This is a genomic window from Clostridium brassicae, from assembly GCF_026738875.1.
In the GTDB taxonomy this organism is placed as follows: domain Bacteria; phylum Bacillota; class Clostridia; order Clostridiales; family Clostridiaceae; genus Clostridium_H; species Clostridium_H brassicae.
In genome coordinates this window covers 1-57,671 of sequence record NZ_JAPQFJ010000019.1, presented here as the reverse complement: position 1 = coordinate 57,671, position 57,671 = coordinate 1, and the positions used below count along the sequence as shown (strand labels likewise).

The following is a 57,671-nucleotide window of genomic DNA, read 5'->3' as shown; positions in this document are numbered from 1 at the left end:
AGACTACATATAAACAAAGTAAAAGAGTTAAGCAATGTTAATTTGCTTAACTCTTTTATTATATACTAATGACTTACTAATTTACACTATAAATAAAATATATATTATTATACCTTACAAATTAGCTAACAAAATTATAACCACATATTCTTAACTTTCTGATGTATCATGAACATTCCAAGTAAATGCTAAGAATACTACTGAAAGGACACTAGCTGCAACTAATAGCATAAATCCTCCATCCCATCCGTATTTATCAACTATTGAACCTAATAATATCTCTGCCAATACAGATCCACCCATATATCCAAATAAACCTGTAAATCCTGCTGCAGTACCTCCAGCTTTTTTAGGAACTAAATCAAGTGCAGCAACTCCTATAAGCATAACTGGTCCGTAAATTAAAGCGCCTATTGAAGCCAATGCTATATTTATAGCCATCATACTTGTACTTTTCCAATAAACAAATGTAGCAACTGCAACCCCTAGCATACAGAATACACCAGCTGGAGCACGACGTCCATGGAATACCTTATCACTTATCCATCCAACTATAATTGTGCCTGGAATAGCAGCATATTCAAACAATGCAAAAGCTAATCCTGCTTCTTTTGTATTAAATCCTCTTATCTCTTTTAAATAAACTGGAGCCCAATTAAGAACACCATACCTTACTAAATAAACAAACAAATTAGCCATAGCAATAATCCATAAAAACTTGTTGTTTAGTACATATTTAAATAGTATTTCTTTCCCTGTCAATTCTTTTTCTGCATCTTCTACTTTTACATCATATTTGGGATAATCATTTCTATATTCTTCTATCGGCGGTAATCCAAGTGATTGAGGAGTATCTTTTGCAAATATCATAAATAATATTCCAGTAACAATTGCTATTATACCTGGTAAATAAAAAGCACCTTTGTAACTTCCGCCAAACATAGTAATACCTAAAACTGCTACAGTAGCTATTACTGCTCCCCCTACATTATGAGCAGTATTCCAAATAGACATTTTAACTCCACGCTCTTTATCAGAAAACCAGTGTGTCATTATTCTCCCACATGGTGGCCATCCCATACCTTGAAACCATCCATTTAATGTCCATAATACAAATAATATTGGTATGCTTGCTGTCATTCCCATAAATATATTAGCAAGTCCAGATAATATAAGTCCTATTGCTAAGAAATATCTTGGATTAGATCTATCTGAGAAACTACCCATTATAAACTTACTTACCCCATAGGCTATGCCTAATCCCGAAGCTATAAATCCAAGTTCTGTTTTTGTAAAACCTAATTCAGCTATCATATAATTTTTAGCAATAGAAAAATTACTTCTAACAAAATAGTACACTGCATATCCAAGATAAATACTTATAAACATCTGAATACGATACCTCTTGTATGTAGAGTCAATTTTGTCCTTTGGCAAACGCTCAATATGAGGTGCCGGTTTTAAAAATCCTATCATTTTTGTTCCCCTCTCTTTAGTTGTTCTTATAATTAAGTAAAGTTCATGAACTTTACAATTATTATCATTTGTACTGTTTATGTCATATCTTTTATAAAACTGGGATACCTTAATTAATTGGATTTATATATCGTTTTCATAAAAAACATAAATTTAAACATTAGTTTTCTTAAAACAAAAATTCTAATTTATTACGCTTAATTATTTTGTATTTAATTGTATATTTTCAATATTTTAACTTATCATTCAATAAAAAAGAGAACACTAATTAAAAGGAAGTTTTTATTCCCTTTTAAAATTAGGCTCTCTTGTTCTCTGCCATACTATATTTACATATTTTAACTATATTTTTTATTGCCAAAAGTATATTATCATGATTTAAACTATATTGCAATATTTTTCTCAACATTTTTCGACCTTATATATAACTACGCCATTTTTTAATTTAATAAAGCATAAAAAATTTTACAAAACTGCCATTGTAAATATATGTTATAATTGTCATATGTGTAATATATGGAGGCATTAATATGTTAGAAACTAATTCAACAGCCAAAAAAAATATATTTCAATTTATTACCTATGCACTTATAGGTGGAAGTAACTTAATTATAAATTTTGTGGTACTAAACATATTATCCAATGTAACTAATATATATTCTGGCACTAATACCTATACCAAAATAATGTTATCTTTATTTGAGTTTACAGCATTTATATTATATTCGATTAATGGATACTTTTTAAATAAAAAATTTACTTTTAAAACAAATAGTAGTTCTTATATAAAATATGCTTTAGTATTAGGTACCTCAGCTTTTTTTAATGCTAATTTGTTTATTATTCTTACAGCTCATAATGTATTTAATATTCCAATAAGACTCTGGTTTAATTTATCAAAACTTACATCTTCCATGACTATAGGTATACTTACTTTTTTAATTAATAAATTTTTTATATTCAAATAATATGCAAAAAAAATGTTGCAAAGCAACATTTTTTTATTATACATTTTATCTATTTTTCAACAATAACACTTGTTCCCATTCCGCCACCTATGCAAAGAGTAGCTAAACCTCTTTTAGTTTCTTCTCTCTTTTGCATTTCATGTAATAATGTAACAAGAATTCTTGCTCCTGATCCTCCTATAGGATGTCCAAGAGCTATTGCTCCTCCATTTACATTCACTCTATCCATAAACTTATCAAAACCTAATCCTCTTGCTACTGCTATACTTTGTGCAGCAAAAGCTTCGTTGGCTTCTATTAAATCCATATCTTCTATCTTTAATCCCCCTTTTTCTAATGCTCTTTCTGTTGCCCCTATTGGCCCTACTCCCATTATTGAAGGATCTACTCCTTTTGAACCATAAGATACTATTTTAGCTAATGGTTTTATTCCTAATTCATTAGCCTTTTCTTCACTCATTATTACTAAAGCTGCTGCTCCGTCATTTATTCCTGAAGCATTTCCTGCTGTAACTGATCCATCTTTTTTGAAAGCTGGTCTTAACTTTGCTAAACTTTCTTCAGTTGTTCCAAACTTTGGATACTCATCTGTATCAACTACAACTTCACCTTTTCTTGTTTTTATCACTACTGGAACTATTTCATCTTTAAATCTTCCTTCTTTTATAGCTCTTTCGGCATTTTGTTGAGATCTTAACGCAAATGCATCTTGTTCTTCTCTTGTTATACCATATTTTTCATTAACATTTTCAGCTGTTATTCCCATATGATATTGATTAAAAGCATCCCATAATCCATCTTTAATCATTTCATCTACCATTTTTCCATCACCCATTCTTTGTCCCCATCTTACTCCTTCGAAGACATAAGGTGCTCTTGACATACTTTCAGCTCCACCAGCAACAACTATATCCGCATCACCAGCCTTAATTATTTGTGCTGCTAATGATACTGCTCTTAGTCCTGATCCACACACCTTGTTAATTGCAAAAGCTGGGACCTCTACTGGAATACCTGCATTTACAGATGATTGTCTTGCTGTATTTTGTCCTTGTCCTGCTTGAAGAACATGACCCATTATTACCTCATCAACTTGTTCTGGTTTTACACCAGCTTTATTTAATGCTTCTTTAATAACTATTGTTCCTAATTCTACAGCTGTTACATCTTTTAATTTCCCACCGAATGCTCCTAAAGGTGTTCTAACTGCGCTTGCTATAACTACATTTTTCATGATTTATTTCCTCCATATACTATAATTAAAAAACATTAAAACTTCTTTAAATCAACTTTTAACATATATCTAAAATTACATAAATATTATTTTGAATAATCAAAGAATCCTTTTCCAGTTTTTCTTCCAAGCCAACCAGCTCTAACATATTTTCTTAATAATGAATGTGCTCTATATTTTGTATCTTCTGTTTCTTTAAATAGTACATCCATTATAGCAAGACATACGTCTAATCCTATAAGATCTCCTAAAGCTAAAGGTCCCATTGGGTGATTAGCTCCAAGCTTCATAGCCTTATCTATATCTTCTGCTGAAGCTATTCCTTCTGCTAATATACCAACCCCTTCATTAATCATAGGTATTAATATTCTATTTACAACAAATCCAGGTGCTTCTTCAACTTCTACAGGTTCTTTTCCTATCTGTTCAGATAGTTCCTTAATTTTATCAAATGTTTCTTGTGAAGTTGCCATACCTCTTATAACTTCAATAAGTTTCATAACTGGTGCTGGGTTAAAAAAATGCATTCCTATTACTTTATCTGCTCTATTAGTCGCTGCTCCAATTTCTGTAATTGAAAGTGATGATGTATTTGAAGCAAGTATAGTTCCATCTTTACAAATTTTATCTAGTTGTCCAAAGATCTCTTTTTTAATTTCCATGTTTTCTATTGCTGCTTCTACAACTAAATCGCAATCAGCTGCCATATTAAGGTCAACTGTTCCTGTTAGTCTAGAAAGAATTTCTTCTTTTTTATTTTCTTCCATCTTACCCTTTACTACTAATTTTGATAAGTTTTTATTTATTAGAGTTAATCCTCTATTAACAAATTCATCTTTAATATCTCTTAACACAACTTCGTAACCCTTTACAGCAAAAGCTTGGGCTATTCCTGAACCCATAGTGCCAGCTCCTAATACACATATCTTTTTCATCCCACGTCTCCTCCTTAAAAATATTCTCGTCCTTTTTATTAGCATTAATTGTGCCAATTGATATAAAATTCTATTTTCTTTTACATATCTATATTATATTCTTCTAGTTTTCTATATAAAGAAGACCTCGGTATTTCTAGCTTATCAGCTGCCTTTCTCTTGTTCCCTTTAGTTTCTATCAGTGCTTTTACTATTAATTTTTTTTCAATTTCCATCATAATATTTTTTAATCCTGTATTATTATTGATAGCTTCTATCTTTATAAAATCATTAATTATATCATTAGGTATGTCCTTTATTGATACATTAACATCATCAGCACTAACACAAATTTTCTCCACAATATTCTTAAGTTCTCTTATGTTCCCAGGCCATTCATATTTACTTAATACTTTTATAACCTCGTCATTCAGCTGCCTATATAATCCTGTTTCTTTATAAAATTCACTTACAAAATTTCTAACAAGTAAATTTATATCACTTTTTCTCTTTCTTAAAGGAGGTACTTCTAGACTTAATACATTTAATCTATAATATAAATCTTCTCTAAACTTTCCTTTTTCAACCATAGACTTTAAATCTTTATTGGTTGCACTTATAACCCTAACATCTATTTGAATATTTTTTTTACCTCCTACTCTTTGAACCTCTTTTTCTTGTAAAACTCTTAAGAGTTTGGCTTGAAGATATATAGGCATTTCACCTATTTCATCTAAAAAAATAGTTCCTCCATTAGCCAGTTCAAATTTTCCAATATTCCCACCTTTTTTGGCTCCAGTAAAAGCTCCTTCTTCATATCCAAAAAGCTCTGACTCCATTAAAGTTTCTGGAATAGCAGAACAATTTACACTTACAAAAGGTTTATATCTTCTATCACTCTCATTATGAACAGAGTGCGCAAACAATTCTTTCCCCACTCCACTTTCACCATAAATTATTACATTTGAATTAACCTTAACAATTTTTTTTACTTGATTTTTACATTCCTGTATGGCTGGTGAATTACCAACTATAGAATTTAAATTATATTTCGCTTTATTTATCTTTGCTATCTCATTTCTTAATAGCTTTACTTCTTTATCTAATTTTTCATATTTATCCATAAGCTCTTTCATCTCACCAACATCATCAAATAGTATCATCCCAATTCCACCTAATACTTTTCCACAGTTATTTAATATAGGAATAATATGCACCACTGCTGCTTCTTTTCCATTTTCAAATTTATGTTTTGAAGCTATCAGCGCTTGCTTTGTCTCTAAAACTTGCTTAAATGTAGATGAAGGATGTACTTCATATATATTCTTTCCTATTAGTTCTTCCTGACTCATATTAAAAAAATCAGCAAAAGTATTATTCACATATATAAATTCGCATTTTTCATTTACAATATCAATTGACATAGGTAATTTATCAAATATTTTATGACAAAACTTGATGAAATTTTTACTCTTTAAATAATTCATTTTAATTAGCACCTTTCACTAAAATTCAATCATAAAATAATATATTACATTTAAGCCATTATGTAAAACCTTATAATTCTTTCTTTGGAGAGATTATGTACAAATATAAGACACAATTCTCAGTTCTGTACATGTTTCTTAATTTTCTGAAATATGCATTTTAAAATTCTTAATTGTTAAATTTTTAATTATTTTATTAATTTTTTAACATACTTAAATAAAACAAAAGACCTGTGTATTTTTAAATCTACACAAGTCTCATATTTTTACTTTTTTATACTATTTATATAATCATCTAGCTCTAATAAAAGTAATTTTCCACCTCTACCAGCTCTATTTTGAAGTTTTATATCTTTAATATCTACACTTTCTTCAACGCTTTTTCTAGAAATAAGTTTTAATTTAGTTAATCCTTCACTATCTAAAGCAATTTCATCATTTATATTGGCACTACTTACTAAACTTCCATATATAACTTCATCATTATCTTTAAGACTTATTCCTGTAACTCCAGAAGCTATTTTACCCATAGCTCCTATTGTTTCAGCTTCAAACCTTATACACATAGCGTTTTTTGTTATTAATAATACATCTTTACTCAAACTATCAGATATACATATACTTATTATTTTATCATCTTCGCTTTTAAGCTTATACCCTTTAGTAAACACGTATTCTCCATCAAATTCTTTTAATAAGGTTCTTTTTACATATCCATTTCTAGTGAAAAAGAATATACTGTACTCTAATTTAAAATCTGATATTGAAAAAATACCTCTAATCTCCTCATCAAGATTGTATTCATCTACAACTTCACTTAAATTAATTCCAGTTGAATCAATATTTTGGATCATATTTGAAGGCACTTTAAATACGCTTCCTTTATCACCAAATACCATTAAAGTGCTAGATGAATTAGTAACACATCTTAAAGGTTTATCTTTCTTACTTATAGATTTTTGTGAAACTTTAATATATCCTTTTTTATCAATATTTACACTAAAATTTTTATAATCAAATTCTTCAACATATTCCACTTCCAAAACTCTATCTTTATTTGAAAGAACAAAAAGTTGAGTTCCTAGTATACTTCTATCTACTTCTTCAATTGGTGGTTCTTTCACAAAAAACTCAAGTTTGTTAAAAGTTTTTATTCTTATATATTTTTCTTTTCTATCTTTATCACATAATTGAGTATGAATAAGCATTTCATTTTCTTTCAATTTTAATGCCACTAGCTTAGAGTAATTAGTTTTGAATTTATCTAAAGAGGTCTTTTTAATCATACCTTTATTTGTGAAAAATATAAAATCCTTATTTCTTGAAAACTCATCTATATTAAATACTGTTACAATATTTTCTTTATCTAAATTCAATGGTTTTATTAACTCATCTATTCTCTGCCCCTTTTCTTTCCACTTCATTTCTGGAATTAAGGAACATTTTATTTGATACATATTCCCTTCATTTGTAAATACAATCAAATTATCTTTTGTATTCGAATTTATTAGGAATTTATTAAAATCCCCTTCTCTGTACTCTATCTCTTCCACATTTGTATTAGACCTTTTATATGATTTTTCAGAGATTCTTTTTATATAACCTTCATTTGACATAGTAATTACTACATCTTCTTCTAAAACTAGTTCATCTATATCTATTTTAGCTTCATCATCATTTTTAATAATTTTAGTTCTTCTTTTATCTTTGTAGTTTTCTTTTACCTTTTCTAACTCTTTCTTAATTAAATTTAGTAACTCTTTTTCACTTCCTAATATTTTCTTCAATGATTTTATCTTCTTCTCAAGCTGCTTATACTCTTTTTCAAAAACTTTAATTTCAAGTCCAGTAAGTCTGTATAACATAAGTTCTACTATTGCTTGTGCTTGAATTTCTGAAAAGCCAAACTTATTTATAATATTAGTTTCTGAATCACTTTTAGATTTAGATGCTTTTATTGTAGCAATAATATCATCTATAATTCCTATTGCTTTAATAAAACCTTCTACTATATGAAATCTTCTTTCCGCAATTTCTAGTTCTTTTTTAGTTCTTCTTATTACAACATCTTTTTGATGATCAATATAATGCATTAAGATTTGCTTCAATCCCATAGTTTGAGGTTTACCCTCAGCAATTGCCACCATGTTAAAACTTAAATTGCATTGCAAATCCGTTTTCTTAAACAAATACTTTAATACCTTCTCAGCAGTTTCCATTTCTGTTGACTTTTTAAATTCTATTACTGCTCTTACTCCATTTCTATCAGATTCATCTCTAATATCAGCTATAGTTTCTAAATTTTTTGCATGCTTCTTATCAGCAGTCATCTCCGAAATTATCTGAAGAATTTTAGCCTTATTTCTTCTATAAGGAAACTCTTTTATAATTATTCCATATCTATCATTATCTAATTTCTCAATACTTGTTTTAGCTCTTAAAGTTACTCTTCCTTCTCCAGTTTCATAAGAAGACAATAAAGCTTTTTCTCCTATAAGTATTCCACCAGTAGGTAAATCTGGACCCTTAACATATTTCATGAGTTCTTTTGTATCAATTTCTTTATTATCTATTAAAGCAATTGTACCATCAATAACTTCCTCTAAATTATGAGGAGGTATATTAGTTGCAAGTCCTACTGCTATACCAAAAGCTCCATTAACAAGTAAATTAGGAAATCTTGCAGGAAGCACTTTAGGCTCAAGTTCTGTATCTGAATAGTTATTTACCATTTCTACTACATCTTTATCTATATCCTTCAACATCTCTAAAGCAATATTAGTAAGCCTAGCTTCAGTATACCTCATAGCTGCTGCATTATCTCCGTCCACACTTCCCCAGTTTCCATGGCCGTCAATAAGAGGCATCCTAGTAGTAAAGTCCTGTGCTAAAATTACCATGGCATCATATACAGAAGTATCTCCATGAGGATGGTATTTACCTAAAATATCTCCTACTATTCTTGCAGATTTAAAATAAGGTTTATCTGGCATAGCTTTAAGTTTGTATGCCCCATATAATATTCTTCTATGTACTGGTTTTAAACCATCTCTTACATCTGGAAGTGCCCTTTCCTTTGCTACTTCTACAGCATAAGGCAAATAGTTATCAGGCATAATCTCTGAAAGAGGTACTGTTATTATATTATTATCTACAGGTATTTCTAACTTTTTCTTTGACATTCCTTACGTTCCTTTCTTAAGGCATATGAAAATAAATAGCAAGTTAAAGATGCTACAGATACTTTGTGAAATACAATGATTTGGGTTCTGCTAATAGTTATTCTATTAGTAGGTTTCAAGAAAGAAGTAGTTCACAAAAAGACTAGCATACTGACTAGTTATTTATTTTAATGTGCCTAATACTTATAGCTATAAAACTTTACTAAAATTCAGCATATTTGTACATATAATTCCTTCTTGGTTCAACTACATCTCCCATTAAAAGAGACACCATTTTTTCAGCTTTAGCCGCATCATCTATGGTAACCTGCTGAAGAGTTCTAGTTTCAGGATTTAATGTAGTTTCCCAGAGTTGATCTGGATTCATTTCACCAAGCCCTTTATATCTTTGAATTAAAGCTCCTTTACCTATTTCCTTCTTTGCTTTAATTAGTTCATCATCACTATAAGCATAAGTTTTAATTTCTTTACCTTTTACAATTTTATATACTTTATATAAAGGAGGTAATGCTATATATAAATGACCATTTGTTATTAAAGATCTCATATACCTGTACACATATGTCATCCATAATGTTCTTATATGATATCCATCTACATCAGCATCACTTAATATTATTATCTTATCATATTTTAAATCATCTTCATCATAATTATCTAAAACCCCAGTTCCTATAGCAGCATTAAAAAGTTTAAGTTCTTCACTAGCTAGAACATTTTCTAGCTTTTGTTTTTCTGTATTCATTATTTTACCTTTAGATGGCATTATGGTTTGGAATCTTCTATCTCTAGCTTGCTTTGCACTTCCACCAGCCGAATCACCTTCTACTACTATAAACTCAGCTACATCCGGTCTTTTTAGCGTACATACAGATATCTTTCCTGCAAGAGGAGCTGTACCTTTTCCTACTTTTTTCTTTTCCGCATCATTTATTTTTTTTATTTTTTCTCTTCTTGTAGCTGCTGACACAGCATTATTTATGATATTTGAGGCTATCTCCTTATTATCTTCAATCCACTCACTTAATTTAACATAACCTAACTCATTCATCATCGTATAAGCTTCATTGTTTCCCAGCTTAGTTTTAGTTTGTCCTTCAAAAACAGGATTACTTATCTTAACTCTTACAATAGCAGTTAAACCTTCCCTAATATCATCGCCTTCAAAACCTTTATCCTTTTCCTTTACTATATTTAATTTTTTTGCCCATTCTTTAAAAGCTCTAGTCATACCTGTTTTAAAACCAGCTTCATGGCTTCCTGATTCTGTTGTAGGTATATTATTTACATAGCTCGCTATATTTTCAGTAGTAGAATCTGTAAACTGCATACAAACTTCCCCGTATACTCTTATTCCATTAACCTCTTTTTCCCCATCAAAAAGTATAGGTTCCTTATGTATCACTGTCTTGCTTTCATTTAAATAATCTATAAAGTCTAAAAGTCCTCTTTCTGAATGATATTTTTTGACTATAGACTCTTCTTTTCTATCATCTATTAATATTAAAGTTATTCCCTTATTTTGAAAGGCTAATTCTTGAAGCCTTTCATCTATTACATCAAATTTAAAATCTATGGTACTAAAGATCTCTTTATCTGGTTTAAAAGTTATTTTACTCCCAGTCTCTTGCGTCTTTGCTACAATTTCTAATTTTGTAGTAGGAACTCCTGGCATATTTCTATTTAGTTCCTTGTCCAACGTATACTCAAATCTTTGTTTATATACATTACCTTTTTGTTTTACTTCTACTTCAAGCCATTCTGATAAAGCATTTACAACAGCAGCGCCAACCCCATGTAAACCTCCAGAAGTTTTATAATTCTTATTATTAAACTTACCTCCTGTATGAAGTTCAGTAAATACCATCTCTACTCCTGACTTTTTCTTAATAGGATGTATTCCTGTTGGTATTCCTCTACCATTATCTACTATAGTAACACTTTTATCTTTATTTAAAATAACCCTAACTTCATTTCCATACCCGTTAGCTATCTCATCTATAGCATTATCAAGAATCTCCCAAATACAATGATGTAATCCTTTTACACCTGTAGAACCAATATACATTCCTGGTCTTACTCTAACTGGCTCTAATTTTTCTAAAGACGTTAAATCCATAACATCGTAGGAAATATTGTTTTTGTTATCTAAACCCATATTAACCTCCAATAAAACTCTTTTTATATTAATATCTATTTTAAAAGAATATAAACAACACCTTTTTAAAATTTTCTTTATTATCCTTAAAGATATGTTTTTAATTTACTATTTTTATAAAACAAAACACATGTTCTTATATCTAAAAACTACATTCTATTTTAACCATTTTCTTTATTATTTACAAGTTCATTTTATATTTGTTCCATAAAATTCATATTTCACCTCTACATTTCTATATTATATAAGAAACCTCACTAGTATGCACCTATTACATATAGTGAGGTGAATATTTAAATTGTGGTTATTCTTCTTTATCCGATGTCTAGTCATTCTAATATCCACACTTTTTTAAAGTAGGGATAAAGAATGTCACGACCCTGGATAACGGTTTCTAAGGAGTAGAACTTCTAAGAATCCTGTTTATCCGATGTCTAGTCATTCTAATATTCCTACTTTTTTAAGTAGGGATAAAGAATGTCACGACCCTGGATAACGGCTTCTAAGGAGTAGAACTTCTAAGAATCCTGTTTATCCGATGTCTAGTCATTCTAATATCCATACTTTTTTAAAGTAGGGATAAAGAATGTCACGACCCTGGATAACGGTTTCTAAGGAATATAACTCCTAAGAATCCTGTTTATTAGTAGGTGGCATAAAAACGGCACAGAGTCTAATAAGCTGTCTTAGATTTTCTTCCGGAATGCTATTTTCAAAATTAAAAGTCTCTATAGCTTCTTTAGCTAAAATAACAGCCTTTTCCTCTTTTATTCTATTATCTTCATCACGATAATTAACTTCTACATAATTAACTGCCTCAGAAATTGCTCTCAATACACTCTTACCGTTTGCTGTAATATCATCACTACTACCTAAAAAATCTAACAACGTTCGTGCTATTCCAAAGTAATCCTCACTTATATTTAATCCCTTGTCTCTAATCAGATATACAAAATAAGCTATACCTACAACTAACAAAACTACTAAAACATATTGAAGAACTATTTGTGTCATTACAAAGTCCCCCCTTAAGACACGCTCATACTATAATATATGCCTTTATAGCCAAAAGGGACATGTTGTATTTATTTATTTTATAAAGAAGATTGAGTATTAGAATGATTAGACATCAGATAAAATCATTTGTCATTTTAAACAATCTAGTCTTCAATATTAATCCTTCTATTAAGAATAAAAAAGCCTAAAATCATTATAGCGATTCCAATAAAAGTAACTATAAATTGAAATAAAAAATAATTTGCTAATTTTAAATTTTCCATATAAGCCGAAATTAGAATTCCTAATGTATTATTTATTAAATGTGCAAAAATACTTAAATATATTGATTTTGTTTTTAAATATATTATGCCTAAAATTGCTCCTAATAAAAATGCATTTATGCCTTGAACTAAATTCATGTGCATTAAGGCAAATAAAAACGAAGATATAACAATGGCTACTTTCTCATTTAAAGCTTTAGCCATACCATTTAATATTATTCCTCTAAATAGTACTTCTTCAAATATAGGTGCTACAATGCAAACAGATATAAAAAAGACTGAACGTGTGGAAGCTAGATCTTCAAAAGCCTTTTCAACCAATGGATTTACATCTAATTTATTTACAAAAGTGCCTATACTATATTCATAAAAAATCCTAAATCCAATAATTATAAAAATAATTATAAAAAAATACTTAGGCTTTATTTTTTTATGAATGTTTCCTTCACTAAATCTTTGAGCAAATAATTTTAATATAACTACTATAGAAAAATATTTAAATAATATGCCTACAATAAGATTGCCATAAGCAAATGTTTTTCCACTTTCAATAAGCTGATAAAAACTCATACCAAACCCTTCAATAAAAATTGAAATCACTATTATTAATACTGCTTTTAATATTCCAATCTTATCTACTTTTATTTCACCATTCTCTATTCCTTTAATCAAATTCATATATTATTTCTCCCCCTTTATAGAATATAATAATTTCTATATAATTTATTAAATTTCTATCATTAAACTATATTATCTAACCCTACCAATTATTTTCTTCTCCTTGTTACGTTTTTGTAACTTTACTTTATGATGAAATGGTATATAATATTGTCGAATGTATTTCTAAATATATCGAAGGAGAAATAATTATGCAAAATATTAGATCAAGTGGAAGAAAAAAGGCTTTATACAAAAAAAGAATCCTAAGTTTGATTATAACATGTACTATAATAATAGTTGCATTATTTATCAATTTTTTTAATGGTCCTAAAATAGAAGAATACAAATCTCAAAATAATCAACTTAAAACTGAATTACAAAAATTAAAAGAACAAAATGCTAATCTTTCAGAAAAAAATTCAAAATTAAACAAAGATTATTCAGACGTTAAAGCAAAATCTGAAGAAATGACAAAAGTATCTAAATAATATTTTATTAAGTGGGTGGTAATTTTATGAGTACTAAGAAATCCAATAAAACGTTAAAAATTGTACAAGTTGCCTTATTTGCTATATTAATCTTTTGCATCTCTAATATAGCTATAGCTGAAAGTAGAGTTATTAAAGTAAAAAGTGAAAATAAAAATTTATCAAAACAAATAAATGAAATAAAAAATACTAATCAAAAACTTAATGAAGAAAATCAAAAACTTCAATCTTCTATAGATGAAAAAAAATCTTCTTATGAAGAAAAAATGAAAAATGTAAAAATAGCTTATTTAACATTTGATGACGGTCCATCCAAAAACACATTAGACATATTAAAAACTTTAAAAGAATATAATGTCAAAGCTACTTTTTTTGTAAATGGCCACGAAGAATTAACACCTTTATATAAGAAAATAGCTGAAGAAGGACATGCTTTAGCTAATCACACTTATAGTCATAATTATAAAACTATATATTCGTCTGTTAATAATTTTGAAAATGATATTAAAAAACTAGATAATTTTTTAACTCAAATTACAGGCAAAGAACCTACTCATGTATTTAGATTCCCAGGAGGTTCTAATAATACAGTAAGTAGAAAATATGGTGGCAAAACAATAATGAAAGATATTATAAAGCAAATGGATAAAGAAGGCTATGTATACTTTGATTGGAATGTAGATTCCACAGACGCCTCAGCATTTCGTCAAAACAAAGATAAAATTGTTAGTTCTGTAATAAATCAAAGCAAACATACTAACAAAGCTGTTGTACTTATGCATGACTTAAATCCCAAGACTACAACTGTACAAGCCTTACCAGAAATTATAAACGGCCTTAAAGCACAAGGATTTGTTTTTGATGTAATATCTAAAAACTCACCTCAAACTCAATTTATAAAAGTAAATAATTTAAAATAACAATTAGGTTTCTAAGTTTTAGATATTGATTTAATCTGAAGCTTAGAAACCTTTATTTATATAATTATATTAATAAACAGGATTATAGGTCCCCCTATATTTTAGCTAAAATTTAATAAAAGCTTACATTTACATATTCATATAAATAAGCAATTCACACAAAACCCAAATTTTAGTTCACTAATTAAACTTCATATATCTAAGAACAAGAACCTTAGTTACAAAGCCTTTACTTTACTCTTATTAATAATCAATTGAATAAATTCCTTTATAAAATCTTTTTCTTCCTCATCTATTCTACTATCTCCCATATCTCCAGAGTAATGTATTAGTCCATAAGCTGGACTGCTTTTAATATTAGCTAAATTAGCTGGAACAGGAACAGACATCATACCTAAATGTTGCCCAAAAGTATTTATTGCTTTAAGACAAACATCACCACTTCCTTCAGAATTACCACAAGAAGTAAAAGCTATTAATCTTTTACCAAATAAACTAGCATCTTTCCATAATGGAGAAAAAGAATCCATAAAAGCTTTCATTTCTGCAGACACATTTCCAAAATAAGTTGGACAGCCTAAGAAAATATAATCACTTTCTAAAACTTTATCCAAACTAGCAATAGGAACTTGTACAATTTCTTCTAAATAGTCATTTACAACAGGAAAATTTTTCGATAGTTCTACTAAATCATCATCTTTAACTCTAAAAATCTCTACATCCACTCCACTTATCTTTAAATTGTAATATATACTTCTCGCCATTAAATAGGTATTACCACAAACACTATGAAAAATAACAACAGCTTTCATAACTTACCTCCATTACATCCTATTTTATGTATATTATATATTAATTAACTATTTATTATCAAATCACCTATATTATGCTTATACTGTTTATAGTTTGTTATATTTTATTATTTATTATTTAAGAAAATTAAATAATTCCATAAGTACATAACCTCATACAAGTTTTAAATTATGGAATTTTCCTCTTTATTTATATTAGGTAATTATGTCATTTAAAAATTTCATTTACTTTAAAACTTATTAACATCACTTAATTATGTACTATCAAGAATCATATTACAATAAACATACTAGTATAAAACTATTTATATAAAGGAAGTGTTTAATATGTATAAAAAGATTATTTTTTTTAGTAAAAAAACTTTATTTTGCAATTATGCAGTAGAAATACTAAAAAAGGCATTTAATAGTACTGACTTATTAATAGAGCAAGGAGAAGTAGGCACAGCTTTTAATGAAGATTTGAGTTTATATAAGCCTGACTATATAATATCTTTCTTATCTCCATGGATTATTCCTGATTATATGTTAAAACAAACAAAAATAGCAGCAATTAACTTTCATCCTGGCTCACCAAGATATCCTGGAACAGGATGCTATAATTTTGCACTATATGAAAAGTCAAAAACTTACGGAGTAACATGCCATCACATGAAGGCTAAAGTTGACACTGGCGATATTGTTAAAGTTTCTTATTTCCCTATATATAAAAATGAAACAGTAGAATCTCTAAAATTGAAATCTATGATACATTTATTATATTTATTTCAAAATATTACAGACTTAATTTATTCTGGAAAATCACTTCCTAAATCTAATGATTATTGGGAAAGAAAACCTTATACAAGAAAAGAATTAAATGACCTTTGTAAAATAGATCCATTCACCATGTCAAAAGATGAAATTTTAAATAGAATAAAATCAACTACATACCCTTCAGCACCAGGTGCATATATAGATCTTAATGGAAATATATTTAATTATCCAGTTCCAAACAATAAACCTATAGCATAAGCAAGTTCTTAGTTTTACTCCAGCTAAAAGCTAGGACATCGAGCAAATCTTATAATATTTTATAATACTAGTCACAAAAATAAAAAGAGCTGCATGTATAAATTTAATTATATACCATGCAGCTTCTAAAATTTCTATTTTAATTCTTTCTTCTTAAGCTGATTACTCAACTTTAAGTTTTCACTATAATCAACACTACAATCAATAATAGCAGGAACATTTTGAGCAAGTGCCTCTTTAAGGATAGGAACTAATTCCTCTGCTTTATTTACTCTATAACCTTTTAATCCCATCGACTCAGCATACTTAACAAAATCAGGGTTAGTGAAATCAACAAAAGCACATTCTCCAAATTGTTCTTCTTGTTTCCATTTTATTAATCCATAATTGCAATCATTAAATATTAAAGTTACAAATGGAGTGCCTATTCTAAGCGCAGTTTCTAACTCTTGACTATTCATCATAAATCCGCCGTCGCCAGTAACAGCAACAACCTTTTTATCTGGATTAACAAGTTTCGCTCCTACCGCTCCTGGTATAGCTATACCCATAGAAGCAAATCCATTTGATATAATACATGTGTTTGGTTTTAAACAATGATAATGTCTAGCTACCCACATTTTATGAGCACCTACATCAGAAACAACTATATCATCTTCCCCCATAACTTGACGTAAATCATAAAGTATCTTTTGAGGCTTCATAGGGAAACTGTCATCATCTTTATAAGATTCATACTCATTTACTAACTTTTCTTTTATATCTAATCCATATTGAGGTATCTCTTGTCTACTTGAACGTCTTGTTATCTCATATAGAGAGTCTGCTATATCTCCAACTACCTCTACTTTTGGAATATAGCATTTATTAATTTCTGCTTTTTCTGAACTTATGTGAATTATTTCTATATCTCCATTAGGATTCCATTTTTTAGGAGCATATTCTATTATGTCGTATCCTACTGCAATTACTAAATCTACTTTTTCTAAAATACGATTTACATAATCACGTTGTGCAAGTCCTATACTCCAAAGTGATAATGGATGAGTGTATGGTACTATTCCTTTTCCCATAAAAGTATTTGCAACAGGAATATTAAGTCTATTTACCATATCTAATAACGCAGTGCTAGCATTTGCTCTTATTGCTCCATTTCCAACAAGAATAACTGGATTCTTAGCTCTCGAAATTGCAACAGCAGCTCTTTCAATACTACTATAAGAAGCAAATCCATTTTCTACATTTCCATGTTTTAATGGTTTACCTTCTGCTGGCATAGCTGCAATGTTTTGAGGTAAATCTATATGAACAGCTCCTGGTTTTTCACTAGATGCCATTTTAAACCCTTTTCTTATAATTTCAGGTGCTGTATCCGGTCTTACTACTTGTCTATTCCATTTGGTTACAGGAGCAAACATAGCAACCAAATCTAAATATTGATGTGACTCTACATGCATTCTATCTGTACCTGCTTGTCCAGTTATAGCTACTAATGGTGCTCCATCTAAGTTAGCATCTGCAACACCTGTCATTAAATTAGTCGCTCCTGGTCCCAATGTTGAAAGACATACTCCTGGTTTTCCAGTTAGTCTTCCATAAACATCTGCCATAAAAGAAGCTCCTTGTTCATGACGTGTTGTAACAAATCTTATAGTAGAGTTTTTTAATGCATTCATAAAGGTAAGATTTTCTTCACCAGGAATACCAAAAATATACTCTACTCCTTCATTTTCCAAACATTTGACCATTAACTCTGCAGTATTACACTGTTTTGCATTATTTTCTGATTCTGGTTGGTTTTTCATAAACTTCCTCCTAAGCTATCACACATATAAATATAAAATTCGCATACATAATAGCACACTCAGTAAATAAATTCAATAAAAATATAGTTACTTAGTCAAGTAGAAGGAATTTATTTATTTTATTTCCTTCTACTCACACCACTGTATGTACTATTACGTATACAGCGATTCATTAAAAATTATGTATTAGCTGATATCTTTTAGATATGATTTTATAACCAAAATTTTGAATATATTTATTATTTACTATAAACGTATATTTTAATTAACAGAGTTTTATAACACATAAAAAAACAACAGTTTATTTCAAACTGCTGTCTATAAATATATATACTTTAGAAAAATTTCTATTTCTTGTATATTTATAATAAAATTGTATCCACGATAACATTTTATTACTTTAAACAATGCATTTCTTTACATATCCACAATTTTTGTGAAGAAGTTCTTTTGCTTTATTGATTTCTAAATCTGTCTTTATAACTACTATGCTTAATTTCACATCATTATTTGTAGCCCTCAACACTTTGTCAATAGTTATATCATCCGCATCTGTAGTTAATTTAAGTATCCTTTTAGCTCTTGCCACAAGCTTTTCATTAGAAGTTTGTACATCAACCATTAAATTATTATACACTTTTCCTAATTTTATCATAGTTCCAGTAGAAAGCATATTAAGCACCATTTTTTGTGCTGTACCACATTTCATTCTTGTAGAACCAGTGACTGCCTCTGGTCCCACTAAAACTGTTATAGGTATATGGGCAATGTTTGCCATTTCACTATTTGGACTCATGGTAACACTTAACACTCTAGCTCCTACTTTCTTACCATATTCCATAGCTCCTATAACATAAGGAGTCCTACCTGATGCAGCAATGCCACAAACTACATCCAAATTGCTTAGATTCTTTTTGGAGATTTCTTTAGCTCCAAGCTCCTTATTATCCTCAGCTCCTTCAACTGCTTTAAAAATAGCTGTGTTTCCTCCTGCTATTATTCCCTGCACAAGCTCATCACTAACCCCATATGTAGGAGGACATTCGGAAGCATCTAATATTCCTATTCTTCCACTTGTTCCAGCTCCTACATATATAAGTCTTCCACCTCTTCTTAACCTTTCAGCTATAGCATCTACTGCCTTTGCTATGTTCTCTTTTTCTTTTTCTACAGCCTCAGCTACTTTTTTGTCTTCTTTATTTATCATTTCTATCATTTCAAGTGTACTTACACTATCAATATTTGTAGTATCTTTGTTTATCTGTTCTGTTGCAAGTTTTGATAGCTCCCCAGTATTCATTTTCATATCTCCTATTACTTTGTAAATTTAAATTTTTGCCACGGTTCCACATAATCAAGTAAAAAAAGGTCTTTTTCTAAAATCTTTCCAACTATATTTGTTCTTCCAGAGTTTTTCATATCTTTAAGGGCTATTTGAAGCTCACCTGCATAATGTCCATACAATGACGTATCTATTATTATATCCCCTCTTTTAATATCAGGAGTATTAAATGGTAGAAATTCATGTTCTTTATATTTAACTCTGCTTTGAGTGGAACGTATAACATAGTCTGAAACATCACCTCTGTTAAAATGAGGTTCATTTAATACAATATTTTTTTCAATCTCTGGTATATTATTAATAAGTTCTACCTTAAAGGCAAGCATATCTTTATCCATTTTACTTAATGCTTTAAGTTCTTCCTCTGAAGCAAAGGCATTAGCAATTATAACATCATCTATAAGCCCTGTTACAAATAAGTGCTTAGCTTGAGATTCTATATCCATTTCTCTATGCATTTCAAGAGTGCATAGTCCCTCATTTAAAGGCCATGGTCCAAAAGTTGCGGCCTTGGAATTTATAAACGCTGCAGTTCTTATGCCTAAGTTTTTAAATTGTTTAGAACATTTTATAAAATGCTTATAATTTAAACCCGTATACCTATGGGGGTAAAAATTATGACAACCCATTAATTTGTCCACATTAGGTTTATAACTCATTATATTTTCTATGTATTTTGTACCATTGCTAATATTTAATTCTATAAATAAATCTTCATTGTTGTATGTCATAATTGACTCTTCATTTCCTGTAAAGCCCATATCTAGTCTTATACCATATGCCCCCATTTTCTTAAAAAAAGATAAATCACTATAACTTATTCCTATTTCATTAAAAACTTTTGGACTTACATCTGCAACTACCTGCATATTCTTATTTTTAGCAACTCTTAGAGTTTCCTTAAACTCACTTAATATTTTTTCTTTATTACCCTCTACAGAAAGCAGGCATGTAAATATCCTTGTAAATCCATATTTAGCCGCAAGTTCTATATACTTTATGTTCTCTTCCATAGAAGCATGGCCTGGATAAACAGCAATTCCTAACCTTTTCATATATAAATCACCTCTTTACTGTTGTTATATTGCCAAGAATAACTCTCTTTTTCGCCCCAGTAGCCCTCATTACATTGCTACAATTCCCATTCATAGTTTCATTAGCTAGAACAGCAAAAGCCACCGCTTCTTTTGCATCTGAAGACATGCCTATATCTTCACCTGTTAAAATTCTACATTCTGGCATGAGTTTTTCAAGCATCCCTATAAGAGTCTTATTGTAGCTGCCTCCACCACCTATTATTACCTCATCTATCTTATTTTTAGTAAATATAAATCTTCTATAATTTTCACTTATAGATTTAGCAGTAAACATTGTTACGGTAGCTATTATATCTTCTGAGGAAATACGGTTAAATTTATTTAGAAGCTTATCTACAAACTGACTTCCAAAAAGTTCTCTTCCAGTAGTTTTGGGAGGTTCCATTTTTATATAATCTATATTCATAAGTTCCTTTAGAATATTTTCATCAACTTTACCTAAAGCTGCAAAAGCTCCATTCATATCATAAGGACACCCTTTAAGTCTTTTTGTTACCTCGTCTATTATCATGTTTCCGGGGCCAGTATCAAAAGCATAAATATCGTCTAAATTACACATAGCAGGAATTACGGTTACATTACCTATTCCCCCTATATTTTGAAGGGCTCTGTTTTTTTTACACCTATATAGTATATACTCAGTGTAAGGTACTAAAGGAGCACCTTCTCCACCTGCTGCCATATCCATTGTTCTAAAATTTGACACTACAGTGGTATTTGTTTCAAAAGCTACAACAGAAGGTTCTCCTATCTGAAGTGTTGATCTAAAAAAATTCTTATTACGCCTTGGAATGTGATATATAGTTTGTCCATGAGAACCTATAAAATCAAGTTTATTCAAATCAAAATTTGCCTTATTGCATACATTTTTAACCGCATTAGAAAATACATATCCTAATTCAAAATTAAGGCTGCAAATTTTTTCTACATTTGATTTTGAGGTACTGCAGCAACAATAGATTTTTTCTTTTAGTTTTTGTGGTATCTCCTCATTTATAAATTCTATAAGCTGAACTTTTGTATCTATTCCACAACCTTCTATACTCACAAGAGCTGCATCTATGCCATCTAGTGAAGTACCTGACATAAGACCTACTGCGTACTTTTTACTCTGATTCATTCTTAATTCCCCACTTTTTAAGTGATAGATAATACCCACCTTTTGCAGATGATACATCCCCATATTTAATGGTTACACCTTTAATTCTATTTTTAATATAAGAATCAAAAGTTTTCCTAACAATATTAATTTTTGTAATTATGCTTCCTTTTAGTGCTACTTTTATATCATGAGGCTCTCCCAATTTTATCCAAACTCTTTCTGTAATTTTTGCAATATCTACTCCTGCATTTTGTAAAATTTCTACTGCATTTTTCTCCCCTTGTTCTGCCATTTTAGATATAAGTGGCGCTATTGCTGCTATTTCATTTTTAGTGGCGGAATATATAAATTGTTTAATACTATTTATACTCTCAATATCTAAATTTTCTAGTATAGCCTCAGTCAGCTCACTATTTGATAATCCTTCCTCATAATCATATATCATTTTTTTAAGAGCCTCCATTACTATATAGTATCCGCTGCCTTCATCTCCTAAAAGATGTCCCCATCCACCAGAGATTACACTTAAACCTTTGTAAGTTCCTATGCTTATAGAGCCAGTTCCTGCTATAGTAAGTATTCCTTCATCACCCTTAAGAAGTGCATATAATGCAATTTGTGCATCATTATAAATCTCAGGAATTATATTAAGTCTTTTCTGTACTTCATCTTCAACTATTTTTCTGTTTTCACCTACTTCTACACCAGCAATACCCATATAAATTCCTACAAGTTTATGTTCCTTTAGGTTTAAAGTGCACTCTTCTATTGACTCAATAATATTTGAAATTGCTACTTCCTGATTTAAAGTTAGATTTGCATATCCCTTTAATGATTTAAACAATTCCTCCCCTTGCCTGTTATAAGCTATAGTTTCAGTTTTTGTTCCTCCACCATCAGTGCATATAACATATTCCATACTATCACCTTCTGACTACATTAAATATTTGCATTTATCCCATGTCTAGCCATTCTAATACTCCCATCTCACTCTGTGAAAGCGATTCGCACCAAATCGAAGATTTGGACTCTCTGCTTTTCTTTAAAGTAGGAGTAAAGTATGGCACGACCCTGGATAACGGTTTCTAATTTGTATCCCCTTAATTCTATGTTAATTGTCCATATTAAGCTTTGCTAAATATTTACTAGAATTTCAATAATATTTCCCAGCTCATCATCTGGTATAACTATACCTAAAACTTCTTCTATATCCACAATTCCTATTTTTAATGTATTAAAAAGTTCACTATATCTAGATAAAATTAGCTGTAAATTACTACATTTGCCTGTCTCTTCTCGATTAACTAACTTTTCAATCAAACATCCAAAATGCATTAACAAGCCATTAAATTTTTCTATATCAATAAGAATTTCATATTCTTGTTTCATATGATCTAATATTTCAACAAATTTATTTGTAATAAATTCATAATTATCTAAATTTAAACAATATCTGTAAACAGCCTTAATACCTTTTATTACTTCATTCTCTTCAGCATCAACATCTATAGGCTTATCCATAAATTCATTAAAAAAATCACCTATACTTATATAATTAATACCCTCTACTTCAGGATTAAATGCACTTATAATATACTCTATGTCATGCTCTTTTTTAATTTTCAAAACAGCTTCTTTAAATTCACTTTTATCTTTCATACTTAAATTAAATACTTCATATTCATCCTTATTAAACTTGTTATATATAAGCTGTTTAAGTTTGTGAGCTGTACCTTGTCCTGTTAAACATGCAGTGATAATTACTTTCGTATTTTTATTAATTTTTTTATCTATAGAACCTCCTACATATTTACTTTCAGTAGCTACAGACTTTAAAATCTCATCTAAACTTTCATTAAGAAGAGCCTTTCTTGTGGCCTCTATAACAATAGGTGTACTGACCATATCCACAGTTTCAACTCTGATTCCAGTATTTTCTTTTATAATATTGCTAAAATATTTCAAAGAACCCATATCTGCTAATATTAAAGTACCCTTGCCTTCATCCTTTTCCTTTACTAATTCTTCTATTTTTAAAAGAGCTTCCTCAGGTTTCATATAAAGTGGCATATCAAATCCTACTGCATAATTACTGTTAAGTAAACTGTTTGAAACCTCTACCATAGAAGAGGCAGTTGAATTACCATGCATGGCAACTATTATTGCAACTTTTCCCTTTTCTACTGAATAATCTGCTGCAAAAAACATAGTTATGAATCCTATTTCACCTATAGGTACAGTTATATTGTATTTTTCTTCTAATTTATATGAAAGTAAAAGTGCTAATTTAAATTCCTGTGGATATTTCTTTCTAACACTATCAATTTTCGGATTTTCAATTACTATGTTTTGTTTAATTCTTACTAAAAATGTATCTATATGCATAAGTAATCCTATAAAAATACTTCTAGGGATTTCCCTTTTTAACTTATATTCCGCTAACTTCATAAAACTTTTAAGCATATCATATAGTTCATTATTAACAATTACTTTTATATCTTCATTTTCATCTTCTCGTATGTTGTGAATATAGTTATTTATAAACTTCCCTACATCAACTACTAATCTATTTTTTATTTCATCTTGATTATTTCCTTTTTCCTTTAAAGATTCTGTCCTTTTATCTATAAAATCATAAATATTAGGTGATATAGTATATTTGTCTTTTAAATCCTCTATATCATTTGTTATTGTTGTATCGTAACAATCTAAAGTCAATTCTCTTGGATTGATTTTTTTAGTAAAGAGAAGACTATTTCTAATTTCTTTAGAAAAGTCCTCAAGTCTTATTTTTATATTATCATTATTAAACATACTTCTTAAAAAAGCTTTGGCAGATGCTATCTGAAGATCACTTTTAAGCTGCCCTATATTATTGGGACATCTATAATTTATTATGGCTGTAAGTGCTTCCTCTTCTATTTGGATTTTCTTTGATACTCTCTTTGATTCAGCATTTAAGAAATTCTTTATTAATTCTAGTCTTTCATTTACAGACCACTCTCTAAGTGGTGGAAGTGATATAGTTACTGGTATTCTTCTTGCAAAAGTTTTCAAAAGAACCGAGCTTATATTTTCTGTTGTTGCACTTATTATCATAACATTTATTTTAATTGGAGTTGTTCCTCCTAATGGTATATACTGTCCTTCATCTATAAGAGTAAAAAGCATCTCTTGTCCTTCTGGTGGAAGCCTGTGAACTTCATCTAAGAAAAGTATTCCATCTCTACTCTTCTCTACAATTCCCTCTCTATCTTCATGAGCACCAGTATACGTCCCCTTTTTAACTCCAAATAAGTGAGAAATTAGTAATTGAGCATTATTTGCATAATCAGCACAATTAAACACTGCAAATTTATTTTTATCTCTTACTCTTCCAATTTCTAAAGCATATCTAAATATACATTTTGCAAAATAGGATTTACCCACACCCGTTTCACCTACAATAAGTGTATGAAGACCATTAGGAGGGTATACAACCGCAGCTTTAGCAAGTGCTATTTGATGTTTTAAGCTTGTATCCTTACCTATACAATTATCAAAAACAGATACATTTTCACACTTATCAGCATCTTCCTTGAGTTTTTCAATTTTTATATAGTAGAATACAGGTCTTCCTGTAGTCTTATGAATACTTCCATCGTCAATCAATTTGCTAAGTTCTCTAGATACATTTGATCTTTGCATCTTTAAATAGCTACTTAGCATATCTGTAGTTACTCCTTTTATACTTCCATCATTTTCATACTGATGTAAACATATTTTTCTTAAAGCTTTATATATAGCTAAAACACTATACATACTATATTCCTCACTTCTTTCTAGGCTTATTTCTATACCTTATTGCCTCTTTTTCATGTTTTGCCATAATGTCTCTTGTTATTTCAAAAAACATTATACTTTCTATAGAAAATATAGCAATTAATATATTTAGAACCCAAGGACTTATAGACTTAAATACAATAAGTGGTACTAAAATGGTAAGCGGTGCAGCAAAAGCTAGTATCCACCTATTTATCTTAAACTTCGTTGTTATTACATTAGATATTTTAACTCCTGCCAATATAATAGTAACAAATGCAACAAAATAAAATATTCTATACATTCACATCACCCTAGATTATATATTTATTTTCTAAATTCCTCATACATTTTAACCATCTGCTCTATCAAACATTTCTCTGATATAGCTGTCATAAGCTGATCTTGAGCATGTACCATAAGAAGGGACATTTTAATTGATTCTCCATTTAATTCTGTTTGTATAAGTTTAGTTTGAGTATTATGGGCTAAATCCAATTCTTCTTGAGCTTTTTTTAATTTTTCTTGCGCAACTTTTATATGCCCATTTCTGGCTTGTTCCAATGCTTCATATGCTAATGCTCTAGCATCTCCTCCGTGTGATATTATATTAAATATTTCTTCTTCCATTGATATTCCCTCCGCTTATGTACTAAAGTCCTTTAAATTGTGGTAAATATTCTTTATTTAATTCAAACAAGTCATGAAGTAATGCTTTTGCAACGTCTACTGATGGAACAAGAGGGTGATTTTGAAGAGCTAATAATGCCTTTTTCTTGTCTCCTTTAACTCCAGCCTCTGTAGCTAAAATTTCATAACTCTTAACTGCCTGCATAAGTCCTAATATTTCTGTAGGTAATTCTCCTCTAAGGCTAATTGGAGTCGCTCCTCTACTTCCTATAATGCAATTTACTTCTATAACTGAATCATCTGGAATACCTTTTATAGTTCCATTATTTAACGTATTAACAGTATGAATATCGTTTTTGTCATTATATATTGCACTAATAAGTGATACTGCCGCATCTGAATAATAGGCTCCACCTCTCTTTTCTAGTTCCTTAGGCTTTACGTTAAGATCTTTTGATTTGTATAACTCAAATAATCTCTTTTCTATCGCTTGTACTTGTTCTGCTCTTGTACCTTTGTTTGGATCATTGGCAACTTCTTTCTCTTCCTCTACCATCTTATCAGTCATGTAATAATATCTATGATATGGGCATGGAAGCATTCCTAATGCTCTTATAAATTCGGGATTCCACTTCATATTATATATATTTTTCATGTTTAGAACATCACCATCAAGAAGTTTTTCAAGTACTATATTTGTCACATCTTGATCCTTAACCCAAACTTTTTTCCCCCATACAAGATGATTTAATCCTGCAAATTCTATAAATACATCTTTATATGGAACATCAAGCATATTCGCTACGTCCATTTGCATATGAATTGGTACATTGCAAAGTCCTATACATTTAACATTAGTATATTTTAATATAGCTTCTGTCACAAGCCCTGAAGGATTTGTGAAATTAATAAGCCATGCATTAGGGCAAAGTTCTTTTATATCTTTGCATATATCAAGTAGTACTGGTATTGTTCTCATAGCTTTAGCAAATCCACCAGGTCCTGTAGTTTCCTGTCCTAACACATCATATTTCAATGGAAATCTTTCATCTCTTGCTCTAGCATTAAGTCCTCCTACTCTAAATTGAGTAACAACAAAGTCTGCATTTTTTAAGGCTTCTTTCCTATCTAATGTTAATACTAACTTAATATTTGCTCCTACCTTTTCAATCATCCTTTTTGCAAGATTTCCTACTATATTGAGTTTCTCCTGACCTTCTTTAATATCTACCATATATATTTCATCTACTGGTAATTCCTCTGCTCTTTTCAAAAATCCCTCAACTATTTCTGGTGTATAACTACTTCCACCGCCAATAACTGCAATTTTTAGTCCTTTCATTAGATAACGCCTCCATGGGTAAATTTATTTTAAAATAATTGGGAATTACACTGAAAAATAATTCCCAATTTAAGTCTAATTGTTTTAATATAACTAGTTTAAATTAGTTATAACTCTAACTGATTTGAATTACTAGCTGACTGAACATTTGCTTCCTGTTCTTTTATCAGATTCTTTTCATATGCCTTAAAAAATGGATAATAAATTAAAGCTGATATTAGAATGTTTATGCATACAAGAACTATTGCTCTCCAATCTCCACCTGTTGCAAGATATGCCCCTATAGGTGCCGGTAAAGTCCAAGGTGCCAATATAAATGGTCTTGACACAAGGTTTGCAGACATAGCACCCCAAGAAATTAGACATTCTACTAATGGTGCTAAAACAAATGGTATCATAAATAGAGGATTTAACATGATTGGAGCCCCAAATATAACTGGCTCATTTATATTACATATTCCAGGAATTAACGAAGCTTTTCCTATATCCTTCAAATATTTTGATCTGGAGAATACCATCATTACAACAAGTCCTATAGTTGCGCCAGAGCCTCCAATCCAAACAAACCATTGGAAAAATGGTTCAGGAGCTATATTGGGAAGAAGTGTTGCTCCTGATGCATGTGCTTTTGTATTAGCATCTAAAAGAGTAAGCCAAATTGGTCTTGCAACAGTACCAACGATTGAGTCTCCATGTATTCCACACGCCCAAAGTAATGCAACAAGTAAAGTAGGAATAAGTGCTCCAGGCAGTGTATTTCCTGCATACACAAGAGGCTGGAATATTTTCATTATAAATTGTTGAATATCAAAGTTTATTATATGTCTTACAATAAATACAGTAATTATAATAACTGCTGCTGGAATTAATGCTGCAAAAGAATTTGCAACAGATTCAGGAACTCCTTCGGGCATTTTTATTGTTAATTTCTTTTCTTTTGTAAATCTAAGTACTTCTACTGCAAATATGGACATTATAATCGCAACAAACATTCCGGATCCACCAAGATTTTCTAGTGGAAGAACCCATCCTAAATCCGGTTTATCCACAGCCACTGGTAAGTTTGTTAAAAGGAAAGCTACAACTGCTAAACTTCCGCCAGATAATTCATTTAGCTTATATGATTTAGCAAGACTATATCCTATTCCAAAGGCAGCATATAGTGCCATAATACCCATTGTCAACCTATACGGGAACAATATCTTTAATATGTATGGTTTTACAGCTGCTGCCCAAGATGGAACAGGTGGAAAAGCTATGATTAAGAAAAAACTGCCTACTATTATCATAGGAATAGTTGAAATAATACCATCACGAATTGCTCTCAAATGTCTTTGTTCGGATAATTTAGTCATTGGCGGCAAGAGATACTTCTCGAGCCAGTCAAAAAACGATTTCATTTTTTTACCCCCTTGTATAATATGACTTGTAAATATAGGTACTAACTTATTAAAAGCTCCTTCAGCCATTACTGATAATCTTAAAAATCTAATTGTAGAGCTTATAGATTTAATCCTGTACTTGATGATTCTGTCAGCTTAGCTTTATCAATGAATATTAACAATATCCGTTTTTAGAAAAATAACTTACTAAGCTCGATGAAGAAATTGAACATCACCTAAAAGCTTTTAATCATACTCTGTCCACTATTCATGGCATCGAGCCTGTTATTCCCACTGGCCTTGTATCACTTGTTATCTTTGAAACTTTTTAATTTGCTCTAAAACTTTTGGTGCACCTACTGGAGTGTATCCCATAGGAACTATTAATTCAATTGGTACATTTAATTTTTTTGCTTGAGTTCTAAATACTTCAAGTCTATGTCTTATCTGTGGTGCTATTAATACCAAATCATAGTCTTTTTTAACTTCGTCTTCAAATTCAGAAGTTCCTACAGCTTTGATCTCTAATGGGAAATCTTTCTTATCTGCTTCATTCTTTATTGCCTTAACCACAATAGCACTGGACATTCCTCCCGAACATACCATTAATACTTTCATTTTGTCACCTCCTAAGATTTATCACATTATTATATATAGCAAGACCCATGCCATTCCTTTTAAACGGGCATTTGTAAATGTTGTCATTTTTAGTGTATCAATCAATAATATTTGATACACTAAAAATGATACATTGATTATTGATACTGTAATTACTTAATAAAAAAAAGAGAGGTATAAATACCTCTCTCTTAATTCACACTATCTAAACATTAATAAGTCCAAAATACCGCTGCTCTGATTTTGACACCTATCTCTCAGATAGGTGGGTGTTCTCACAGATGTTTCATTAACCTTGCCAATTTATTTGGTCTTATAGATTTATTCACATCTAAATATTGAACTCCCTTATGCATACTGTAGGTTCAAAATAAGAGCTCCACAAATATTCCAGACGTTATATTTTTCCTTATATGAAAAAAATTATTGTAATTCTTCCATATGAGAATATTATATCAAATTATATATAAAATGCAATATCTATTTATAATTAAATACACTTATTTTTAGTAATTAATGGTTTATTTTAGTTAACATTTAATAAGCGACATATATATGATTAGCAAAAGTAGCAGTTTTATTTTTTAGTTTTTCCATAGTTTTTTTATTTATAAACCCATTTTTGTACATAGTTTTCAAAACAACTTCCTGCCTTTTTTTAGCCCTATAAAAATTTTTATTAGGATTATATTTACTAGGGGCTTGAGGTAATCCCGCAAGCATAGCACATTCTTCTAAGGATAGTTCCCATACATGTTTATTAAAGAATTTTAAACTTGCATTTTCAATACCATAAGCTCCTTCTCCATAATATATAACATTTAGATACATCTCTAAAATTTCTTCTTTTGTATACTTAGCCTCTAATTTAATTGCTAATACTAATTCTTTAAACTTTCTAACATAACTTTTTTCATCTGATAAAAACAAATTTTTGGCTAACTGTTGGGTAATTGTACTTCCCCCCTGTTTAATTTCACCTTTTCTTATATTTGTAATAAAAGCTCTTCCTATACCTACTATATCAAAACCATAATGTCTAAAAAACCGCTTATCCTCTGTAGATATTATAGCATTTTTTAAGTCTTGAGGAATTTTATCTATTTCTACATAATTAGGTGTATTCGATGAAATTTTATTTTTCAAATTTTCTTTTATAGAGTATTTACCGTTATCGCTCTTAAATAACGAATTATTTGCTAAAAGGAATATAAAAATTCCTAATAATATAAATTTGGCTACCTTTTTCATCGAATATCTCCTCATTCTTCTATATTTTATTTAATATTTAATTGTTCTCTAAATATATTTTATTCTTTAAGGAAAGTGTAATCTATCGAATCACATTACATTTACTCGTTTAATCTTACACTTTTGTAATTTTTAAATGATAAAATAAAAGTAGCCACTTTTAAAGTAACTACTTTTACTATTAAACAACCAATAAATATATTTAAAATCTTATTTTTTTCTTTACATTATCATAAGTTACCTTATGCTCTTTATCTTTAATATTGTGTTAAATAAAATTTGTTAATGGTACTCCGCTTCTACTTTATTATCAATTATTTGAAGATCATTCTCTTTTATTATATCAATAAGCAACTTTGCATAAATTTTTTCTCCATCTTTATTTTCTACAGTACTGTATCCTGATTTCTCTATAGCCTGAGCTTGTTCAATATAATGATTACTTAAAAAAACTCCATATTTTTTATACCTTTTATTTTCAATTAAAAATTTTCCATAGTCTTGAAGAGACTTGTCTACATTTTCATAAACTCTGAATTTATCATTTATAACCTTATCATAAAATTCCTTAGTCTCCATAGTTACCACTTTACCTGTCCAACTTTTATCTGCCTTTATTCCAAACAAGTTGTTTGATTTACTTGCTAATTTAGATTTTCCCCAATTACTTTCCAATGCTGCTTGAGCTATTGTTACAGAAGGCAATATTTTATATTTTTTATATAGCTTAATAGCTTCAGGTGTTAATTTATTAATAAATTTCCTGTTTACAGATCCTTCTTTTAAATTTTTACTAACTAGTCCAATATATTTTAAATCTTCTAAATAAGAATATACCTTTTTCTTGTCTTTTTCATTTAAAAAAAGTTCATCTAGAACTTTGTCTATGTCTTTTAATCTATACTTACCTTTATCGTTGATAATAAACTTATTGGCTAACGCTTTTAAATCTTTACTATTTACTTTTGTAAAATCATTTTTATATCTGACTGCATCAATAGCAGCTAAATATTTCCAATTAACTTGAAGTTTCCCCTTACTTACTTCATCAGAAGTATTTATATACAATCTCACATTTATTTTATTTTTGTCTATGTTATTATTAAATATAAAATACCTTGTACTGCATAACAAAACTAATATAATTATTAAGTATTTAATCCATTTTCTTTTTTTATTATTTTTTGTCATTTCTATTTCTCTCCATAATATTACATTCTTATAAAATAATTATATAGGTATAGAAAAATCAATTCAATTCAATAATATTACATTTTGCAATATTAACCTTACATTTCTGTAAGTTATAGCTTTTACACATATAACTATGTTTGACTAATACATAATTTAGGGTAAACTAATATTAAATATTGTGCAAAAACTAAAGGAGTGATAAAATGAAAGATTTTCACACTATGCTTAAAAAATATGCAGAACTTGCAGTAAAAACAGGAGTAAATCTTCAAAAAAATCAAACTCTTGTTATTAATTCACCAATAGAATGTGTAGAATTTACAAGACTTATAGCAGAATGCGCTTATAAAACAGGAGCAAAAAATGTTCATGTTGAATGGAGTGATGAAGAGATTGCTCTTATAAAATATATGAATGCTCCCGAAGAATCTTTTAATGAGTTCCCAAAATGGAGAGCTGATGGACTTGAAAAGTTAGCTAAAGAGGGAGCTGCTTTCTTGTCTATATCTGCTTCAAACCCCGAACTTTTAAAAAATGTAGATTCAAAAAAAATTGCTGCCTCTAATAAAGCTAGATCACTTGCTTTGAAAAATTATAGAGAATACATAATGAATAGTACAGTTTCTTGGTCTGTAGTATCAGTTCCAACAAAAGAGTGGTCAAAAAAAGTGTTTCCAACCCTTTCAGAAAAAGAAGCCATTGAGAAACTATGGGAATCTATATTTACAATAGTTAGGGTTGACAAAAATAATCCTATAGATGCATGGAATGAACATTTAAAAAATATGTCTGAAAAAGTTAATTACTTAAACAATAAGAAATTTAAAAAGCTACACTTTATCTCTAAAGAAACTGATTTAACTATAGAACTTCCCGAAAAACATTTATGGGCTGGCGGTGGAGAATATAATGCTGCTGGTACATATTTCGTGGCTAATATGCCAACAGAAGAAGTATTTACTTTGCCTTTAAAAACTGGAGTAAATGGTACAGTAAAAAGTACAAAACCATTAAATTATAGTGGTAATTTAATCGATAACTTTACTCTTACTTTTAAAAATGGTAAAATTATTGACTTTTCAGCAGAAGAAGGCTATGAAACATTAAAAAAATTAATAGAAACAGATGATGGATCTCATTACCTTGGAGAAGTTGCGTTAGTTCCTCATGATTCTCCTATCTCAAATTCAAATATTATATTTTATAATACATTATTTGATGAAAATGCTTCATGCCATTTAGCTTTAGGAAGTGCTTATCCCACTTGCATTGATGGTGGAAATGAAATGAACGAAGAAGAACTAAAAAAAGCTGGCGCTAATACTTCTTTAACTCATGTAGATTTTATGGTAGGTTCATCAGACCTTAATATCTTTGGAGAAACAAAAGAAGGAGAACAAACACAAATATTCCAAAACGGTAATTGGAGAATAGAATAATGTTGCGTCGCAACATTATGGTAGCGATTAGTGAACATAGAATAGTGAATAATAAAGGAGGATTTTCTTCCTAGTGTTAGAAAATCTTTAAACTAAGTAAAAATAAGAGTATAATGAAAAATTAATTTTTCATTATACTCTTTTGGTTAGTCTAAATAAAAGAGCTGATAAGCTCTTTAAAGCGGTAGCTAGCAGAAATATTACTGAATTTTAGATTAAGCATTTTTATTTATAGTATATTCTGAACATAATAAGATAAATGTTAAGCCGTAGGCTGTAATAAGTTTTAATATTAAAGTAATACTATTGATACTACTTATATCATTACAGTATTATATTTTATAAACCTTTTTATTTTAAGGTTTTATTTACTATTAATTTTATAAATAGTTTTTTAATTTTAAATACTGATGGTTTGTTTTAAAATCACTTTCTATTTAGTTTTAAGATTTTCTGACCTAAGAAAGAAAATCATCCTTTAGTCTTCCTCTTCTCCCCAATATTCATGTTAAACTATATTAATTATAAAAAATCAAGGCATAGGAATAAGGTTTTCTTATATATGTAGTTAGCCGATTAAACTTTGAAGTAGCAACTAGAAATACTTAAGGTGTAGTTTTCTAAAAATGTGTAATTGCCCCACTGGACTCCGACAGCCGAGCTGGGGAACGGACTCTCCATAGCGAGGGTAACATTTTTAGAAGAATATACCTTTAGTATTTCTCTGCGTCCTGAAGGTTTAATGGATAACTACATATATTTAGAAAAACCTATTTCTATGCCGTTACTCATTACTTCATAATATTATTTTTTCCATGAACTTTTTAATGATACTGTTCTATTAAATACAAGTTTTTCTTTAGTTGTATCTTTTGTATCAACACTGAAGTATCCATGTCTTATAAACTGGAATTTATCTCCTGATTTCGCTTCTCCTAAAGCTGGCTCTAATTTAGCCTTTTGTACTTTAAGAGATTCAGAATTTAACTTCATTTCTCCTTCATTCTCTTCATCTTCTACTAATAAATAATCATATAATCTAACTTCTGCATCAATTGCATGTTGTGCACTTACCCAATGAATTGTTCCCTTAACTTTTCTTCCTGTAAATCCACTTCCGCTCTTAGTCTCAGGATCATAAGTACAATGTAATTCCACTATTTCTCCATTTTCATCTTTTATTACTTCATTACATTTAACAAAATAAGCATTCTTAAATCTTACTTCATTTCCAGGGAATAATCTAAAATACTTCTTAGGTGGATTCTCCATAAAATCCTCTCTATCAATATAAAGAATTCTTGAAAATGGAACTTCTCTTGAACCCATTTCTGGACTTTCTTGATTGTTTTCTACTTCTAAATACTCAACTTGCCCTTCTGGATAGTTAGTTATAACAACTTTTATAGGATCTAATACAGCCATAACACGAGATGCTTTTAACTTTAAATCATCCCTTAAACAGTGCTCAAGTAATGCTATATCTACCATAGAATCTGCCTTTGCAACCCCTACTCTATCACAAAAATCTCTAATAGCTTCTGGAGTATACCCTCTTCTTCTCAAACCTGAAATAGTTGGCATACGAGGATCATCCCATCCATCAACTACAGCATCATCAACAAACGCTTTAAGTTTACGCTTACTTGTTACCATATTTGTAACATTTAATCTTGCAAACTCTATTTGTCTTGGTGGATTTTCTACTTCACATTCTCTTAGAACCCAGTCATAAAGAGGTCTATGATCTTCGAATTCTAATGTACAAAGTGAATGAGTTATCCCTTCAATAGCATCTTCAAGTGGGTGTGCATAATCATACATAGGATATATACACCATTTATCTCCTGTATTATGATGAGAAGCGTGAGAAATTCTGTATATAACTGGATCTCTCATATTTAAATTTGGAGATGCCATATCCATTTTAGCTCTTAACACTCTTGAACCATCTGGAAATTCTCCTTTTTTCATTCTTTCAAATAAATCAAGATTTTCTTCCACTGAACGATCACGGTGAGGGCTGTTTTTACCTGGCTCTGTTAAAGTTCCCCTATACTCCCTTATTTGTTCTGCATTCAAATCATCTACATATGCTTTCCCTTTTTTGATTAATTTAACAGCATAATCATAAAATTTATCAAAATAATTAGATGCATAGTATAATCTGTCTCCCCAATCAAATCCAAGCCATTTAACATCTTCTTTTATAGATTCAACATATTCTACATCTTCTTTAGTAGGATTTGTATCATCAAATCTTAAATTGCATAATCCATTATACTTTTGAGCTGTACCAAAGTCTATGCATATAGCCTTTGCATGACCTATATGTAAATACCCATTTGGTTCTGGTGGAAAACGAGTATGTATCTTATTATTAGGATTAGCTTCTACATATTCATCTATTATACTATGTATAAAATTAGATGACACATTAGAATCTTCAGCTATTTCTTCTTTACTTTTATTCATTTCTTCTTTTTCTATGTTTTTCATGTGTCGCACTTCCTCCTATCTAAAAATTAACGTACATCAAGTTTAACGACAATCCATTCTTATCTAATGTTACCATAAAACTTTGCTATAATCCATTCTTATAATAGCAAATATCTATAAAGTAAACAATATATGTTACTGTAGCTTTTTATACCCTTCTAAATTTCTAACCATTTTCAATTCTTCATCTTTTTTTATATATTCTATAAAATTAGGGTATATATCTACTGCTTTGGTTAAATCATTTAAAGCCTCATCTAATCTATTTTCACAAGCAAAAAAACAAGCCCTATTATAAAATAGATATCCCACCTCTGAATTAAATTCAATTCCTTTTGTAATAATTTCTATAGCCTTTTTATAATCTTTATTTTCTTTGTATATTACAGCTAAATTTAAAAAGCTGGAAGGAAAATAAGGGTTTTGTTCTATTGCTTCTATGTAATAATTTATTGCCTCATCTATTAATCCTATTTTTTTTAAAATAACTCCCATATTATATAATCCCATATAATGCGACGGATCTATTTCTAAACTCTTTTTCATAAAATCTAAAGCAGTTTTATTTTCATTTAATTCTTCATATATAGAACCTAAATTTACATATGCCCAATAATCATTTGGTTGAATTTCTATTACTTTTTTATATAATTGTATCGCTCTTTTTTTATCGCCTATTCTATCATAGATATCTGCAAGAAAAAAATAAGCTCTATCATAATATGGATTAAACTCAATAGCTTTTTTGTAAAATTTAATAGCTTTGTCGTAATCATTTTCTTCATCATACAAAATAGCCAACCCATAATAAACTCGCGATTCTTTAGAGTCTATATTTAAAGCTTCAAAATACTTCTTTTCTGCTGATTTCATCTGACCTAATTCATGGTAAACCAACGCAATATCGATGAGTAGCTCAATATCTTTTTTACCCTCTTCATATTTATAGGCTTTATTAAAAAATTTTAATGCTTTCAAAGATTGTTTTTCTTGTTTAAATCCCTGTGCAATATTTTTATAATTATTAAACATATAGTTGTTAATTTCCATATTATAACCCTTTCTTTTACAAAACAAACTCTCATCATCTATTATATAATATTTTTCTTAAATTACATTAATTTATACAATATAAACACTATTATATAATAAACCTATTGTATTTACATTATTAGTCTCATGTCTTCCCCCTTAGATCTCTCTATTTTTTTAAGTTACAATTACTAATAGTTTCAACTTAAAAAACTATAGATTAAAGGCATATAGTTATAATCCCTATATGCCTTGCAAATAATTTTACTCTGCTAATTCAAGAGCAATTTCCATCATTTTTGTGAATGTATTTTGTCTTTCCTCTGCTGATGTTTCTTCAAAAGTTACTAAACTATCACTAACAGTCAGGATAGTAAGAGCATTTACATTATACTTTGCTGCTAAAGTATATAAAGCAGCTGTCTCCATTTCTACTGCTAAAATACCATAATTAGCCCAAAGCTTCCATTCTTCTGGATTATCATTATAAAATGAATCACTAGTAAGCACACTTCCTACTTTCATATTCAAATTTTTGCTTTGTCCTATATCATAAGCCTTTTTTAATAAATCAAAGTTAGCTGTTGGAGCATAATCCATTCCATTAAAGCGAAGCTTGTTTACTCCTGAATTTGTTGATGCAGTCATAGCCAAAACTACATCTCTAATTTTCACCTCTTCTTGCATAGATCCACAAGTTCCCACTCTTATTAAATTTTTAACCCCATAACTTTGTATTAATTCATTTACATATATTGATATAGAAGGAACTCCCATTCCTGTCCCTTGAATAGAAACTCTTTTTCCTTTATAAGTACCTGTAAAACCATACATTCCCCTTACTTCATTATAACAAACAACATCTTTCAAAAAATTATCTGCTATGAATTTTGCTCTCATTGGATCACCTGGTAACAGTACTGTTTCTGCTATTTGTCCTTCTTTTGCTCCTATGTGTACACTCATCTATTACTCCTCCTTTTTATTAATTTAACTTTAACTATATGATTAATCTTAATTCTATTTTATAACAAATTATAACTAAAATACATATACTACCTTTTTAATACTATTAAATTACCCCACAACTCATAAATACATATGAATTATGGGGCAATTTACCAAACATTAATTTATGCACTAAAAGGTACAACTACTGATCTACCATTTTGAGTTTTATCTACCAAAACAGGCATATCATATAAATTACTTAAATAATTTTCACATATTATATCACTAGTCTTTCCTTTAATTAATACTCTTCCTGATTTTATCATAATAATATTATCACAATAATTTAGTGCTAAATTAGGATCATGTATATTTATAATAGCAGTTAAATTCTTTTTATTAACTATGTCTTTAATAGTATCCATTATCATAATTTGATTTTTATAATCTAAATGAGCCGTTGGTTCATCTAATAATATTATAGGAGTATCCTGATACATCGCACGAGCAATTAAAACCATCTGCTTTTCTCCTCCACTTAATTCATTAAATCTTTTATCTGATAAATGACCTATTTCAAGACTATTCAATATTTTAATAACTTCTTTTTCATCTTCCTTACTAGGTGAAGTAAATAAATTGACTTTAGATACTTTTGCCATTAAAACTACATCTAAAACAGTATATGAAAAAATTATGTTTATATTTTGAGGTACTGTGCTTATATTTCTTGCTCTTTCCTTACAATTCATAGAATGAACAGACTTACCTTTAATTAAAACATTGCCATGTTTAGGTTTTAAAAGTCCATGAATACATTTTAGTAAAGTAGTTTTCCCTGTACCATTTTGACCTAATATTCCACATATATTGCCTTCCTCAACTGAAAAACTTATGTCTTTTAAAATTTGTCTACTTTCATAAGAAAATGAAATATTCTCCACATTTAGTAGATCCATATATTTTCACATCCTCTAAATATTTTTCTAATATATTTGTAAAAATAATATTCTTCTGTACTATTTTGGCTCTGTTTTAAAAAATATTGTTTTACATTCTTTTAAAACTTCCTTTAGTAGTCCTAATTATATATTTTAACTAAAAAAATTGTATGTATCTATACAGGTTTAGACTTATAGAACTTCATTAATTAATATAATAACATATTCTAAAACATATCTTTCTTACTATATCTCACTAAAAGATATCCTAAGAATGGTGCTCCTACACAAGATGTGAGAATACCTATTGGAATCTCCCCTGCTAATATATTTCTTGCAAAAACATCCATAATCAATGTAAATAATGCGCCAAATAAAGCAGAGAAAGGAATTAAAAATTTATTTTCCGGTCCTACTATAAATCTAGCTATATGAGGTATAATTAGAGATATCCACCCTATAATTCCGCAATAAGAAATAGAAGATGCAGTCATAAAAGTTGAAAACATTATCAATATTATCCTCATTAGTTTTACATTTACTCCAAGGGATATAGCTTCTTCTTCTTCAAGAGATAAAATGTCTATATACCACCTTAACATATAAATAAAAACAAAACATATTATAAATATAGGTAAAAACTGTACTATGTTATCCCAAGTTACTTTGTTAAAAGCGCCTAGACTCCAAAATGTTATTGCTGGAAGCTCTGTATAGGGATCTGCAATATATTTTAAAATAGAATTTCCCGCTGAAAATAAAGATGATATTACTATACCCGCCAATACTAAAGTAGTTATAGAATGTCCTCTTCCTCTAGTTCCTAAAACTAAAGCAAATAAAACTGCTAATAACGCAAATGTAAATGAGGATAATTGTATAAAAATCATAGAAGAACCAAATCCTATAATAGCTATACTCGCTCCAAAACTAGCTGCAGATGATATTCCTAGCACATCTGGAGAAACAAGGGGATTTCTAAATACCCCTTGAAATAAAGCTCCTGTAACTCCTAGAACAGCACCTACCATAGCAGCCATTATGGTTCTCGGCACTCTAATTATCCAAAAAGCTATATATGCATTCTGCATTTCGTCTATTACTTTTCTGTTCAATACTTTGCATTTTATTAGATACATTATTGTATTTATTGAGATATTATATCTTCCTATACTAAATGATATAAAAATGCACATTATTAATAACATTAAGGATATTCCTAAGATTTTCTTATGCTTCATCTAGTTTATTTTTCCTCCTAATTCTTTGAATCCTTTTCCAAAGAATTCTTTAAAGAAATTATCTGCTTCCTTCTCTACATCCATATCTTTGAATACTTCAGGATTAATAATTTTTGCTGTCCACATTACCCCCAAAATTGCTTGAGCTGATGGATAATCCCATGAAATTAAATTTGATGGAAAAGAGTAAACTTTTTTATTTTTAACAGCACTTATATTTTTCCACTTCTCACTTTTTAAAACATCCTCTACTTTTGTAGTCTTTGAATACTGAGGTATAAAAATAACATCAGGGTTCCATTTTAAAATTTGTTCAGGAGAAACTTTTACCCATCTAGAACCACTGAGTTCTGCAGATACATTTTTTCCTCCTGCAACATCAATAATAAAGTTTTGATACATATTTTTTGAACAAGTATTTAAAATATCTGATCCTGCAAAATAAACTTTTAATTTTTCTTCATTCTTTACATTCTTAACTTTATCTTTAATTTTTGAAATATTGTCATCATAATATTTTACAAATTCTTTACCTTTATCTTCTTTTCCTAAAGCTATACCTAAATTTGAGATAGTATCCTTAAGACCTTCTATATCTTCTCCTTTTGCAACAAATACTTTAAGACCAGATTTCTCTAATACATCTAGGTTTCCTTTAGACTTTTCAGAAATTATTACAAGATCAGGTTTCAAAGACATAATTTGCTCTATATTAGGAGTTTTTGTGCTTCCTACACAATCTGGGATTTTTTCAATATTAGGTATTAATTTTTTCACAAGTTTTGCTTCTATACTCTTTTTAGTTCCAACTCCTACAATTTTATCTTGAGCATTTAAAGCACAAACATAGTTTAAGCATGGTGAAAAAACAACGATTTTTTCAGCAGGCTTGTCTAGCTCTATATCTCTATTGATCCCATCCTTAAAACTTACTTTTTTTGTGCTAGTTGATTTAGATGTAGCAGTACTTTCACTTTTTTTTGAGCCACATCCCACCATAAGACTCATAATTAGCGAAAAAACTAAAATTAAGCTGAAAACTTTTTTAATATTACTTCTGTTTTTCATTTTGCTACCCTCTTTCTGTAAATTATGTATTAATAAGTTTATGTATATATCAAGCAAATTTCATTCCATTACTAATAAATTAGTTTACATTATATATTTTTACATATTTAAAAATATATTAACTCCCTTTAACACTAGTTAATTGCTCATATCTCTAGTAATTTTAAATATATATTTTTAACTTTTTTATATTTTATTTCATTTATAGATATATTTTAGTATTTTTATCAAATTGATAAAAATAAAATTAGCTTTTTAATAAATACATTATCCAAATTATTTATTTTTAATAGCATATGCCTGTTTATCAAAACAATATAGATTTATCATTTTGATAAATCTATATTAATCATTATGCTCTCTCTATAATTTGGAAATACAAGTTCGTTCTTAACTTTTTTTAAATTTTCCTTTATAAATTCATCTGTAATCTTTTTATCTTTTTCACTTTCTATTTTAAAGTGATTATAAAAAAAGCTTCTAGCTTCATCAAAATTTTTAAAATATTGACTAAAAGGAAATTTTATTTCTTTGAAAGAGTACTTACATTTTATTTCATCCAAATTTTTAAATATATTTTTCTTATTACAACTAAATTTTTTTGGTTTTCTTCCTATCCTAGAATAAAATTCATCTGATTTAAAATTTTTATGATATTTTTGTTTATAAGTAATTATGTATATCCTTTGTTTTGTACATTTTATCAGCTTTTCTAAATATGATTTATCTTCTACTCCATTAAAGCAAAATGCACAAATAGCTATATCGTATTTCTCATCATAGCTTATCTTTGTCCAATCTGATATTATACATTTCATTTTATGTATATGCTTTTTTATAGCTTTTTCCCTTATACTTTCACAAGCTGAAAAAGACGAATCTACAGCTGTAACTTCCGCTCCTTCATTTAATAGTGGAAAAGTAAAAACTCCTGTACCTGCTCCAATATCTAAAACTTTAATATTTTTAAATTCATTAATATCTTTTCTCATTTCTTCTATAAAAACCTGAGGATATTCATTCCCTGGATGCTCAAGAGCTTCATTATAAAACTTCTTGTTTTCTTTACTCCATCCCATAAAACCTCTAGTTTTTAATTTAATATCCCATTTTTTTAAAATATCTATTAATTGTTCTTCTAATACATCTCTGTTACTCTCTGTAACATCTACTACTATAGTATCTACTCTATTTTTTATGTAATCTAAAAAATCATTTTTCGCCTTCTTTAAAACTCCAATTACAACCTTTTGTGAATTTAATGCTTTTTTTATTGTATTGTGAAATTCAAAAGCCTTAGATTCTATTATTCCAATTTCATCCATAACTATAATTTCTCTGTCTTTAATACTTCTTTCTAAAATATCAACCCCTTCATTATCAAATATCTTTGTGTATTCTTCCATTCTATTTTTCATATTATCTATTCTGCCTATATCATATCCGTATCTTCCATCATATAAAGAAATTAGTTGAAAATTACTCAATTTTTTGTCCTTAAATACAGGTTCTGTTGTAAAACCACCTATTGAACTATCTAATTTCTCAATTACATTATTTAATAATGTACTTTTGCCCACTTTAATTTCTCCTGTTAAAAATAAATTATACATCTCTTATTCCTCCAAATTTAATTATAAAATATTATATTTATACTTAAGCAACATTCATACCATATAATTGAATAAATTACTTAATTATAATTCCATATTAGTGTATTTTAATTAAGTAACTTTTAGATTTAAAACTTGATATCTATAAAAAAACTGTAGATAAAGGTGTATAAAACACTTTTACCTACAGCTTTAGTTACAGTTTTCATTAAATTTTAACTCAAACACAATTTGTTCCATATTTTCTAAGGGATTAGTATAAATTTTCACAATTTCTAAATTCATTCCAACAATTTCTTGTATTAAATTTACAAACTCATTTTCTATTTCCTTATAAAATAATTTCCTATAATATTTAACTAACATTAAATTATTTCTATTTTCCAATAAAATTTTTTCCATAGAGGTAAGGATGTCATATTGTCTTATTTCAATTTGGTTTCCTAAAAATGATGCCTTAACATCTTTTGGTCCTTTTCCAGTATACTTTTTTATAAACGAAGGAACTTTAGCTTTTACTCCTTCTTCTATTCTAATTTTATCCTCTTTATCTATCTTCAATATCTCATATAAATTTCCATTGGCTTTTTTTCTTTGAATTACCTTAAAAAGAACTTTTCTTAAAGCTTCTACTATTTCTTTCTCTTCTATAGGTTTTACTATGTACTTATCAATTCCTATATCCACACTCTTTAAAATATAATCTATATCTTCGACCTCAGTATTTATTATGATTCCACATTCCTGGTTAAATTGTCTAATATTCTTTATCATATCAATACCATCTAAAATAGGCATCCTCAAGTCTGTCACTACAATTTCAGGTTTATACTTTTTAAATAATTCTAGACCCTCTTGTCCATCTTTCGCTATAAAAATTTTTCCAACTATTTTTTTTAATATTTTCTTAGTAATAATTCTAGTTACTTCTTCATCTTCTACATATAATACTTTAATACTATTCATGATTAAATCAACATTTTTCATATTTTCATAGGTCGCTCCTTATAATATGTTTAATTATCCGCTTTAAACTTTAAGTCAATTTTATCATATCTGTATTTTATATTCAAATACTTGATTATTATACCAATTATTCTATAAATATCTATAATTTTATAAAATAATTTTATATTTAAATTTGAAAAATGTTGATTTTTTATAATACGAATAAAAAACTATTGATTATTATATTTATCAATAGTTTTTTATTTGCATCGTATATTTATACAATATTAAATTTATCAATAGACTCCGCAAGTTGCTCTGCACTTTCTACATTTTTCTTAGTCTCATGTAAAATTAAATTATGCTTTTCATTAACTTGAGTTACATTTTGGGCAATTTCTTCTGAAGAATTTGCTACATCTGTTACTGAAGCTGCTATATCTTCCATTCCTTTTGACATTTGTTCTATAGAAAAAGCTATATTCTCCGATATATCTGCAAAATCTTTTATAAGATTTTTAACTGTAGTACCATCATCTTTATATTGACTACTAACATCTATAAGCTTTCTATAATCAGATAATACATCCTTATCTAAAAGTTCTAATACAAATTCAGAAGAACTTGAAAGCTCATCCACCGCTGTTAATACTTTTTGTACATTTTGTTGAATTTTTGTAACTGCTTCTGATGATTGCTCAGCTAATTTTCTAACTTCTTCAGCAACTACAGCAAAACCTCTACCTTGTTCCCCTGCCCTTGCTGCTTCAATGGCTGCATTAAGCGCAAGCAAATTAGTTTTTTCAGCAATTCCAAGAATACTATTTGCCATCTCTGATATGTTTTCAACTACTTTTGCATCCTCTATAGCTTTACACAATTTTTCTTTAGACTCTTCATATATCTTCTCTACTCTTACCATAGATTTAGATGTATCTTCATTAACTAGTTCAGCTTTTTTCTCTATATTTACAGCTAAATCAAGTCCTTCTTTTGCCTTTTCTGCTGTGTTATTCATATCTTCTTTTATAGACATAGTCATTGAAGTTATTTCCTCTACACCAGCAGATGACTCTTGCATACTTGCAGAAATTTCTTCTGTAAATGCTGCTACTTGCTGCAATTGATCATTTAATTTTTCAAACATATCTCTTGTAGTGTCACTACTCTCAATTATATTTTTACTTTCCCCTTTTACTTCTTCCATAGTATTACTTAAAATGTAACAAGCATTATTTAAAGCTTCAGCAGTTTGTCCAAATTCATCTAAACTTTTTATATCATTTTTATATGCTAAATTACATTTAGCTAGTTCCTCTGAATGCTTTTTCATTTTAACAAGAGAATCTTTAATGTTTTTTGATATAATTTTTGATACTATTACAGCTATAATAATAAAAATTATGGTTGCTATAATTTCTATATTCCTTAGCATATACACTTTACTAAATAATTTTCCTTTATTAGCAGATAACGCTATAGACCATTCTGTATTTGCTACTGGTTGATAAGCTGTAAATTTTTCTTCATTTTTATAGGAATATGTTCCAAAGCCGTTTTCCCCATTTATCATTTTTTTCTCTAAATCAACTAACGGCTTTGCTGATTCATCATTTGCTAAATTTTTAATATCATTAGTTCCTTTTAATACTAATTCTATTTCATTGTCTGCTACATAATCTCCCTCTTTATCTAAAACAAAAATAACCTCTTCCTCTCCTCTAACACTATTTACTACATCATTTATATTTTTTACATCTATACTTCCAATTAAAGCTCCTTTTACAACTCCACCCTTATCTTTAATAGGTACACCTATATTTACTATATAAGAATTATCAAATTTACTAACTAAAACATCTGTAATAAAAGGAGTTCCTTCTTTTATTTTAGAAAAATATGCTGTATTAGATACATTAACTACTTTATTGCTATCAATGTCACGTATATTTCCACTTAAATCTGAAATTTGTAGTCTTTTAAATCCCCATTTTGTACATTCACCAACTAACTCATTCTTTTGTTTATTTATATCCATTGATTTAATTTCTTCCCAACTTGTAATGATGTTAAGCTGATGCTTTTTTTCCTCTATTTCTCTTGATAAAATCAAAGAGGCCGATTTAGTTTTATTTTCAAGTTGCCTTTTTATATTATCTGTTAATGCATTTGATGCACTATAATAAGATACTGCCCCTAAGATACCACAAATTATAATTACTAAAGAAATAATTTCTACCATAATTCTGGTTCCAACACTTTTTGAAAGTTTGTTACCTTTTAGTTTTAAATTAATGTTCATAGTTTTCTCTCCTTCTTTTGTTTTAAATCTACAAATGCAAATCTTTTAATGTACTTATTTAAATAGATCCCTTAATTTTAGGATTGCATTGTTGTATAGTTATATCATTCCATTACTTATTAATAAGGCTCATAAACACCTGAAAAATTACAGGGTCATATTTAAATTTTTCATTTTCTATAATTGATAAAGCTGCAACCTCATCATAAGCTTTTTTATAACACCTTCTAGATACCATAGCATCATACTCATCTACTATATGAATTATACGAGAAGCTATGGGAATTTTTTCACCAACTAATCCATAGTATCCACTTCCATCAAAGTTTTCGTGATGAAATTTTATAATTTCACAAAACTCCTTTGAATATCCATATTCTCTTAATATATTTGCCCCATATTGTGTATGTTTTTTAATAATCTCGTATTCATCTTTTGATAATGTTCCATTTTTATTAATAATGTTTTGAGGTACTCTACATTTACCAATATCGTGATTTAAAGCCGTTAAAATCAAATAATTAATTTGTTTTGAAGTATAACCCATATTCTTTCCTATTCTTTTAGCATACAGAGAAACTCTTTTACTATGAAGAAAAATTTCTAAACTTATACTCTCATTTTTTGCAACTTTAAAATCATTTAACAACATTGCGATCCCTCCATTACATTTAAACACCTTATTCTATGAATAAAAAACTAAAATAAAAAAGCCAACATAATCGGTTTTCATTGCTCATATTTAAAGCAATTAAAAACTAACTATGCTGGCTCACATACAGCAAGATAAAATCTTACCCTCTATACATACATACCAGAAAAATTTACTTTTTTATATAACAATTAATAATACTTAATTGACATATCTATAGCTAAATAATTAATTATTCTCTATCAATCATATCAATTAGACTTAGTGTAAGAATAAAATATTTAATCAATCTAAATTTTACATTAATATTAAAAATAGCTCAAGTTTTAAAATATGGATTTTTTCTAAATTAACCGCATTTATATTTATATATTGTAAGTCTTTCTTCAAATATCTCCATATTTTTTTCTATTTCATCAATTAATTTATAAATTTCCTTAATATCCCCACATATAGACCTTTCCTTAATTTTATTCAAGATCTCTTGTATCTTTACAAGTTTAAAATTTGACACCGCTCCTTTAATCCTATGCAGCTCACTTCTTAGTTGTGAAATATCATTATTTTCAACTAAATGTATTATATTATTTAATTCATTACGTGAAAGCATATTTATTATTTTTTCTCCTAGATCTACTACTAACTCATGATTGCCATCTAAGATTTTTTCTAACCTTATAAAGCCTTCATCATATTCTTTAGTATCAAAATAATTATCCTCTTTGTTTAAATACCTATTAGTCACATTTAAATGTTTTGATACAATTGATTCTAATTTTTTATCATCTAATGGCTTTAGCAAATAGTCATCCATACCTAGTTTGCTGAACTTGTCTTTATCTTGCACCAATGCATATGCAGTCAAAGCTATTATAGGTATATTCTTCCATTGTTTTTTGGTTTTAATTAGCTTTGTAGCTTCTATTCCATCCATAATAGGCATAGAAATATCCATTAGTATTAAATCATATTTTTCTTTTTTAAGAGCTTCTATAGCTTCTTTCCCGTTATTTACAATTTGTCTATTCCACCCTCTCATTTTTATTAGTTCACCAATAACCATTTGATTTACTAAATTATCTTCAGCTACTAATATTTTTATCTCTTTATCCGAATTACATCTTAAACTTTTAACATTATGCTTTATTTGTTTATATTCTTTTTCTTCTTTATCTTGTGATAAAATTAATGTTTTTTTACTTATAGACTCATTCTTTTTTTTTCTACTAGAATTTATATTTCCACTAAATTTGCCAGATTTAGTTGCACCCATATCCAAAATATTATCTATAGTTTGAACTAAATGGTTCGTAGAACTTCTTATTATATTCATCTGCTCTATTTGTTTTTTATTTAATTGACTTTGTAATAAGTTATCTATACTCTTTTCTATATTACTAATAGGAACTTCTATCTCATGTTTAATATTTTTAAAAAAATCCAGCTTATCACTATTTTCTGAGTTTATATCCATCTTCATTTTTAATAAAAGTTTATGCATATTTACATTTTCTGTTATATTCAAAAAATATACTCCAACTCTTGTAACTTCGCCCTTATTATTTTTGATTGGTACCACTTCTACATCGAAATACTGAATGATATCATCTTCTATCAACATTTCTTCAGTTCTATTAATTTTATTACCTTTCAAAACAAAATTCATATATTCTTTTATATTATTGAGAACTTTTTCTTTTGTTCTATTATTATAAAACTTATCAAATATATCTAAAATATTCATTCCTTCTTTAATGTCTATACCAAGAAGTTTTTTCATAAAAATTTTATGACTCCCATTAGCCATTATATACTTATAGGAATTATCTAAAATAAATACGCCTATATTGTTTATATTATCCACTAACTCACTTAAGCCTAACCCTAAATGTATTTGACTGTATAGTGAATTTTCTTTATTATAAGTTTTATTTGAATTTACATTACTATTTAGCTGCATATTTTTCTCTTCATCTTCTACTTCATATTCTAGAAAAGTCTTATTCATATCTAACATCAACATACTCTCCTTGTATATAACTATATCTATTATATACAATTTTCGTAGCATTGTTAACATAACTAAATATACTATTTACTTTTAATGCTATTTTATTTAATTTTTGTTGATAATTCTTCTATCAGTTCAATGTATTTTTTTTGAATTTGTTCGTTCTCTGCTGTTTTTTCAAAGGAAACGCACTCCTCATCTAGCTTATTTAAAATATCTTTTTTTAAGCTTCTTTCTGCAAACTTATAAACTACATCATCTTCCTTTTGTATATGTCTATTAAGTAAGTCTGTATATGCTATAGCATTACCTATTAAATCTAATTTTGCTTCATCATTTCCTTGTTGTACTTTTTTTACTGCTTCTTCTAAATTTCCTATATACAATCTTCCCAAATCATGTTCTACTAACATTCCATGTTTAACTAGCTTTTCTCCAAGATTTCCTAATTCATCAATCATTTTATTAAAAAGTAGCTTTTCTTCTTTTCCATGATGATGCTTATCTGCGTAGTTTCTTACAAAATCTATTATTTTATAAAAATCATTATAATCTACTTTCTCATCTTTTAAAATCTTAAGACAATATTTTCTAAGAACATTAAGCATCTTCTTTATATTTTTATGTTCATAAACCATAAGCTCTATAGCATTCATATACGACTCCTCCTACTTTCTTATTATCTTTTGAATTCCATTTTCGTATCTTTGAAAAGTAAACTTATTATTAACCTCCTTAACAAATCCGTTAATCCACGATTCTCTCAACTCATAAAAATTTTTTACATCTCCCTTTATTTCTTCCCAGTATTCTTTATGCAAACATCTTACAGTTCTCCATGAAAACTCATCTTCACTTATATTCGTAACTTCATTCACTCTATCGCAAGGCATTCCTTCAAGTATAAAATCATTTAATGCTTTATATATATCTTCTGTATTTTCAATAGGTACATCTTGAAGTCTATATTCTCTTCCTGCTTCTTTTCCTTGCTGTTCAAATATCTTTATAAGCTCATTTTTATATTTAATATTTTCATTTAATATTTTTGTAATCCATGCAGCATGTCTTTTTTCAGCTGCTTCTATCCTGCTTTGAAGCCAACCATGAATATTTGAAGTATCTATTATTTCTTCTAAAGACTTTTTTTCCGTAGGTGTTCCGTACTTTTCATAAATTGCTTCTCTCCACTCTCTTACAGGAAGGTTCTCTTTCTGAGCAAAATTTACTATCTCTTCCTCTAGATTCTCAAACCACTCTATTTTATTAAATAACCAATAATGTACTTTTCCTAAAAATAAACTCATGTTTTCATCTCCTTTTAATATCATTTTTATTTTACGTAAAAACTTCATTATTACTCTTTCTGAAATTAGTTTTAATTACTCATAATCCTAAAATATAATTTAAATTTCAACTGAGCGTAACAATCTTACATCTTGTTTAATGGTTATTTTTATTATAATCTTTATATGTAATGTGATATGTAACATAAGTTACAAAGATAATTATTTAACAATCTTTTCACTTATTTTTTTAACAAAATAATATTCTTTTATAATATTTCATAATATCAAGTAATATAGATTAATTTGCTGTATTTATAATTTAATTGACAAAGGTAAAAGCTAAGTATAAAATTATATAAGTTTTTGACTATAGAAATATCTATACATTTATGATTAATATAAGTAATTCAAAAAGGGAGATTGCACATGATAAATTCATTTGATACATTAGATTTAGATTCAAAGTTGATAGAAGGATTAAAAAAAGAAGGTATAATTAAACCTACAGATATACAAATAAAAACAATACCTTTAGCATTAGAAAATAAAGATATAATAGGGCAATCAGAAACAGGGAGCGGAAAAACCTTAGCCTATTTATTACCTATATTTCAAAAGATAAATAGCGAAAAAAGAGAAATGCAATCAATTATATTAGCTCCAACTCACGAATTAGTTATGCAAATAGATAAACAAATAAAACTTTTATCACAAAATTCTGGAATGAATATAACTTCTACTACTATAATAGGAGAAGTTAATGTAAAAAGACAAATTGATAAATTGAAAGAAAAACCTCATATAATCGTAGGTTCTACTGGAAGAATACTTCAGCTTATAAAAAAGAAAAAAATAAGCGCACATACTATTAAAACCATCGTTATAGATGAAGGAGATAAACTTCTAGATCAAAATAACTTAAATGTAGTAAAAGATATTATAAAAACTACAATGAGAGATAGACAATTAATGGTATTTTCAGCCACTATAAACGAAAAGACAATAAATATAGCAAAAAATTTAATGAAAGAATCTGAAGTTATAAGAATTAAAGAAAACAACTTAATTAATCCAAATATTACTCATATGTACCTTACTGGAGAGCAAAGAGACAAAATCGTAATCCTAAGAAAGCTTATAGCTGCCTTAAACCCTAAAAAAGCAATTGTATTTATAAATAAAAGTGAAGAAATTCAGCTAACTACAGAAAAACTTCAATATCATAACATCAAAGCATATGGAATATATGGTAGTTCATCAAAAGAAGAACGTAAAAAAGCTTTAGAAGGCTTTAGAAATGGAAAATTTCAGCTTTTAATAGCTTCCGATATAGCCGCTAGGGGATTAGATGTAAAAGGTGTAACTCATATATTTAGTTTAGATTTACCTGAAGATTCAATGGAGTATCTACATAGAGCAGGTAGAACTGGAAGATCTGGAATTTTAGGAACTTCTATTTCCATAGTTACAGAAAAAGAACTCCTATTAATTAAAAAATATGAAAAAGATTTTGCTATAAAAATTGAAGAAAAAAAACTATCTAGAGGTTCTCTTGTAAATCCAGATATGTTTAAAACAGCTAGCAAAACTAATAGTAAAACTAAATTTAAACGAAACTCTAATTCAAAGGAAAAAAATACCTTTAAAAAATCTAATTTAAAAAAATAAATTTTGATTAAAAGTACTTTTAATCAAAATTATACATCATAGTGTACAAATAAAGAACTGACTAGCATTATACAATCTATATTAGAAACCGTTATCCAGAGTCGTGTCATTCTTTACTCTCACTAAAAAAGATGGGAGTATTAGAATGCTTAGACATGAGATAAAGACTACTTAAACTATAAACCCTATATAACTAGGGTTTATATCCTTTTCTATTTATATTCTGAGAAAGTGCCCCAATTTTCAACCCTATTATAATAAGGAATAGCTGAATTGAAGTATACTATTATTGGAACATTGTCTAACTCTTTATGGACATCAAAAAATTTTCTATCCCCATATCTTATTGCTTCAATAGCTAAAGGTAACTCCTTTCTGAAAATTTTATTACGTATAGCCACTACTTTTGGAGTAAACTGTCCAACATATAAATATATATTAAAAAAATACTTATTATCTAAATCCATCCATTCACCTAGCACTTCATCTCTCATAGGATTTATTTTCTCATAATCATATACTAGTCCGATTGTAAGAAAAAGTTCTGCAGTTATATCTGAATGGGTTAAAGTATATTTTCTAGGAACAATCGGTTCTATAAAAGTAACTCCTGGTTTAAACTCAACAAAAAGCTTCTCAGGATTTAATCTGCCCACTTTTTTCACCTTCTCATAAAATTTTATATGATAATATGTTTTAAGATCACTAAAGGAAATTTACACCAAACTATTTACCTCCTTTTAAAACGGCTTCTATATAATTATATAAAAAAAGAATCACTTACGTGATTCTTTTTTTAATCATTTACATTATCTCCCTTGCACCATCTTCTACAAAAATCCCCTTTTTTAGTACACATAACTTTTTGTGATCCACACTTAGGACAAGCATATATATCCTGTTCATAATTTATTTCATAGATCTCACCACAATCTACACATCTAAATTTGCACATCTTTGTTGTATAGTGCCCACCACTTATTTTTATAGCTTTGCCTTCAGTTAAAGCTACTGCAACTTTTTTTCTAGCACTATCAATTACATTTTGAAAAGTTTGGCGTGATACTTGCATTTTTAGCGCACACTCTTCTTGATTCAATCCTTCTATATCCTTTAATCGCATAGCTTCTAATTCTTCTACCTTTAGAAGTATCTCTTCAATTTGGCATTTTGACTTTCCCAAAGGTACAAAGCAAGTATTTTCGGGGAAAAATTCTACCCTTCTAAACTTGGTTGGTCTTGGCATAACTTATTCCTCCCTGCATTTGCTACATAATCCCGTGAACATTATGTTTACATCATATATATCTAAATTGTTATTTAGTGCAATTTTTTCATTCAGTTTTACATATTGAAAATTTAATTCTTTATCATCAATATCTATTATATCATTACATTTAGAACATTTAAAATGTATATGCAGTGGATTCCTACTAAATATCTTCATTTCATAATAATTTATGCCATTTACATTTATCACCTTAACTATACCTAATTTACTAAACTCCTTTAAACTTCTGTATACTGTAGCTAATCCTATATTACTTTCTTTCACTTTCGCATATATTTCTTCTGCATTAAAGTGTTGTTTTGAATTAACTAAAAATTTTAATATACTTTCCTTTTGTTTAGTAAACTTGTGTCCATCATTTTCAATTATTTTTTTAAAATAAGCTAAATTTTTATTCATTTAAAATTCCTTTAGTTTTATATCTTTACTCATTGCAATGCCCTTCATGCTCATGTTCTCTACAAACACTTCCCGTAGACTTTAACTCACCTCTTATATAACTTTCTATTACATCATCACAAACGCCTTGAGCCCCAACTATTACATCTATTTCTTTTTCATTAAATAATTGTTGAGCAGTTTCTCCCATACCACCTGCAATAATTATGTTTACATCTAAATCTTTTAAGAATACTGGAAGGAATCCTGGTCTATGCCCTGGATTTTGTTTAAAATCTTTATTTGTTATTTTTTCTCCTTCTAAATCATAAATTGTAAAACCTTCACAATGTCCAAAATGTCCACTTACATATTTTCCTTCACTTGCAACTGCTATTTTCATTTTTTATTCCTCCTAAAGTATTTTTTATTTTTGTGTATTTAATCTAAATTTTATATTAAGCCACATGTCTTTTATGGCTTTATTAGCTATACTCTCTTCATAATAAGTTATAGGCCTCAATTCATTAATAGATTTCATTACAGTGTCATCATATGGTATTTTACCTACTAAACTTAGATTCTTCTTTTCTATAAAATCTTCTATTTCTTTTGCCATATCCTCATTTATATCCCATTTATTTATACAAACCATAGTAAATACACCGAAATGTTCACATAAAGAAACTACTCTAGTTAAATCTTCAAGTCCTGACTTAGTTGGTTCTGTAACAACTAATGCTACATTACTACCTGTTATAGAAGATATTACTGGGCATCCTATTCCAGGAGAAGCATCTATTATAGTCAGATCTGCATCTTTAGAAAATCGTTTTTCCTCTTTTCTAAGAAAAGTTATAAGTTTCCCTGAACCATCGCTTCCTATTCCCATTTCTGCCCTTGATATAATTCCCTTATCCAATTTTGTAATAAAAGTATCTGCTATTTTTTCCTCTTCTGATTTTATGGCATTAGCTGGACATATAAGTGTACAAGCTCCACACCCTTCACAGAGAAAAGAATTTATTTTAAAATTTTCTATAGCATTAAACCTACAAGTAGACTCACATTTGCCACACTTAATGCAAAGATTTCTATCTATTATTGCTTTTTTGCCACCTATAAACTCTCTCTTTTCTATATTTTCTCCTTCATAGAAAAGGTACAAATTAGGAGCATCTACATCACAATCTATCCTATTTACATCTCCAATAATCTCAGATAGTGCCGTTGCAATAGTAGTCTTCCCTGTTCCTCCCTTACCACTTAAAACTACTAATTCCACCTTAGCACCTCCTTCATTTTTCCTGATAGCTCATCAAAAATATTTTTATATTCTATATTGTTATAAATTAATTCCCCTTTTGAATAAATCTTTGCTATATCTTTACTGTATGGAATAGAACCTATTAACTCTATATTTTCTTTCTTACAATATTTTTTAACTATATTTTCACTTCCATTATCTTTATTTATAACTATACCAAAAGGGATGTTAAACATCTTTACAAGTTCTACTGCCATTTTTAAATCATGAAGTCCAAATTCAGTTGGCTCTGTAACAAGTATTGCTCCATCTGCATATTTTAAAGAACTTACTACATTACAAGAAGTACCAGGAGGACAATCAATTAAATTCACCCCTTTTACAAGTCCTTTAAGTAAATTATTAATTACAGGCACAGCCATAGGTTCACTTATATTTAAAATGCCTCTAGAACAATTTATTCCTTGCATTTTCCCTTTTTCAATATTTCCTATTTCTCTTTTTTTATATTTTAAAGCACCTTTTTTACAGACAATTTCACAAGCTCCACATCCATGACATAATTTTTCAAATAAAATTATGTCTTCCTTCACTTTTGCCAAAGCATTAAAATTACAGACATTAACACATTCCCCACAAGAGGTACATTTATCATCATCTATAAATGGATACTCTACTTTAACACTTTCTATTTCTTTTATTTCTGGTTTTAAAAATAAAAATCCATTTGGCTCTTCTACATCACAATCAATATAATTAGCTTTAAGAGCTAAAGCAAGATTAGTTGAAACTGTAGTTTTTCCTGTTCCTCCTTTACCACTTAATACTGCTATATTCACTTCTTATTTCCTCCTCAAAATTAATGTGCTAATCCATGATGAGCTCTTCCTGGCATTTTTAATTCTGTAAGTTCTCCTTTTTTATACTTTTCTAAAACAGAACTTATAGAAACCTCATCACATTGATATGCTTTTATGTTTGCTTTGTTTATTATTTTAAATGCATTTGGTCCAAGATTACCTGTAATAATAACATCTATACCTTCATCAAGTAGTTGTTGTGATGCCGCTATTCCTGCTCCACCACTTGATATTTTCCCTTCATTTTCTATAACCTTAACCTCTCCATTTTCAGTATTATGAATTTGAAAATAATCACATCTCCCAAATCTATTATCTAGTACACTATCAACTGTTTTCCCTTCTGTTGAAATCGCTATTTTCATTTTTTTCCTCCTTAAATCATATATTTTTAAATTTATTATTGGCATTTGCTATTTATATAATACAGCTTTTCAGAATTATTGTCAAATGCCAATTATATAATAGAATTTATTTACTTTTATGGTTATAATCCTTTATTAAAGTGTCAATAATTTTAACATCCAGATATACCCCACTAAATTATTGCACCACCAAAAGCCTATAAGTTAAATAATTCCACTTATAGGCTTTATGTGTAAAATATCTTAATAATAAATTAAATATATTTTCATTTTTATATCATATTATTAAACAAATACTTAAAATTATATTAAATTTTAAATAATTTTTTGTAACCTTATTTATACTTTTTAAATTCATATATATAATATAATAGATTGGTTAAATGAACCAAAAGCTTATGTTTTAATTTATCCGATGTCTATCTCTCCTAATACTCCCATCGCATTCTGTGAAAGCGATTCCCACCAAATCGAAGATTTCACCTCTCTGCTTTTCTCTAAAGTGGAAGTAAAGGATGGACCGACCCCGGATAATGGATTCTCCTAAAGGATAACGACTTCTAAGGAGTAAAATTTCTAAGGAGTCTGTTAATACCTTTCAGATGGATTAAAAACTCCACCTGAAACCAAGAATCCTATTCATTACAAAAAAATAAAGGGGACTGAAAATATGAATTTCAAAAAAATCATGAGTAAATTTTTAATTATGTTATTTACTGTATCTGTAATAATGTCTATGCCAGTAAATAAAGCTTATGCAGATGCTTTTAAGGTTGTTACTTTAGGTGCAGATTTAAATTCTAAACAAAAAGAAGACATGCTTAAATATTTTGGTGTTAATAAAGAAGAAGCTAATGTAATAGAAGTTACTAATGCTGAAGAAAATAACTACTTAAAAGATGTAGCTTCTCCAAAACAAATAGGGACAAGAGCCATATCTTGCTCTTACGTAGAACCTACTGACAAAGGTGGATTAAATATCTCTACCCATAATATGTACTGGGTTACCCAAAGTATGATAAAAAATGCTTTAATCACTGCCGGTATACAAAACGCTAATGTTAAAGCAGGAGCTCCTTTTAACGTATCAGGTACAGCCGCTCTTACAGGAATATTAAAGGGATTTGAAAACAGTAAAAGTGGTAAAAAAATTGATGAAAACAAGAAAAAAGCTGCTAATGAAGAGTTAGTTGTCACTGGTGATTTAGGTGAAAAAATAGGTAAAGATGAGGCTGCTAATTTAATAAATGAAGTAAAAAAAGAAGTAGTTAAAGAAAAACCTAAAACTGAAAAAGAAATAGAAAAAATAGTAACAAATATAACAAATAATTATAACAAAAGTTTAAGCGATGAAGATATGAAAAAAATAACTGCTTTAATGGAAAAAATAAATAGCTTAGATTTAGACTTTAAACAAATAAAAGACCAACTAAATGATGTTACAAAACAATTAAAAGGGACTCTAACAAGTGAGGAAGCTCAAGGTTTCTTTAGCAAATTATTAGATTCAATTAAAGAATTTTTCTCAAATCTTTTCTCTTAATAAGAACACTATTAATTGAGGAAATTGTATAATTACCTAAGTTTTGTACAAAGAAAACTTTATTGGTTTCCATATTATAGTTTCCAAAAAATAAATAGTGGATAATACCAAGCCTTGAAGTATAATTTTCTTGCTACAGAAAAATTAAGAAAGGCG

Annotated in this window: 48 protein-coding genes, 1 other RNA gene and 1 pseudogene; 7 read left to right on the top strand and 43 right to left on the bottom strand. The window is 28.6% G+C overall.

Going from position 1 to position 57,671, the window contains the following annotated elements; translation table 11 throughout:
* Positions 1 to 150: 150 nt before the first annotated feature.
* On the bottom strand, positions 151 to 1,476 hold the full coding sequence (gene pgtP, locus OW729_RS15765) for an MFS transporter (RefSeq protein ID WP_268062514.1): 1,326 nt from the start codon (positions 1,474 to 1,476) through the stop codon (positions 151 to 153).
* A gap of 530 nt (positions 1,477 to 2,006) precedes the next feature.
* Here pgtP and OW729_RS15760 point away from each other — a divergent pair.
* The gene (locus tag OW729_RS15760) at positions 2,007 to 2,444 is read left to right on the top strand and encodes a GtrA family protein (RefSeq protein WP_268062513.1); all 438 of its coding nucleotides are present in this window, start codon (positions 2,007 to 2,009) and stop codon (positions 2,442 to 2,444) included.
* 49 nt (positions 2,445 to 2,493) lie between these two features.
* Here OW729_RS15760 and OW729_RS15755 read toward each other — a convergent pair whose 3' ends face one another.
* The 7 genes from OW729_RS15755 to OW729_RS15725 form a co-directional block, all read right to left on the bottom strand.
* Positions 2,494 to 3,678: an acetyl-CoA C-acetyltransferase gene (locus tag OW729_RS15755; protein WP_268062512.1), complete on the bottom strand. Its 1,185-nt coding sequence runs from the start codon at positions 3,676 to 3,678 to the stop codon at positions 2,494 to 2,496.
* Positions 3,679 to 3,764: 86 nt separating this feature from the next.
* Positions 3,765 to 4,613 carry a 3-hydroxybutyryl-CoA dehydrogenase gene (locus tag OW729_RS15750; RefSeq protein WP_268062511.1) on the bottom strand — a complete coding sequence of 283 codons (849 nt, stop codon included), beginning with the start codon at positions 4,611 to 4,613 and terminating at the stop codon, positions 3,765 to 3,767.
* Positions 4,614 to 4,693: 80 nt separating this feature from the next.
* Positions 4,694 to 6,079 (bottom strand): sigma-54 interaction domain-containing protein, encoded by a 1,386-nt coding sequence (locus OW729_RS15745; RefSeq protein WP_268062510.1) that lies wholly within the window; start codon positions 6,077 to 6,079, stop codon positions 4,694 to 4,696.
* A gap of 266 nt (positions 6,080 to 6,345) precedes the next feature.
* Positions 6,346 to 9,261, bottom strand: coding sequence for a DNA topoisomerase IV subunit A (locus tag OW729_RS15740; protein ID WP_268062509.1), 2,916 nt, complete (start codon positions 9,259 to 9,261; stop codon positions 6,346 to 6,348).
* A 202-nt stretch (positions 9,262 to 9,463) separates the two neighbouring features.
* Positions 9,464 to 11,419, bottom strand: a complete 1,956-nt coding sequence (locus OW729_RS15735; RefSeq protein WP_268062508.1) for a DNA gyrase/topoisomerase IV subunit B — start codon at positions 11,417 to 11,419, stop codon at positions 9,464 to 9,466.
* Between the two features lie 627 nt (positions 11,420 to 12,046).
* Positions 12,047 to 12,433: a hypothetical protein gene (locus OW729_RS15730; RefSeq protein WP_268062507.1), complete on the bottom strand. Its 387-nt coding sequence runs from the start codon at positions 12,431 to 12,433 to the stop codon at positions 12,047 to 12,049.
* 146 nt (positions 12,434 to 12,579) lie between these two features.
* The gene (locus OW729_RS15725; protein ID WP_268062506.1) at positions 12,580 to 13,377 is read right to left on the bottom strand and encodes a CPBP family intramembrane glutamic endopeptidase; all 798 of its coding nucleotides are present in this window, start codon (positions 13,375 to 13,377) and stop codon (positions 12,580 to 12,582) included.
* Between the two features lie 191 nt (positions 13,378 to 13,568).
* Between OW729_RS15725 and OW729_RS15720 the strand changes: the two genes are divergently transcribed.
* Together OW729_RS15720 and OW729_RS15715 are read left to right on the top strand one after the other, a co-directional pair.
* Entirely contained in the window at positions 13,569 to 13,847 is a 279-nt protein-coding gene (locus OW729_RS15720) for a hypothetical protein (RefSeq protein ID WP_268062505.1), read from the top strand.
* A 26-nt stretch (positions 13,848 to 13,873) separates the two neighbouring features.
* Positions 13,874 to 14,767, top strand: a complete 894-nt coding sequence (locus OW729_RS15715; RefSeq protein ID WP_268062504.1) for a polysaccharide deacetylase family protein — start codon at positions 13,874 to 13,876, stop codon at positions 14,765 to 14,767.
* Between the two features lie 218 nt (positions 14,768 to 14,985).
* On the opposite strand, the gene OW729_RS15710 is transcribed toward OW729_RS15715, so the two are convergent.
* A complete protein-coding gene (locus OW729_RS15710) occupies positions 14,986 to 15,579 on the bottom strand; it encodes a flavodoxin family protein (protein WP_268062503.1) in 594 nt (197 codons plus the stop codon).
* A gap of 327 nt (positions 15,580 to 15,906) precedes the next feature.
* Here OW729_RS15710 and OW729_RS15705 point away from each other — a divergent pair, with 327 nt between their 5' ends.
* Positions 15,907 to 16,593, top strand: coding sequence for a formyltransferase family protein (locus OW729_RS15705; protein WP_268062502.1), 687 nt, complete (start codon positions 15,907 to 15,909; stop codon positions 16,591 to 16,593).
* Positions 16,594 to 16,727: 134 nt separating this feature from the next.
* Here the strand turns inward: OW729_RS15705 and OW729_RS15700 are convergent, their stop codons facing one another.
* From OW729_RS15700 to OW729_RS15635, 14 genes are all read right to left on the bottom strand, one after another.
* Positions 16,728 to 18,398 (bottom strand): acetolactate synthase large subunit, encoded by a 1,671-nt coding sequence (locus OW729_RS15700; RefSeq protein ID WP_268062501.1) that lies wholly within the window; start codon positions 18,396 to 18,398, stop codon positions 16,728 to 16,730.
* A gap of 400 nt (positions 18,399 to 18,798) precedes the next feature.
* Entirely contained in the window at positions 18,799 to 19,698 is a 900-nt protein-coding gene (gene murQ, locus OW729_RS15695) for an N-acetylmuramic acid 6-phosphate etherase (protein WP_268062500.1), read from the bottom strand.
* A gap of 14 nt (positions 19,699 to 19,712) precedes the next feature.
* The gene (locus OW729_RS15690; protein WP_268062499.1) at positions 19,713 to 20,795 is read right to left on the bottom strand and encodes a DUF871 domain-containing protein; all 1,083 of its coding nucleotides are present in this window, start codon (positions 20,793 to 20,795) and stop codon (positions 19,713 to 19,715) included.
* 7 nt (positions 20,796 to 20,802) lie between these two features.
* Positions 20,803 to 21,957, bottom strand: coding sequence for an anhydro-N-acetylmuramic acid kinase AnmK (gene anmK, locus OW729_RS15685; protein WP_268062498.1), 1,155 nt, complete (start codon positions 21,955 to 21,957; stop codon positions 20,803 to 20,805).
* Positions 21,944 to 22,858, bottom strand: a complete 915-nt coding sequence (locus OW729_RS15680; RefSeq protein WP_268062497.1) for an N-acetylglucosamine kinase — start codon at positions 22,856 to 22,858, stop codon at positions 21,944 to 21,946. Before OW729_RS15680 ends, anmK begins: the two co-directional genes overlap by 14 nt.
* Positions 22,859 to 23,073: 215 nt before the next feature.
* Positions 23,074 to 25,740, bottom strand: a complete 2,667-nt coding sequence (locus OW729_RS15675) for a sigma 54-interacting transcriptional regulator (protein ID WP_268062496.1) — start codon at positions 25,738 to 25,740, stop codon at positions 23,074 to 23,076.
* Between the two features lie 10 nt (positions 25,741 to 25,750).
* A complete protein-coding gene (locus tag OW729_RS15670) occupies positions 25,751 to 26,044 on the bottom strand; it encodes a hypothetical protein (protein WP_268062495.1) in 294 nt (97 codons plus the stop codon).
* Between the two features lie 23 nt (positions 26,045 to 26,067).
* A complete protein-coding gene (locus OW729_RS15665) occupies positions 26,068 to 26,370 on the bottom strand; it encodes a PTS lactose/cellobiose transporter subunit IIA (RefSeq protein ID WP_268062494.1) in 303 nt (100 codons plus the stop codon).
* Positions 26,371 to 26,392: 22 nt separating this feature from the next.
* A complete protein-coding gene (locus OW729_RS15660) occupies positions 26,393 to 27,712 on the bottom strand; it encodes a 6-phospho-beta-glucosidase (protein ID WP_268062493.1) in 1,320 nt (439 codons plus the stop codon).
* 107 nt (positions 27,713 to 27,819) lie between these two features.
* The gene (locus tag OW729_RS15655; RefSeq protein WP_268062492.1) at positions 27,820 to 29,112 is read right to left on the bottom strand and encodes a PTS sugar transporter subunit IIC; all 1,293 of its coding nucleotides are present in this window, start codon (positions 29,110 to 29,112) and stop codon (positions 27,820 to 27,822) included.
* A 294-nt stretch (positions 29,113 to 29,406) separates the two neighbouring features.
* Positions 29,407 to 29,712 carry a PTS sugar transporter subunit IIB gene (locus OW729_RS15650; protein ID WP_268062491.1) on the bottom strand — a complete coding sequence of 102 codons (306 nt, stop codon included), beginning with the start codon at positions 29,710 to 29,712 and terminating at the stop codon, positions 29,407 to 29,409.
* Between the two features lie 214 nt (positions 29,713 to 29,926).
* A non-coding RNA gene (ssrS, locus tag OW729_RS15645) (6S RNA) lies at positions 29,927 to 30,112 on the bottom strand.
* A 137-nt stretch (positions 30,113 to 30,249) separates the two neighbouring features.
* On the bottom strand, positions 30,250 to 30,963 hold the full coding sequence (locus OW729_RS15640; protein WP_268062490.1) for a transglycosylase domain-containing protein: 714 nt from the start codon (positions 30,961 to 30,963) through the stop codon (positions 30,250 to 30,252).
* 282 nt (positions 30,964 to 31,245) lie between these two features.
* The gene (locus OW729_RS15635; protein WP_268062489.1) at positions 31,246 to 32,154 is read right to left on the bottom strand and encodes a glycoside hydrolase family 73 protein; all 909 of its coding nucleotides are present in this window, start codon (positions 32,152 to 32,154) and stop codon (positions 31,246 to 31,248) included.
* Between the two features lie 206 nt (positions 32,155 to 32,360).
* Between OW729_RS15635 and OW729_RS15630 the strand changes: the two genes are divergently transcribed.
* Positions 32,361 to 33,596, top strand: a complete 1,236-nt coding sequence (locus OW729_RS15630) for an aminopeptidase (RefSeq protein WP_268062488.1) — start codon at positions 32,361 to 32,363, stop codon at positions 33,594 to 33,596.
* Positions 33,597 to 34,400: 804 nt separating this feature from the next.
* Here the strand turns inward: OW729_RS15630 and OW729_RS15625 are convergent.
* The 13 genes from OW729_RS15625 to OW729_RS15565 all read right to left on the bottom strand — a co-directional run bounded on the left by OW729_RS15625 (position 34,401) and on the right by OW729_RS15565 (position 50,161).
* Complete coding sequence (locus OW729_RS15625; protein ID WP_268062519.1) at positions 34,401 to 36,071, bottom strand: glutamine--tRNA ligase/YqeY domain fusion protein; 1,671 nt, start codon at positions 36,069 to 36,071, stop codon at positions 34,401 to 34,403.
* 159 nt (positions 36,072 to 36,230) lie between these two features.
* On the bottom strand, positions 36,231 to 37,145 hold the full coding sequence (locus tag OW729_RS15620; RefSeq protein WP_268062487.1) for a tetratricopeptide repeat protein: 915 nt from the start codon (positions 37,143 to 37,145) through the stop codon (positions 36,231 to 36,233).
* A 246-nt stretch (positions 37,146 to 37,391) separates the two neighbouring features.
* Positions 37,392 to 38,093, bottom strand: coding sequence for a purine-nucleoside phosphorylase (deoD, locus tag OW729_RS15615; protein WP_268062486.1), 702 nt, complete (start codon positions 38,091 to 38,093; stop codon positions 37,392 to 37,394).
* A 167-nt stretch (positions 38,094 to 38,260) separates the two neighbouring features.
* A complete protein-coding gene (locus OW729_RS15610; protein WP_268062485.1) occupies positions 38,261 to 39,037 on the bottom strand; it encodes an ABC transporter ATP-binding protein in 777 nt (258 codons plus the stop codon).
* Between the two features lie 209 nt (positions 39,038 to 39,246).
* Entirely contained in the window at positions 39,247 to 40,260 is a 1,014-nt protein-coding gene (locus tag OW729_RS15605; protein WP_268062484.1) for a FecCD family ABC transporter permease, read from the bottom strand.
* Positions 40,261 to 41,328, bottom strand: a complete 1,068-nt coding sequence (locus tag OW729_RS15600) for a helical backbone metal receptor (RefSeq protein WP_268062483.1) — start codon at positions 41,326 to 41,328, stop codon at positions 40,261 to 40,263.
* 326 nt (positions 41,329 to 41,654) lie between these two features.
* Entirely contained in the window at positions 41,655 to 42,941 is a 1,287-nt protein-coding gene (locus OW729_RS15595; RefSeq protein WP_268062482.1) for a nucleoside-triphosphatase, read from the bottom strand.
* Between the two features lie 192 nt (positions 42,942 to 43,133).
* Positions 43,134 to 43,928, bottom strand: coding sequence for a Na-translocating system protein MpsC family protein (locus OW729_RS15590; protein ID WP_268062481.1), 795 nt, complete (start codon positions 43,926 to 43,928; stop codon positions 43,134 to 43,136).
* Positions 43,929 to 44,166: 238 nt separating this feature from the next.
* The gene (locus tag OW729_RS15585) at positions 44,167 to 46,191 is read right to left on the bottom strand and encodes a methyl-accepting chemotaxis protein (protein WP_268062480.1); all 2,025 of its coding nucleotides are present in this window, start codon (positions 46,189 to 46,191) and stop codon (positions 44,167 to 44,169) included.
* Between the two features lie 112 nt (positions 46,192 to 46,303).
* Positions 46,304 to 46,843 (bottom strand): HD-GYP domain-containing protein, encoded by a 540-nt coding sequence (locus tag OW729_RS15580; protein ID WP_268062479.1) that lies wholly within the window; start codon positions 46,841 to 46,843, stop codon positions 46,304 to 46,306.
* 349 nt (positions 46,844 to 47,192) lie between these two features.
* Positions 47,193 to 48,860 carry a response regulator gene (locus tag OW729_RS15575; protein WP_268062478.1) on the bottom strand — a complete coding sequence of 556 codons (1,668 nt, stop codon included), beginning with the start codon at positions 48,858 to 48,860 and terminating at the stop codon, positions 47,193 to 47,195.
* A gap of 95 nt (positions 48,861 to 48,955) precedes the next feature.
* Positions 48,956 to 49,510 carry a hemerythrin domain-containing protein gene (locus OW729_RS15570; protein WP_268062477.1) on the bottom strand — a complete coding sequence of 185 codons (555 nt, stop codon included), beginning with the start codon at positions 49,508 to 49,510 and terminating at the stop codon, positions 48,956 to 48,958.
* Positions 49,511 to 49,522: 12 nt separating this feature from the next.
* Entirely contained in the window at positions 49,523 to 50,161 is a 639-nt protein-coding gene (locus OW729_RS15565; protein ID WP_268062476.1) for a hypothetical protein, read from the bottom strand.
* Positions 50,162 to 50,569: 408 nt separating this feature from the next.
* Between OW729_RS15565 and OW729_RS15560 the strand changes: the two genes are divergently transcribed.
* Entirely contained in the window at positions 50,570 to 51,811 is a 1,242-nt protein-coding gene (locus OW729_RS15560; RefSeq protein ID WP_268062475.1) for a DEAD/DEAH box helicase, read from the top strand.
* Positions 51,812 to 52,023: 212 nt separating this feature from the next.
* On the opposite strand, the gene OW729_RS15555 is transcribed toward OW729_RS15560, so the two are convergent.
* From OW729_RS15555 to OW729_RS15525, 7 genes and pseudogenes are all read right to left on the bottom strand, one after another.
* A complete protein-coding gene (locus OW729_RS15555; RefSeq protein WP_268062474.1) occupies positions 52,024 to 52,467 on the bottom strand; it encodes a staygreen family protein in 444 nt (147 codons plus the stop codon).
* Positions 52,468 to 52,607: 140 nt separating this feature from the next.
* Positions 52,608 to 53,057: a DUF134 domain-containing protein gene (locus OW729_RS15550; protein WP_268062473.1), complete on the bottom strand. Its 450-nt coding sequence runs from the start codon at positions 53,055 to 53,057 to the stop codon at positions 52,608 to 52,610.
* Positions 53,027 to 53,501 (bottom strand): annotated as a pseudogene (locus tag OW729_RS15545) (Fur family transcriptional regulator). Before OW729_RS15545 ends, OW729_RS15550 begins: the two are co-directional and overlap by 31 nt.
* Positions 53,502 to 53,526: 25 nt before the next feature.
* Positions 53,527 to 53,883: a NifB/NifX family molybdenum-iron cluster-binding protein gene (locus OW729_RS15540; protein ID WP_268062472.1), complete on the bottom strand. Its 357-nt coding sequence runs from the start codon at positions 53,881 to 53,883 to the stop codon at positions 53,527 to 53,529.
* Between the two features lie 24 nt (positions 53,884 to 53,907).
* On the bottom strand, positions 53,908 to 54,765 hold the full coding sequence (locus OW729_RS15535; RefSeq protein WP_268062471.1) for an ATP-binding protein: 858 nt from the start codon (positions 54,763 to 54,765) through the stop codon (positions 53,908 to 53,910).
* Positions 54,756 to 55,586 (bottom strand): ATP-binding protein, encoded by an 831-nt coding sequence (locus OW729_RS15530; protein ID WP_268062470.1) that lies wholly within the window; start codon positions 55,584 to 55,586, stop codon positions 54,756 to 54,758. Before OW729_RS15530 ends, OW729_RS15535 begins: the two co-directional genes overlap by 10 nt.
* A 20-nt stretch (positions 55,587 to 55,606) precedes the next feature.
* Positions 55,607 to 55,972 (bottom strand): NifB/NifX family molybdenum-iron cluster-binding protein, encoded by a 366-nt coding sequence (locus OW729_RS15525; protein WP_268062469.1) that lies wholly within the window; start codon positions 55,970 to 55,972, stop codon positions 55,607 to 55,609.
* Between the two features lie 670 nt (positions 55,973 to 56,642).
* Between OW729_RS15525 and OW729_RS15520 the strand changes: the two genes are divergently transcribed.
* Positions 56,643 to 57,515: a DUF1002 domain-containing protein gene (locus OW729_RS15520; protein ID WP_268062468.1), complete on the top strand. Its 873-nt coding sequence runs from the start codon at positions 56,643 to 56,645 to the stop codon at positions 57,513 to 57,515.
* Positions 57,516 to 57,671 lie beyond the last annotated feature (156 nt).

What these genes read in the sequence shown, in the direction of transcription:
- OW729_RS15525 (WP_268062469.1), bottom strand. Translation starts at nt 55,972, where the DNA reads ATGAAAATAGCGATTTCAACAGAAGGGAAAACAGTTGATAGTGTACTA.
- OW729_RS15740 (WP_268062509.1), bottom strand. Translation starts at nt 9,261, where the DNA reads ATGTCAAAGAAAAAGTTAGAAATACCTGTAGATAATAATATAATAACA.
- OW729_RS15540 (WP_268062472.1), bottom strand. Translation starts at nt 53,883, where the DNA reads ATGAAAATAGCAGTTGCAAGTGAAGGAAAATATGTAAGTGGACATTTT.
- OW729_RS15585 (WP_268062480.1), bottom strand. Translation starts at nt 46,191, where the DNA reads ATGAACATTAATTTAAAACTAAAAGGTAACAAACTTTCAAAAAGTGTT.
- OW729_RS15580 (WP_268062479.1), bottom strand. Translation starts at nt 46,843, where the DNA reads ATGTTGTTAAATGATTTTAAAGTTGCAAAAAATGAGAGTATAAGTTTA.
- OW729_RS15650 (WP_268062491.1), bottom strand. Translation starts at nt 29,712, where the DNA reads ATGAAAGTATTAATGGTATGTTCGGGAGGAATGTCCAGTGCTATTGTG.
- anmK (WP_268062498.1), bottom strand. Translation starts at nt 21,957, where the DNA reads ATGAATCAGAGTAAAAAGTACGCAGTAGGTCTTATGTCAGGTACTTCA.
- OW729_RS15595 (WP_268062482.1), bottom strand. Translation starts at nt 42,941, where the DNA reads ATGTATAATTTATTTTTAACAGGAGAAATTAAAGTGGGCAAAAGTACA.
- OW729_RS15570 (WP_268062477.1), bottom strand. Translation starts at nt 49,510, where the DNA reads ATGAATGCTATAGAGCTTATGGTTTATGAACATAAAAATATAAAGAAG.
- OW729_RS15715 (WP_268062504.1), top strand. Translation starts at nt 13,874, where the DNA reads ATGAGTACTAAGAAATCCAATAAAACGTTAAAAATTGTACAAGTTGCC.
- OW729_RS15745 (WP_268062510.1), bottom strand. Translation starts at nt 6,079, where the DNA reads ATGAATTATTTAAAGAGTAAAAATTTCATCAAGTTTTGTCATAAAATA.
- OW729_RS15550 (WP_268062473.1), bottom strand. Translation starts at nt 53,057, where the DNA reads ATGCCAAGACCAACCAAGTTTAGAAGGGTAGAATTTTTCCCCGAAAAT.
- OW729_RS15630 (WP_268062488.1), top strand. Translation starts at nt 32,361, where the DNA reads ATGAAAGATTTTCACACTATGCTTAAAAAATATGCAGAACTTGCAGTA.
- OW729_RS15690 (WP_268062499.1), bottom strand. Translation starts at nt 20,795, where the DNA reads ATGAAAAGGTTAGGAATTGCTGTTTATCCAGGCCATGCTTCTATGGAA.
- OW729_RS15705 (WP_268062502.1), top strand. Translation starts at nt 15,907, where the DNA reads ATGTATAAAAAGATTATTTTTTTTAGTAAAAAAACTTTATTTTGCAAT.
- murQ (WP_268062500.1), bottom strand. Translation starts at nt 19,698, where the DNA reads ATGAATACTGGGGAGCTATCAAAACTTGCAACAGAACAGATAAACAAA.
- OW729_RS15625 (WP_268062519.1), bottom strand. Translation starts at nt 36,071, where the DNA reads ATGAATAAAAGTAAAGAAGAAATAGCTGAAGATTCTAATGTGTCATCT.
- pgtP (WP_268062514.1), bottom strand. Translation starts at nt 1,476, where the DNA reads ATGATAGGATTTTTAAAACCGGCACCTCATATTGAGCGTTTGCCAAAG.
- OW729_RS15665 (WP_268062494.1), bottom strand. Translation starts at nt 26,370, where the DNA reads ATGGAAGAAGAAATATTTAATATAATATCACACGGAGGAGATGCTAGA.
- OW729_RS15640 (WP_268062490.1), bottom strand. Translation starts at nt 30,963, where the DNA reads ATGAAAAAGGTAGCCAAATTTATATTATTAGGAATTTTTATATTCCTT.
- OW729_RS15725 (WP_268062506.1), bottom strand. Translation starts at nt 13,377, where the DNA reads ATGAATTTGATTAAAGGAATAGAGAATGGTGAAATAAAAGTAGATAAG.
- OW729_RS15590 (WP_268062481.1), bottom strand. Translation starts at nt 43,928, where the DNA reads ATGAAAAATGTTGATTTAATCATGAATAGTATTAAAGTATTATATGTA.
- OW729_RS15720 (WP_268062505.1), top strand. Translation starts at nt 13,569, where the DNA reads ATGCAAAATATTAGATCAAGTGGAAGAAAAAAGGCTTTATACAAAAAA.
- OW729_RS15700 (WP_268062501.1), bottom strand. Translation starts at nt 18,398, where the DNA reads ATGAAAAACCAACCAGAATCAGAAAATAATGCAAAACAGTGTAATACT.
- OW729_RS15735 (WP_268062508.1), bottom strand. Translation starts at nt 11,419, where the DNA reads ATGGGTTTAGATAACAAAAACAATATTTCCTACGATGTTATGGATTTA.
- OW729_RS15675 (WP_268062496.1), bottom strand. Translation starts at nt 25,740, where the DNA reads ATGTATAGTGTTTTAGCTATATATAAAGCTTTAAGAAAAATATGTTTA.
- OW729_RS15680 (WP_268062497.1), bottom strand. Translation starts at nt 22,858, where the DNA reads ATGGAATATGTTATATGCACTGATGGTGGAGGAACAAAAACTGAAACT.
- deoD (WP_268062486.1), bottom strand. Translation starts at nt 38,093, where the DNA reads ATGAGTGTACACATAGGAGCAAAAGAAGGACAAATAGCAGAAACAGTA.
- OW729_RS15660 (WP_268062493.1), bottom strand. Translation starts at nt 27,712, where the DNA reads ATGAAAGGACTAAAAATTGCAGTTATTGGCGGTGGAAGTAGTTATACA.
- OW729_RS15610 (WP_268062485.1), bottom strand. Translation starts at nt 39,037, where the DNA reads ATGGATCTACTAAATGTGGAGAATATTTCATTTTCTTATGAAAGTAGA.
- OW729_RS15635 (WP_268062489.1), bottom strand. Translation starts at nt 32,154, where the DNA reads ATGACAAAAAATAATAAAAAAAGAAAATGGATTAAATACTTAATAATT.
- OW729_RS15730 (WP_268062507.1), bottom strand. Translation starts at nt 12,433, where the DNA reads ATGACACAAATAGTTCTTCAATATGTTTTAGTAGTTTTGTTAGTTGTA.
- OW729_RS15755 (WP_268062512.1), bottom strand. Translation starts at nt 3,678, where the DNA reads ATGAAAAATGTAGTTATAGCAAGCGCAGTTAGAACACCTTTAGGAGCA.
- OW729_RS15760 (WP_268062513.1), top strand. Translation starts at nt 2,007, where the DNA reads ATGTTAGAAACTAATTCAACAGCCAAAAAAAATATATTTCAATTTATT.
- OW729_RS15655 (WP_268062492.1), bottom strand. Translation starts at nt 29,112, where the DNA reads ATGAAATCGTTTTTTGACTGGCTCGAGAAGTATCTCTTGCCGCCAATG.
- OW729_RS15710 (WP_268062503.1), bottom strand. Translation starts at nt 15,579, where the DNA reads ATGAAAGCTGTTGTTATTTTTCATAGTGTTTGTGGTAATACCTATTTA.
- OW729_RS15520 (WP_268062468.1), top strand. Translation starts at nt 56,643, where the DNA reads ATGAATTTCAAAAAAATCATGAGTAAATTTTTAATTATGTTATTTACT.
- OW729_RS15620 (WP_268062487.1), bottom strand. Translation starts at nt 37,145, where the DNA reads ATGGAAATTAACAACTATATGTTTAATAATTATAAAAATATTGCACAG.
- OW729_RS15670 (WP_268062495.1), bottom strand. Translation starts at nt 26,044, where the DNA reads ATGTATAGAATATTTTATTTTGTTGCATTTGTTACTATTATATTGGCA.
- OW729_RS15605 (WP_268062484.1), bottom strand. Translation starts at nt 40,260, where the DNA reads ATGAAGCATAAGAAAATCTTAGGAATATCCTTAATGTTATTAATAATG.
- OW729_RS15565 (WP_268062476.1), bottom strand. Translation starts at nt 50,161, where the DNA reads ATGAGTTTATTTTTAGGAAAAGTACATTATTGGTTATTTAATAAAATA.
- OW729_RS15575 (WP_268062478.1), bottom strand. Translation starts at nt 48,860, where the DNA reads ATGTTAGATATGAATAAGACTTTTCTAGAATATGAAGTAGAAGATGAA.
- OW729_RS15600 (WP_268062483.1), bottom strand. Translation starts at nt 41,328, where the DNA reads ATGAAAAACAGAAGTAATATTAAAAAAGTTTTCAGCTTAATTTTAGTT.
- OW729_RS15560 (WP_268062475.1), top strand. Translation starts at nt 50,570, where the DNA reads ATGATAAATTCATTTGATACATTAGATTTAGATTCAAAGTTGATAGAA.
- OW729_RS15750 (WP_268062511.1), bottom strand. Translation starts at nt 4,613, where the DNA reads ATGAAAAAGATATGTGTATTAGGAGCTGGCACTATGGGTTCAGGAATA.